This window comes from Streptomyces sp. A012304 (assembly GCF_026008495.1).
Lineage (GTDB): Bacteria > Actinomycetota > Actinomycetes > Streptomycetales > Streptomycetaceae > Streptomyces.
On the sequence record NZ_BQUN01000013.1, the window covers coordinates 53,555 to 97,520 of the forward strand.

Below are 43,966 nucleotides of genomic sequence, written 5' to 3' on the forward strand. Positions count from 1 at the left end.
TGTCGGCGGACTCCTCCCTGCCGGTGACGGACCCGCACGTTCCGGGACCCGGCCCTGACCACGGCCACGATCATGTGCACGAGGTCAGCAAGGAGAACCTGTACTCGTGACGGTCGCGCTGATGTGGGAGGCCCGGGCGGCCGAGGGCCGGGGCGGGGAGCTGCTGGCGTGGGTGCGCGGGCAGCGCCTCGCCCGTGAGCCGCTGCGCCGGGAGGTCCTGCGCGCCCCGCAGGACCGCGTGCTCGTCATCACCTGGTGGGACGCCGAGTACGACGCGGAACTCCCCGAACTTCCCGAGCCGGAAGGCGCGTTGGTGACCCGGGCGGTGCATCGGTGGCGGTTCGAGTCGGTGGGGGACGAGGTCTGACCGACGGCGGATTCACCGAACCGCCTGGACAACTCCGTGATCGTCCCGTCACTCTGAGTGGGTGACGGTCGACATCGAGACGGGCGGCGAGCCCGAGTCCTCGGACAGCATGAGGACCTTCGGCGGCTTTGTGCAGGGGCTGCGGGAGCATGCCGGGCTGAGCCGGGAGGAGTTCGGCTCGCTGGTTCATCTCTCCAAGCACTCCGTGGCCTCGATCGAGCTGGGCCGACGTCTCGCCGATGAGCGGTTCGTGGAACTCGCCGAGAGCGCCCTGGGCAACACCGGCGCCTTGCGGAAGGCGTTCACGAACGTGGCGCGGCAGCAGGGATTCGCGGCATGGTTCCGGATGTGGGCGCGGCTGGAGCGGGAGGCGGTCGTGCTGGACACGTACGAGTGCCGGTTGGTGCCTGGGTTGTTGCAGACGCCCGGATACGTAAGGGCCTTGTACGACAACGAGGTTCCGCCGTTGTCCGACGAGAAGATGGACGGGCATCTCGCGGCGCGACTCGAACGGCAGCGCCTGCTGCGCGAGCGTCCCACCACGCAGTTCAGCTTCATCGTGGAGGAGGTGGTGTTGCGGCGGCGGATCGGCGGTGAGGAGGTGGTGAGGGAGCAGTACGACCACATCCTGGAAGCGACGGCTCCCCGCAACATCACCTTCCAGATCATGCCGTTGGAGGCCGCGCGGCACGCCTGCCTCGCGGGGCCGTTGCAGTTGTTGGTGACTCCGGGAGGCAACCGCTACGCGTACTGCGAGGGTCAGGAGAACGGGAGGATGATCAACGACCAGAAGGAGGTGATCCGCTTCCAGCAGCGCTATGCCACACTGCGCTCGCAGGCCCTCACTCCCGAGGACTCCGTGAGCCTGTTGAAGCGATTGCGAGGAGCCCTATGAACGCCACCGCCCAACTCGCCTGGTTCAAGAGCAGTTACAGCAGCGCTCAGGGTGACAGTTGCGTCGAAATAGCCGTCACCTGGCGTAAGTCCTCCTACAGCAGCGATCAAGGCGACGACTGCGTCGAAGTCGCCCGAACCCCCGCCACCATCCACATCCGCGACTCCAAGGACCCCGCCCGTCCTCATCTCACCCTCGCCCCCGCCGCCTGGGCGGCCTTCCTCACTGGGGAGAGGACAGCGTCCACGCCGACGTGATCAGCGTCGCCCCGCTCAGCGCGAAGGCCACCGCTCCGATCAGGGTCGCGCCGAAGGCGAGGCCCGTCGCCAGGCCGAGGACGGCGCCGGTCGTGGCGAAGAAGGCGCCCCGGTGCCACCAGAGGCCGGCGGGGCGGACGACCGTGCCGGCCGGGAGGACGAAGGCGTCCCGCAGGTCGTCGCGGACGGCCTCGTGGTCGTCGAACCGCACGTTCACCGGGGGCCCCTCGCGCAGGCGGCCGAGGGGGACGAGACGGGTCCCGTCCGGCAGGGTCACGACGGCGGGACCGCGGCCGGGGCCCGCGTGGTGCGCGGTGACCGGGACGGGGCCGGTGACGTCGTCCAGCGCCGGGTGCCACATGACGCGCTGCCAGCGCGTACCGGCCCGGGCGCCGGCCTCGGTCGCGGACGGTTCCAGCCTCAGCCACGTCGTCATCGGCTCCCGCCATCGCGCCGGACGCCGGCCCAGGTGCACGGAGGCCGTCATGGGCCGGCCCGGTCTCCGCGCCGTACGCACAAAGCGCAGGCCGCGCAGGGCCCAGACGCCGGTCAGGAGCAGGGCCACGGCGGCGCCCAGGGCGATGGGGACGAGGAAATCGTCCTCGGCGGCGGTCTCGTCCGAGTCGGCCGGGAAGCCCCGCGGGTCGGCGGAGCCGGGGTCGTAGGCGACGGGGAAAGGGCGGTCCTCGGCGTAGCGGTCGACGTCGTAGACGCCGAAGCGCTGCACGTGTTCGCGGCCCGCGCCGTCCCTCCAGCGCACGCGGATGTCCCCCTCGTCGCCGATGCGGTCCTCGACGACCACGCCGACGGCCGTCGCCGTGGCCCGGTCGCGGGCGTCGAGGTAACGCTCGGCGTGGAAGCCGAGCCAGGCGGCGAAGAGGGCGTAGCCGATCAGGGCGACGGCCACGCCGAGGAGTCCGACGCGCAGGGCCGGTCCCGGGCGTCTCATACGGCCTGCTCCTTCGGTGCGGCGGATGCCCACAGGGCGCGGAGCGGGCCGGGGTCCCCGCTGTCCACGGCGTCACTCACCAGTTCGGTCAGGTCGACGACCGTGCCGTCGTCGTCCGGCGAGGTGAGAACGGTGTTCAGCCAGCGGCTGGAGTACGTCCAGCCGGCCGCGCGCAGCACCTCGGCGAAGGGGCTGCCGACCGCGCCGGCCAGGACGGTGCGGGTGAGCGCCGGGCGGACGGTGGCCGGGGCCCGGCGCAGCCCTGGTTCGAGGCGGCGGGCCAGCTGCTCCAGGGTGCCGTCGGTGAACGCGTCCAGGGTCGCCGCGACCGCCTCCGCCGGGGTGTCCGTGCGGGTCGCCTCCAGGAGGTGGCGGCTGATGCCGTCGCCGAGTTCGTGGAGGCGCTCGGCAGGCAGGTCGAGGAGGCGGACCGGGCGCAGATCGCCGACCCGCTCGTCCGGCTCGCCCTCGGGGCGTTCCCAGTCCGTTCCGCACAGCTGCCGTACGCACCACCGCTCGACGGCCGCGGCGGTGCGCAGCGGCACCGGGGCGGCGCCGTACGGGGCCCCGGTGTGGGAGGGCAGCGCGGCCGTCCGCCGGTCGAACGGCGGGTGGTCGGCGGCGGCGTACGGGTCGAGGGCGTCCTCGTCGGCTGCGGCGCGCACGGCACGGCGGAGGACGTGGGGGTCGCCGAGGGCGGTGTCGAGGGCGTCGTAGAAGTCCTCGGGGTACTGGTCCTTCTCGGCCAGCTCCGACAGCCAGGCGTCGCCGAGGCCGTCGAACGCCGAGTCGAGCAGGCTCGTCGCGTGGAGCGCCTGGTCGGTGGCCGCGGTGCCCGCGACGCGGGCCGCGTCGGCGTCGGCGGCCGTCTCCGCCTGCCAGAGCAGCGGTTGGGAGGCGCGCAGCAGCCGGGCGGCGAGGGGCGCGAGCGGGCGGAGGCCGCCGTCCAGGCGCTCCGCGAGCATGGCGTGGGCGGACCGCAGGGCGGTCGCGCGGCGATCGCGGATGTGCTGCTCGTGCGCGAGTTCGTGCGCGATCACGGACGCGAGCTGCGCCTCGGTCAGCGCGCGCAGCAAGGGCAGGCCCAGCAGCAGGGTGCGGGTCCGTACGCCGGTGACCCGGGTGCGGCCCAGGGCCGCCTGGACGCCGGGCACGATCCGGACGAGGAGCGGCTCGCGGAAACCGAGCCGCTCGGCGACGTCCGCCACCAGCGCGGCCAACTCCGGTTCGTCGGCGGGGCGTACGGCGCGGCCGGGCAGCGGCCCACGGCCCCCGACGGACCTCGCGACGTCACCGGCGATCAGGACCAGCGGGCCCGCCATCAACCACGGCGGGCCCCAGAGCAGGAGCGCCAGGAGCAGGGCCGACAGGACGACGGCCCGCGTCAGCCAGGCCAGCGCCAGCATGGCCGCGACGAGCGACCACTCGCGTAGGGCCGACGGCCGTCGTCTGTCCATGGAGGTGAGGATTCCTGTCACTGGCGCGAGGGTGTCCGAGGGATCTTCGAAGGGTGTTCGAAGGATCTCCGGCGGATTGTGGCACAGGGCGCGGACAGGACGTGGACCGACTTCGCCGAAGGGCCGGGCCCCGGCCGGCCCCACCTCGCCGGCCCCGGCCGGCCCGAGGCCGGCGACGTCGCACACCCCCCGCCCGAGTGCTCTCCGGCTACACCCCGGTCAGCCCGTCACCTCCGTCTCGTCCGTCTCGCACCGCAGTCGCCGGTCCGGCCCCACCTCGCGCACCGGTCCGGTCAGCCGTACCCGCGCGGTGCCCCGTACGTCCGCACTCGACGTCCCCAACCGCAGCTCCAGCAGCCCCGGTTCCACCACCCGCCGCCCGTCCCGGTCGGTGAACGCCGACAGGTCGGTGTGGAAGCGGAAGGTGACGCGGCGGGCCTCTCCCGGTGCCAGCTCCAGGCGCCGGTAGCCGATCAGGCGGACGTCGGGGCGGGTCACCGAGGCGACCGGGTCGTGCAGATACAGCTGGACGACCTCGGCGCCGGCGCGGTCGCCGGTGTTGCGGACGGTCAGGGCGAGGTCGTACGCGCCGTCCGTGCCGATCTCCGCGTCCGGGCCGTCCACGTCCTCCCAGGCGAAGGCCGTGTACGAGCGACCGTGTCCGAAGGGGTACAGCGGCGTCGGGTCCAGGTTGCTGACCTCGCCCGCCAGGCCCAGCGGCGGCTGGAGGTACGTCCACGGCTGGCCGCCCGCCTCGCGCGGCACGCTCACCGGCAGGCGTCCCGAGGGGTTGACGCGGCCTGACAGCACCCCCGCGACCGCCGGACCGCCCTCCTCACCGGGGAAGAAGGCCTGCACCACGGCGCCCAGACGGCCGTGCCAGCGGCCGAGGGCGTAGGGGCGGCCGGTGAGCAGGACCAGGACGACCGGGACGCCCGTCGCCACCAGGGCGTCCAGCAGCTCGGCCTGGACGCCGGGCAGCCGCAGGTCGGCCACGTCGCAGCCCTCCCCGGAGGTGCCCCGGCCGAACAGGCCCGCCCGGTCGCCGAGGACCGCCACGCAGACGTCGGCCGCCGCCGCCGTGGCCACCGCCTCCTCGAAGCCCGCCGGGTCCGGGTCGGAGACCCCGCAGCCCTCCGCGAACGTCACCTTCGCGTCGGGCAGTTCGGCGCGCAGCGACTCCAGCACCGTCGGGATCTCGATGCCCAGCTCCACCTCGGGGTGGTGGGTGAGCACATGGGACGGGAAGGAGTAGCAGCCGAGCATCGCCAGCGCGTCCGCCGCCCTCGGACCCACCACCGCCACCCGGGTGTCGGGCGGCAGCGGAAGCAGGCCGTCCGGGTTGTCCAGCAGGACCACCGACTCCTCCGCGAGCCTGCGGGCCAGCGCCCGGTTCGCCGCCGAGTCGAGGTCGACGCGCTCTGCATCCGCAGACTCCGCGGGCTCCGGCCGCCAGTCCTCGTCCAGCAGGCCCAGCTCGCACTTCTGGAGCAGCACCCGGCGGGCCGCCCGGTCGACCAGGTCCTCGGGGACCTGACCCGCCCGGACGGCCGCGATCAGCTCCTCGCCGTAGTACTTCACGGTCGGCAGCTCCACGTCGATGCCCGCCGTCAGCGCCAGCCGGGCCGTCTCCGCGGGGGTGCCCGCCACCCGGTGCAGGGTCTGGAGGAAGCCGATGCCGAAGTAGTCGGCGACGACCGTGCCGGTGAAGCCCCACTCCTCGCGCAGCAGCTCCGTCAGCAGCTCCGGGTCCGCCGACGCCGGGACACCGTCCCGTTCGGTGTACGCGGCCATCACCGAGCGCGCCCCGCCCTCGCGCAGCGCCATCTCGAACGGCGGCAGTGTCACGTCCGCGAACTCGCGGGTGCCCGCCCGGACGGGGGCGAGATTGCGGGCGCCCGCGGAGGAGGCGTATCCGGCGAAGTGCTTGAGCGTGGCGACGACACCGGCCGACTCCAGCCCGCGCACGTAGGCCGCGCCGACCGTGCCCACCAGGTACGGGTCCTCGCCGATCGTCTCCTCGACCCGCCCCCACCGCGGGTCGCGGACGACGTCCAGGACGGGGGCCAGTCCCTGGTGGACACCCACCGAGCGCAGGTCGCGGCCGATGCGTCGGCCCATCTCCTCCACCAGCGGCGGGTCGAAGGTGGCGCCCCAGGCCAGCGGCACCGGGTAGGCGGTGGCGCGCCAGGCGGTGAAGCCGGCCAGGCACTCCTCGTGCGCGACCGCCGGGATGCCGAAGCGGCTCGCCTCCGCGATCCTGCGCTGGGCCCGGGCCAGGGCGCGCTTGCCGAGTGCCGGGTCCACGGGGGCCGTGCCGAAGGAACGGGTCAGCTGGCCGAGCCCCCGGGTGATCAGCTCGTCCCAGTCGTAGTCGGTGGTCATGTCGTGCTGGTGCGGGGCGACTCCGTCGCCGTCCGTGTCGGCACCCACCCACACGCCGTACAGCTGGGCGGTCTTCTCCTCCAGGGTCATCCGGGCAAGGAGGTCGTCGACGCGGGCGGCGGCGGGCAGGGCGGGGTCACGCCAGGGGGCGGTGGTCATGAAACTCCTGTCAGAGGGTCGGTGAGCCACCAGTCGGGAATCCAAACGTACGAATGTTTCGGGCTATACTTCGAATGTTCCGGGAACCTATGACCCGGCGAGGGGTTCGTCAAGAGGTCGTGCGGGGATACGATCGCCGCCATGACACCCTCGGAGCCCGTTGAAACCCGGACGGAAGACCGGCCGACACAGCGATCGACGGCCCAGACGGCCACACTCGCGGAGATCGCCCGCGAGGCCGGCGTCTCGGCGCCGACTGTTTCGAAGGTCCTCAACGGTCGTGCCGACGTCGCCCCCGCGACCCGCACCCGCGTGGAGGAGCTGCTGCGCGCCCACGGCTACCGGCGCCGACGGGCCGAGGCGACCCGTTCGCCCCTGATCGACCTGGTCTTCCACGAGCTGGAGAGCGCGTGGGCGATGGAGGTCATCCGGGGGGTGGAGAACGTGGCGCGGGACGCCGGGCTGAGCGTCGTGCTCAGCGAGAGCGCCGGGCGACTCACCCCCGGGCGGACCTGGGCGGACCAGGTCGCCGCCCGCCGGCCGCACGGCGTGGTCCTGGTGCTGTCCGGGCTCGACGAGTCCCAGCGGGCGCTGTTGACCAGCAGGTCCATCCCGTTCGTGGTGATGGACCCGGCGGGCGACCCGGGCGCGGACGTGCCGTCCATCGGCGCCACCAACTGGCAGGGCGGCCTCGCCGCCACCCGGCACCTGCTGGAGCTGGGGCACCGGCGCATCGGGGCGATCAGCGGACCCCCGCAGATGATGTGCAGCCGGGCCCGCATCGACGGTTACCGCGCGGCCCTGGAGACCGCCGGGCTGCCGGTCGACCCGGGGCTGGTCAAGACCGGCGACTTCCACCACGAGACCGGCTACCGGCTCGGCCGCGAACTGCTCGACCGCCCCGACCGGCCCACCGCCGTCTTCGCCGGCAACGACCTCCAGGCCCTCGGCTTCTACGAGGCCGCCCGGGAACTGGGCCTGCGCATCCCCGAGGACGTCAGCGTGGTCGGCTTCGACGATCTGCCGGTGGCCCGCTGGGTGGGCCCGCCGCTGACGACCGTACGGCAGCCGCTGACCGAGATGGCCGAGGCCGCCGCCCGGCTGGTGCTGGAGCTGGGGCGGTCGGAGGAGGCGCCGGCGGCGACCCGGGTGGAGCTGGCGACCAGCCTGGTGGTGCGCACGAGCACGGGGGCACCGCCGGTGGCCGGAAGCTGACGTATTGACGGGTGTGGCGGGCCCCTCCACACTCCTCCGAAGTCAATCGGTTGTACGACCGAAACTTTCGGAGGCACCCGCAATGAGAACCTCCAGAACACCTCTGGGCCGTCGGATCGCCGCCCTGTGCGCAGGCGCCGCCGCCGTCGGTGCCCTGCTCACCGCCGGCGCCCCGGCCGCCCAGGCCGCCGACGCCCCGCTGCGCGACCTCGCCGCCGCCAAGGGCAAGGTCATGGGCACGGCGGTCACCGGCTCCAAGCTCACCGGAACCTACGGCGAGATCGCGGGCCGGGAGTTCAACTGGCTCACCCCCGGCAACGCCATGAAGTGGGGCTCGGTCGAGCCGACCCGGGGGAACTACGACTGGGCCGAGGCCGACCAGATCGTGAACTTCGCCGAGGCCCACGGCCAGGAGGTGCGCGGCCACACCCTGGTCTGGCACAGCCAGAACCCGAACTGGCTGGACAACGGCAGCTGGACGCCCGCCCAGCTCACCACCCTGTTGCAGAACCACATCAGCACCGAGGTCGGCCGCTACAAGGGCCGAGTCGCCGCCTGGGACGTCGTCAACGAGCCCTTCAACGAGGACGGCACCTACCGCTCCACCCTCTGGTACGACGGCCTCGGCGCCGACTACATCGCCAACGCCCTGACCTGGGCGCGGGCCGCCGACCCGGCCGCCGAGCTCTACATCAACGACTACAACGTCGAGGGCGTCAACGCGAAGTCCACCGCGCTGTACAACCTGGTCAAGTCGCTCAAGGAGCGCGGGGTCCCGATCGACGGGGTCGGCCTCCAGGCCCATCTGATCCTGGGCCAGGTGCCGTCCAGCTTCCAGCAGAACATCCAGCGCTTCGCCGACCTCGGCGTGGACGTGGCGATCACCGAGCTGGACATCCGGATGCAGCTGCCGTCGGACAGCGCGAAGCTCACCCGGCAGGCCGCCGACTACAAGGCGGTCATGAACGCCTGTCTGGCCGTCAGCCGCTGCACTGGTGTCACCGTCTGGGGCTTCACCGACTCCGACTCCTGGATCCCGAGCACCTTCCCGGGGCAGGGCGCGGCGACGCCGTACGACGAGAACTACGCGCCGAAACCGGCGTACCACGCCATCGCGGAGTCGCTCGGGGGCACCGGTACGCCTCCGACGGGGGCCTGTACGGCGGTGTACAGCGTGAGCAGTCAGTGGAACACCGGCTTCACCGGGCAGGTGAGGATCGCCTGCTCGGGTGCGGCGCTGTCGTCCTGGAAGGTGAGCTGGGACTTCGGGGCGGGGCAGCGGATCACGCAGGCCTGGAACGCGAACTGCACCCAGTCGGGGACGGCGGTCACCTGTTCCAACGCCTCGTACAACGGGACGGTTCCCGACGGGGGTTCGGTGACCTTCGGGTTCAACGGGTCGTGGAGCGGGAGCAATCCGGTGCCGACCGTCACCTTGGGCTGACGCCGGCCCGCTGGCACACGCCCGCTGGCACAGGCCCGCTGGCACAGGCCCGGGAAAGTGAGATTTTCCGAAGAAATTCTTCCGGTGGTTGCTTTCCTAACAGTCCCTTCATCATTCGGACTTATGTTCTTACTGTGACGGGACACGACGCGAACGGGCACGGAGACAGACAGCGGGGCCGGCGGTCGAGAGCGCTCAAGGCCGTCGGCCTCACCCTGGCGGGCACGCTGGTGCTGGGCGTGGCGGCGGCGGGCTGGGCCTACCGCCACCTCAGCGGCAACATCAGCAGCGTCGACATCGACAACGCGCTCGGTGACAACCGCCCGCCGCGCGCGGTGACCACCCCGAGCCCGACCGGCACGGCCTCCGCGACCCCGCTGCCCACGGGGGCCGTCAACATCCTGGTGCTGGGCTCGGACTCGCGCAGCGGCGCGGAGAACCAGGAACTCGGTGGCGGGGACAGTACCGGCGCCCGCTCCGACACGGCGATGGTCGTGCACATCGAGGCCGGGCGCACCGGCGCCACCGTCGTCAGCATCCCGCGCGACACCCTCGTCACCCGCCCGTCCTGCCCGCTGCCGTCCGGCGGCTTCACGCGGGAGGCGTACGGCGTGATGTTCAACACCGCCTACTCGGTGGGCGGCCCGGTCTGCGCGGTCAAGACCGTCGAGGCGATGACGAACGTCCGCATGGACCACTACGTCGAGGTCGACTTCGCGGGCTTCGCCGACCTGGTCGACGCGCTCGGCGGGGTCACCGTCACCACCACGCAGGACATCGACGACGAGGACAGCCGTCTGCGGCTCGCGGCCGGCACCCATCACCTCGACGGCACCCAGGCCCTCGCCCTGGCCCGCACCCGCCACGGCGTGGGCGACGGCAGCGACCTCGGCCGCATAGGCCTTCAGCAGGCCCTGGTGAAGGCGCTCCTCGAACAGATCGCCCGGACCGACCTGCTCGGCAGCCCCACCCGGCTCTACCAGGTCGCCGACGCCCTCACCGGCAGCCTCACCACCGACACCGGCCTGGACTCCCTCGGCGAGCTGATGGACCTCGGCCAGAGCCTGAAGGGCCTGACGTCCGAGCGCCTCACGACGGTGACGATGCCCGTGGTGACGGCCCCCTCCGACCCCAACCGGGTGGTGGCCGAGGAACCGGCCGCGCGCGAGCTGTGGGAGTCACTCAACCGGGTGTGACCCGGTGGCCCCAGCAGCCCGTCCACCACCGCCTCCACCACCCGCCGAGACCCCGCGCGCCGCTCCGGCGCACGCCTCGACCTCGCCGGCGCCCTGCCGGAGCACACGGCCGCGACCTGCGCGGACGCCCTCGGACGCGAGCGCCGGGAAAAAATCTCCGAAAAATCTGGGTGAGGGTGTCGATCCGGCCCCCTCCCGATCGACGCAGGAGTGAGAGGCCGGGAAGAGCCCGGCCACCGCGTCCGAGGAGTCACCATGCCCCGTTTCCTGTCGCTGATCCGGCTGGACGAGAACGACGTCCCCGCCGGCGGTCCCAGCCCCGAGCTGATGCAGCGGATGGGTGAGCTGATCGAGGAGATCACCAAGGCCGGCGTCATGCTCGACACCGCCGGACTGCTCCCGACCGCCCAGAGCACCCGGCTGCACCTGAAGGGCGGCGAGATCTCCGCCACGGACGGGCCCTTCACCGAGACCAAGGAGGTCATCGGCGGATACGCGCTCCTGCAGTGCAAGGACAAGGCCGAGGCCATCGAGTGGGGCAAGCGCTTCCTCAAGGTCCACGGCGACGAGTGGACCCTCACGCTCGAGGTGCGGGAGATCGAGGAGGGCTGAGGTTCCTTGGCCCGGGGCCGTCAGGGGTGTTCGATGGTGAGCTGTGGAACGACAGCTCACCATCGACCCCGGCGACGACCCTGACGGCGACCGGCACGACGCCGGGCGGGGTGGTGAGTCGCGTGGTGAATCGCGTGACGACCCCCGCGCCGCCATCGAGACCGTGTTCCGGCTCGAGTCCCCCCGGGTCATCGCCGCCGTGGCCCGTGTCGTACGGGACGTCGGCATCGCCGAGGAGCTGGCGCAGGACGCCCTCGTTGCCGCGCTGGAGCGGTGGCCGCGCGACGGCGTGCCGGACAACCCCGGCGCCTGGCTCACCGCCACCGCCCGCCACCGCGCCGTCGACCTGGTCCGCCGCCGGGAGACCTACGCCCGCAAGCTCGCGGAGATCGGCCGCGACCTGGAGACCTCGGTCCCCTTCGAGGAACCGGCCGACCCCGACGCCATCGACGACGACCTGCTGCGCCTGGTCTTCACCGCCTGCCACCCGGTGCTCTCCGCCGAGGCCCGCACCGCCCTCACCCTGCGCCTGCTCGGCGGTCTGACCACAGCAGAGATCGCCCGCGCCTTCCTGGTGCCCGAACCGACGGTCGCCCAGCGCATCGTCCGCGCCAAGCGGACCCTCGCACAGCGGAACGTCGCCTTCGAGGTCCCGCACGGCCCCGACCGCGAGGCCCGCCTCGGCTCGGTGCTCGACGTCATCTACCTGATCTTCAACGAGGGATACGCGGCCACCGCCGGCGACGACTGGCTGCGCCCGGCACTGTGCGAGGACGCGCTGCGGCTGGCCCGGCAGCTGTCCGCCCTGATGCCGAAGGAACCGGAGGTGCACGGCCTGACCGCGCTGCTGGAGTTCCAGGCGTCCCGCACCGCCGCCCGCACCGCCCCCGACGGCACACCCGTCCTCCTCGAACACCAGAACCGCCGCCGCTGGAACCGCATGCTCATCGCCCGCGGCGTCACCGCCCTCGCCCGCGCCGAGGCCACCACCACCGGCGCGCCCGGCCCGTACGTCCTCCAGGCCACCATCGCGGCCTGCCACGCGCACGCGTACACGTACGAGGAGACCGACTGGCGGACCATCGCCACCCTCTACGACCTGCTCGCCGCCCGCACCCCGTCCCCGGTCGTCGAACTCAACCGCGCGGTCGCGGTGTCGATGACGCGCGGCCCGGCCGCCGCACTCGAACTGGTCGACGCCCTGGCCGCCGACCCCGCCCTGCGCGGCTACCACCTCCTCCCCAGCGTCCGCGGCGACCTGCTGCTGCGCCTCGGCCGCACGGCTCAGGCGCGGGCGGAGTTCGAACGGGCGGCGGCGCTGACCGGCAACGAGCGGGAACGGCAGCTGCTGCTGCGGCGGGCGGCGCGGGCGGGAAGCCGGCCGGCGGACCTCAGGCCGGACGGCCGATCAGCATTGTCGGCGCGCCCGCGACCCGGGTGAGGAACACCGTCGCGGAGTGCGGCCCCTGCGGCTTGACCTTGCGCCGCAGTTCCTCCGGTTCCACCGCCGACCCCCGCTTCTTCACGGTCAGGATGCCCACCTCCCGCTCCCGCAGCAGCGCCTTCAACTTCTTGACGTTGAAGGGGAGCCGGTCGGTGATCTCGTAGGCGGTAGCGTACGGCGTCGGCCGCAGCGCGTCCGCGGTGACGTAGGCGATGGTCGCGTCGAGCAGACCGCCGTCGACGTCCCGGGCGACGTCCGCGACCAGGTGGGCGCGGATGACGGCGCCGTCGGGCTCGTACAGATAGCGCCCGACGGGACGGACCCCGGGGTCGGGCAGGCCGGCGCCGAGCAGGGTGCGCGGCCCGGGCAGCAGGGTCGCCCGCACGGCACCCGGCGCCGTCCCGAACCACAGCACCGCCTCCTTCACATCACCGCCGTCCGAGATCCACTCGGCCTCCGCCTCGGCCGGGACGGCCTCGTGCGGGATGCCGGGGGCGACCTTCAGCGCGGCGCGCGGCGCCCGCAGCGCCGCCCCCACCGCCCAGGACAGCGGCGGCGAGTAGGCCTCCGGATCGAAGATCCGCCCACGCCCGGCGGACCGTCGGGCCGGATCGACGAACACGGCGTCGTACCCGGCCGTGTCCACCTCCGTCACATCGGCCTCCCGCACCTCGATCAGCCCGCCGAGTCCCAGTGCCTCGGCGTTGGCCCGTGCCACGGCCGCCGTCACCGGGTCCCGGTCCACCGCGAGCACCCGGATCCCCGCCCGCGCCAGGGCGATCGCGTCGCCGCCGATCCCGCAGCACAGGTCCGCGACCGAGGTCACCCCCACCTCCCTGAACCGCGCGGCGCGGTAGGCGGCCACCGAGGCACGCGTCGACTGCTCGACCCCGTGGGGCGTGAAGAACATCCGCTCGGCGTCCTCGGCCCCGAACTTCGCCGCCGCCCGCTGCCGCAGCCGGGCCTGCCCGAGGGCCGCCGACACCAGGTCGGCGGGATGCTCGCGGCGCAGTCGGGTGGCGACGGCGAGTTCGTCGGCGGGGGCGGTGCCCCGCACGGCGTCGAGGAGGGCACGGCCCTCGGGGGTGAGGAGGGGAGCGAGGTCGTTCACCGGCTCATTGTGGGCCAGTCGGTGGATGGTACGCCTCCGGTCGCGGTGTCGGACCGGGGTGCGCGGACACCGACTGCGAGGATCCGGCGCCATGGGACCAGTCGGATCAGTAGGACAAACTGATAAAACGATGATGCGTCGCATCGGGGTATGTGGTGCCGGCGATGCCCGCAGTGCCGGCGGTGCAGACAGTGCCCGCGGTGCCCGCGGTTCCCGCGGGATCCGCCGCGCCCGTGGAGTTCGCGGTGTCCGCAGTGCCCGCGGTGTCCGCAGTGCCCGCCGTGTTCTCATCGTGCTCGCCCTCGCCGCCATCGCCTCCGGCTGCGCTCCGGGCGGCTCCGGCCCCGCGGGCAACCGCCCCGCCGCCGGCCAGGAGCCGCCGCGCACCCAGCCCGGCCGCGCCCTGCACTCGTACGCGGCCCGGCTGCGCGCCGAGACCACGGCCCGGGCCGCCGCCGCAAGGCGCTGGGGCCTGCGGAAGGTCCCGCTGACACCCCCCGCCCCGCCCGCCCACAAGCCGCGCATCACCACCCGCGAGGGCTTCGAGGTCGACGACCACGAGGAACTGGCCCTCCCCCCGGTCTTCACCACCGTCCCCACCAAGGACAAGGTCGTCTTCCTCACCATCGACGACGGCGCCGAGAAGGACCCCGCGTTCCTGCGCATGATGAGCGAGCTGAGGATCCCGTACACCGCCTTCCTCAGCGACTACCTCGTCAAGGAGGACTACGGCTACTTCAAGAAGATGCAGGACCGGGGCGTGGCCCTGAACAACCACACCCTCCACCACCCCTACCTGCCGAACCTGTCCTACGGGCGTCAGAAGCGCGAGATCTGCGGCATGCAGGACGTGATCGAGAAGCGCTACGGCAAACGCCCCGAACTCTTCCGGCCGCCCTTCGGCAACTACGACCGCGCCACCCTCCACGCCGCGAAGTCCTGCGGTGTGAAGTACGTGCCGCTGTGGAACGAGGAGGTCTTCGTCGACCGCTGGGAGTACCGCGAGTGGGACCGCGACCTGCACCCGGGCGACATCGTGCTGAGTCACTTCCGCGGACCAGGCGACTGGAAGGGCACAATGCCCGACATGATCCGCCGTTTCCTGAACCTGGTCACGGAGAAGGGGTACGCGGTGGCCCGCCTGGAGGACTACCTGTGAGGTGGCGGGCGCCGCTGGCCGCGACCCTGGCTGCGCTGGCCCTGCTGACGGGCTGCGCCCGCTCCGTGGACACCGTCGACCACCTGGGCGGAGAGGCCAGGGAACCCGCCCACCACGTCCCCCCGCCGCCCCACCGCCGCTGGGGCCTCGCCGCCCCTCTGGCCCCGGCCCCCGCCCCCGCCCCCGTCCCGCACCGCCCCCGCACCGGCCTCCCGCCGGTCGTCGACCACATCCCGACCCGCGACAAGGTCGTCTTCCTCACCTACGACGACGGCGCCGAACGCGACCCCCGCTTCATCGCCATGGTCCGCGAACTGCGCCTCCCGGTGACGATGTTCCTCACCGACAGCGTCGTGGGCCCCGGCTACGCCCACTTCGCCCGCCTGCGCGCGGTCGGCGCGAGCCTGCAGAACCACACCCTCGACCACCCGGCCCTGCGCGGCCTGCCCTACGCCGGCCAGCGCGCCGAGATCTGCGGCCAGCAGGACAAACTCAAGTCCCGCTTCGGCCTGCGCCCCCGCCTCTTCCGCCCGCCCTACGGCACGTACGACACCACCACCCTGCGCGCCGCCGCCGACTGCGGCATCTCCACGGTCGTCCTGTGGCGCGGCTCCATGGGCCCCACCGGCCTGACCTACACCCACGGGCCCCACCACCTGCGCCCCGGCGACATCATCGCCCTCGACCCCGACACCCCGACCGGCCCACCCCTCACGGAACGAACCACCCACGTACTGCGCCAGGCACAGCAACGGGGGCTGACGGTCGGACGCTTGGAGGACTACGTCTGAGCGGCGTCCCACAGCCGTCCGGTAAGCCGAAGCGGCGGTCCGAGGGCCGGCGGCCTCCAGGGGGCGGCTCAGGCCGCCAAAAGGGCCACACGCACCCGAATTCCCGCCGACGCGCCGCAGGCGTTGGCACTCCGCTTGACCGAGTGCTAACCCCGGTCATAGTCTCAGCTCTGGCACTCCCCCCTGGAGAGTGCCAACAAAGCGACGGGCAGGTCCGGCACCCGCGACGACGGATCGACCTGGTCGCCACCTCAGACAGTTAACCCCGTGAGATCTCCGAAGGGGGAGGTCGGATCGTGACGACCGCCAGCTCCAAGGTTGCCATCAAGCCGCTCGAGGACCGCATCGTGGTCCAGCCGCTCGACGCCGAGCAGACCACGGCCTCTGGCCTGGTCATCCCGGACACCGCGAAGGAGAAGCCCCAGGAGGGCGCCGTCCTCGCCGTGGGCCCGGGCCGCTTCGAGAACGGCGAGCGCCTGCCGCTCGACGTCAAGGTCGGCGACGTCGTCCTGTACAGCAAGTACGGCGGCACCGAGGTGAAGTACAACGGCGAGGAGTACCTCGTCCTCTCGGCTCGCGACGTCCTCGCGATCATCGAGAAGTAATTCACCCGAGCACTCAGCTCACGACTGCGCCCCTGGCCCCCGCGACCACATAAGAAGCCGGGCGCCCGGGGCGCAGTTTCTTTCCAGAGTTTTCCGCCCACAGATTTTCCGAGAGGGCTCCCGCTGTCATGGCGAAGATCCTGAAGTTCGACGAGGACGCCCGTCGCGCCCTCGAGCGCGGCGTCAACAAGCTGGCCGACACGGTCAAGGTGACGATCGGCCCCAAGGGCCGCAACGTCGTCATCGACAAGAAGTTCGGTGCCCCCACCATCACCAACGACGGTGTCACGATCGCCCGCGAGGTCGAGATCGAGGACCCGTACGAGAACCTCGGCGCGCAGCTGGTGAAGGAGGTGGCGACCAAGACCAACGACATCGCGGGTGACGGTACGACCACCGCCACCGTGCTCGCCCAGGCGCTGGTGCGCGAGGGCCTGAAGAACGTCGCCGCCGGTGCCTCCCCGGCCGCCCTGAAGAAGGGCATCGACGCCGCCGTCAAGGCCGTCTCCGACGACCTGCTCGCCTCGGCCCGCCCGATCGACGAGAAGTCCGACATCGCCGCCGTCGCCGCGCTGTCCGCCCAGGACCAGCAGGTCGGCGAGCTCATCGCCGAGGCGATGGACAAGGTCGGCAAGGACGGTGTCATCACCGTCGAGGAGTCCAACACCTTCGGCCTGGAGCTGGACTTCACCGAGGGCATGGCCTTCGACAAGGGCTACCTGTCGCCGTACTTCGTGACGGACCAGGAGCGCATGGAGGCCGTCCTGGAGGACCCGTACATCCTCATCAACCAGGGCAAGATCTCCTCCATCGCCGACCTGCTGCCGCTGCTGGAGAAGGTCATCCAGACCAACTCCTCCAAGCCGCTGCTGATCATCGCCGAGGACGTCGAGGGCGAGGCCCTGTCCACGCTCGTCGTCAACAAGATCCGCGGCACCTTCAACGCCGTCGCCGTCAAGGCGCCCGGCTTCGGTGACCGCCGCAAGGCGATGCTCCAGGACATGGCGGTCCTCACCGGCGCCACCGTCATCTCCGAGGAGGTCGGCCTCAAGCTCGACCAGGTCGGCGTCGACGTGCTCGGCACCGCCCGCCGCATCACCGTCACCAAGGACGACACCACGATCGTCGACGGCGCCGGCAAGTCCGAGGACGTCCAGGGCCGCGTCGCGCAGATCAAGGCCGAGATCGAGAACACCGACTCCGACTGGGACCGCGAGAAGCTCCAGGAGCGCCTCGCGAAGCTGGCCGGCGGCGTGTGCGTGATCAAGGTCGGCGCCGCCACCGAGGTGGAGCTGAAGGAGAAGAAGCACCGTCTGGAGGACGCCATCTCCGCGACCCGCGCCGCGGTCGAGGAGGGCATCGTCTCCGGTGGTGGCTCCGCCCTGGTCCACGCCGTCAAGGTCCTCGAGGGCAACCTCGACAAGACCGGCGACGAGGCCACCGGTGTCTCCGTCGTCCGCCGCGCCGCCGTCGAGCCGCTGCGCTGGATCGCGGAGAACGCCGGCCTGGAGGGCTACGTCATCGTCTCCAAGGTCGCCGAGCTCGAGAAGGGCAACGGCTACAACGCCGCCACCGGCGAGTACACCGACCTGATCAAGGCCGGCGTCATCGACCCGGTGAAGGTCACCCGCTCCGCCCTGGAGAACGCCGCCTCCATCGCCTCCCTCCTCCTCACGACCGAGACCCTGGTCGTCGAGAAGAAGGAAGAAGAGGAGCCGGCCGCCGCGGGCCACGGCCACGGCCACGCCCACTGAGCCCACCGCTCGCAGAAGGCCCCCGTTCCCCTCAGGGAGCGGGGGCCTTCCCCTTCGCCGTCCTCGCGGGCTATGACCGGCTACTGGCCGAGTACCCCCAACTGCTCCATCAGCCCCGCCCGGTCGTACTGCCACCAGCCCTCGCAGATCTGCCCGCCCCGGAACCGGTGCCAGGTCATGCCGGTCATGCTGCACTCCTGCCCGGTGGCCGGGATCCCCAGGAAGTCGCCCTTGTGGCGGCCGGTCCACGTCCAGCGCGTGCACACCAGGTCGTCCTGGGCCAGCTGGCCGTCGATCCGGAACGAGAAGTCGAAGGCCCGCCGCCACCCCGCGATCTCGTCGCGCGCCGCCCGCACCCCCGTGTCCTGCGGGTTCGCCGGGTCATGGTCGACGTAGTCGTCCGCGATCCGCTCCAGCAGCCGGTCGAGGTCGGCGCGTCCGAGATCCTCGAAGAACTCCCGCGCCAGCGTGCGGTTGAGCTGCTCGTCCCGCACCACCTCCAGATCGGTGAAGGTCGGCATCTCGTCGCACAGGGCCACCATCTCCCGGAAGATCCGGTCGGTCTCCGGGAGGTTCGAGTTCCGCATCGCCTCCTCGTACGACGGGAACTCCACGATCTCTATGAGATGCGAGGCGTCCGATCGGTCCTTGCCGACGAGCGCGTGCGTCGCGGTCCGCTTCCCCTTGGTCTGTTCGACCCACGAGTCCAGCAGCCGGTTCATCTCGTCGAACCGGCTGGTCTTGCAGTCGATGAGCTGTACGAATGTCATGGCGCGCCTCCGGCCCCCCTGGGTCCGGTCATGTCACGCCCATTTTCCCACCGGAACGCCGACGCCACCTGCCCGCCGCCACGGCTCGCCCGGGGGGCCGGGCCCCGGCTACTGCGGCCCGTACTTGCGTCCCGCCTTCGAGGAGACCCCGCCGAGCAGGCCCCTCGGGACCACCTTCACCACACCCATCAGCGCCTTGTACCGCGGATCGGGGATCGACACGGTCTTCCCGCGCGCCAGGTCCTGCAACGCCTCCGCGACCAGCTTGTCCGCGTCCAGCCACATCCACCCCGGGATGTTGTCCGTGCCCATCCCGGCCCGCTCGTGGAACTCCGTGCGCACGAACCCCGGACACAGCGCCATCAGCCGCACCCCGCTGCCGGCCAGATCCTTGGCGGCCCCCTGCGTGAACTGCACGACCCACGCCTTGGACGCCCCGTACGTGCCGCGCGGCAGGAAGGCCGCCACCGACGCCACGTTGACGACCCCGCCGCGCCCGCGCTCCCGCATCGCCTCCGCCGCCGCCGACGTCAGCCGCAGCACCGCCTCGCAGTGCACCTTGAGCATCCTCAGCTCATCGGCCATCGACACGTCGAGATAGCGGCCCTTGTTGCCGAAGCCCGCGTTGTTGACCAGCAGGTCGACGGGGCTCCTGCGGTCCCGGAGCCGGTCGGCCACCGACTCGATGCCCTTGTCCTCGGAAAGGTCGGCGGTCAGCACCTCCGCCTCGATGCCGTGCCGGTCGTGCAACTCGGTCGCCTGCTCCCGCAGACGCTCGGTGTCCCGGGCGACGAGGACGAGATCGTGCCCGTCCGCCGCCAGCCGCCGCGCGAACGCGGCGCCGATGCCCGCGGTCGAACCCGTAATCAGAGCCGTTGTCATGGCAGAAGGGTAGTGACCCGGACCGACAGCGCCCGATCCCTGCACGCGGCCTCCCGAACGTGAAGACCTCGTGCGCACATCCGCCCTGACCGCGGCTCGGGCGCGCCCCTCCACCGCGGCTCGGGCGGGCGGCTCCGCCGCGTACCCGTACCGCGGCTCAGGCGCCCCGCTCCGCCACGTACTTGCGGGCCGCCGCCAGCGTCGCCGGGTGCAGCGCCTCACCCGCCGCGAGCAGCCGGGGCAGCAGGCTCCGGTCGGTGGTGTTGCCCTGGAAGTCCATCCGGGCCGTCACGTCGTGCTCCGGCACGTGGACGATCTTCACCGTGTCCCCCGCGCGTATCTCGCCCGGCACGATCACCCGCAGATACGCGCCCGTCGCGGCCTTCTCCGTGAACCGCTTGACCCAGCCTTTCTCACCCATATGACCCTGGAAGGTGGCGCAGGGGATCCGCCCGGAGGTCACCTCCAGCACCACCTCGGAGCCGATCCGCCAGCGCTCGCCGATCCGCGCCCCGGAGACGTCCAGACCGGTGGTGGTGAGGTTCTCGCCGAACGCGCCGTTGGGCAGCGCGCGCCCCAGCTCGCGCTCCCAGTCGTCGAGGTCCTCGCGCGCGACGGCGTACACCGCCTGGTCGTTCCCACCGTGGTGGCGCAAGTTGCACACCGCGTCCCCGGCGAGGCCGCTGCCCGCCGTGCCCTTCGGCCCCGGCGCCGCGACCCGCACCGGCCCGTCGACCGGCCGCTTGTCGATCCCGGTGATGCCCTCGGGGTGGTTCGAGTACGGCACGCTCTTCGGGCGGCCCACGTTCACAGACAGAAGCCTCATGGCCGCACCGTAAGCGAGCGTGCTCAAAGTGTCGACGTGGTTTTCTCCGTCGCACCCAAGATGCGCTTATGCTCAAGGGGTGATCGAGGCCCGTCATCTCCGTGTGCTGCGCGCCGTCGCCGCCACCGGGTCCTTCTCGGCGGCGGGACGCGAGCTGGGCTGCACCCAGCCGGCGGTCAGCCAGCAGATGAAGGCCCTGGAAGCCTCCGTGGGTACGCCCCTGCTCGTGCGCAGCGGCCGCGAGATGCGCCTGACCCAGGCGGGCGAGGCCCTCGTACGGCACGCCACGGGCATCCTCGCGGGACTCACCGCGGCCGAGGAGGAGGTCGCCGCCATCGCCGGGCTGCGCGCCGGCCGGGTCCGTCTGGTCTCCTTCCCCAGCGGCAGCTCCACCCTCGTCCCCACCGCGCTGGCCGCCCTGCGCGCCGCGCACCCCGGCACTCGGGTCTCCCTGGAGGAGGCCGAACCGCCCGAGTCCGTCGACCGGCTGCGCGCCGGCGACTGCGACGTGGCGCTCGCCTTCCGCTACGAGGGCGCGGCGGGCGCCGAGGAGTGGGCCGACCTGGTCGTGCGCCCGCTGCTGACGGACCGCCTGGTCGCCCTCCTGCCGGAACGGCACCGCCTCGCGCGCGCGGAGTCGCTCGCCGTCGGGGAACTCGCCCGGGAACCGTGGATCGCGGGCTGTCCGCGCTGCCGCGGCCATCTGGTGGAGGTGTGCCAGGAGGCGGGCTTCACCCCCCGCATCGACTTCGCGACCGACGACTACCCGGCGGTCGCCGGCCTGGTCGGGGCGGGCCTCGGCGTCGCCGTCCTGCCCCAGCTCGCGATCGAGTCCGTACGGCCGCGCGGTGCGCGCGCGGTGACGCTGGAGCCGGCCGTGCGGCGCGAGATCGTCGCGCTCACGCTGCCCGACCTGGCCCAGGTGCCGGCCGTGGCCGCGACGCTGGAGCAGCTGGAGCGGGCGGCGTCGCGCTAGCGCGAGAGCCGGGGCACACGCGTGTCCCGGCTCTTGAAGAAACGTTCCTTCACTTGTTCCCTCACTTGTTCCTTCAATCGTCCGAAGTGGTGTTCCCGCCAGTCGACGCGGACACCAGGCGGTGGCGCGCTCGCCCCATGAGTTCCTCGCGCTCGTCCTCGGTCAACCCGCCCCACACGCCGTACGGCTCTCTCACCGCCAGCGCGTGCGCCGCGCACTGCGCGCGGACCGGGCACCTCATGCAGACCTCCTTGGCCGAGTTCTCGCGAGCGCTCCGCGCCGCCCCGCGCTCGCCCTCCGGATGGAAGAAGAGCGAGCTGTCCACCCCGCGGCAGGCAGCCAGCAGCTGCCAGTCCCACAGGTCCGCGTTCGGTCCGGGAAGGCGGGAGAAATCTGCCATTGCGTGACCCCTTGTAGCCGTTTCGAGCGGATACGGTGCCCACGACCGTACAACTACGATCTAAGGAGATGAAAATATGACTCATTGCGAATCTAGCCTCAGACACTGAGAAATGGGAAGAAATGGGGCTGAACGGGGCACTGGTTGTGATGAAAGCTTGAGGGTCCGCGCGGCTGCCTCCACCGTGTCCGTCCCCTCACGTAGAGTGCCGAAGAATGCACGCGGCCCCGTAACTCTTTCGAGTGACCATCGTTGAGAGGGCGGAGGCGGTTGAAAACACAAACGCTCGGGCAGGCGTCCGAGACGGTCGACCGCACAGGTGACGATACGTACCAGCCTGGAGGCACAAGGTGACGCGCATCAGCTGCGGAGGGCGGCCATGACTTCCGTCCTCGTCTGCGACGACTCCCCGCTTGCCCGAGAGGCGCTCCGCCGCGCGGTCGCGACCGTGCCCGGCGTCGAGCGCGTGACGACGGCGGCCAACGGCGAGGAAGTCCTCCGCCGCTGGGGCGCCGACCGCTCGGACCTGATCCTGATGGACGTGCGCATGCCCGGACTGGGCGGCGTCGAGACCGTGCGGCGGCTGCTGTCCGCCGACCCCGGTGCGCGCATCATCATGCTCACCGTCGCGGAGGACCTCGACGGCGTCGCCCTCGCGGTCGCCGCCGGCGCCCGCGGCTACCTGCACAAGGACGCCTCCCGCGCGGAACTGCGCGCGACCGTCACCCAGGCCCTGGCCGACCCCACCTGGCGGCTCGCCCCGCGCCGGCTGCGCTCCGCCGAGATGGGCGCCGCGCCCACCCTCACCGCGCGGGAGATCCAGGTGCTGGAGGGCATGAGCCACGGCCGCTCCAACGCCGAGATCGGCCGCGAGCTGTTCCTCTCCGAGGACACCGTCAAGACCCACGCCCGCCGCCTGTTCAAGAAGCTCGGCGCCTCCGACCGCGCGCACGCGGTGGCGCTCGGCTTCCGGTGGGGGCTCGTCCGCTAGCAGGTGCCCCCTGCATCGGGCCGGCCGCCCCGGCACGGGACGCGGCCGCGCCGGTGAGCGGGCCGACGGATCGCTCGGACCGGCGCCGGCGAGGCGGAGCGGGACGGACGGGGGCGTCCCGTGCGAGCGCGCCCGCCCGTGGGGATCCGCGTACGGCCACTCCGGCGGAGGGCGCGCCGGATCCGCGTACCACTCCGGCGGAGGGCATGCCGGGCCCTCGGGGGACCGGCGGACCCACCCCGAAGGCCTCTTTCGGAGCAAGCCGACATCAGCGAAGGGGGACCGGGGCATGAGCGGACCTTCCTGCTCACGCGGGGTGGCGGGCCTGCGGAAACCCCCCGTCCGCCGGGCGGGGGACGGGGGCGGCATCCGGCCTCGTCGGACGCCCGCTGCTCGTTTCGCCGCGGATGCCGCATCCTTGAGGTGTGGAGTTCCTCGGGGACGAGTCGGTCGAGCGGAAGGGGAGGGCGCAGGGGATGAGTTCCGGCGCACCTGCTCATAACGCTTCGGTGCACAACGACGGGCGTGGTGCCGCGGACCGGACGGCCGCAGGGCACCATGGACCGATGCGTGATGACGAGGCGGCCCAGCCCCCAGGGGCGATCGGCCCACTCGTGCACCGCGCCGTCGACGGCGACGAACAGGCCACCCATGACCTGCTCGCCCACGTCCACCCCCTGGCGTTGCGCTACTGCCGCACCCGCCTGTCCCGCCTCCCGGGGGACGCGCGCCACTTCGTCGAGGACCTCGCCCAGGAGGTCTGCGTGGCCGTCCTGCTGGCCCTCCCGCGCTACAAGGACACCGGCCGCCCCTTCGAGGCCTTCGTCTTCGCCATCGCCGCCCACAAGGTCGCCGACCTCCAGCGCGCCGCGATGCGCCACCCGGGCTCGACGGCGGTCCCGTCCGACGAGATGCCCGAGCGGCCGGACGACTCCCTCGGCCCGGAGGAGCGGGCGCTGCTCAGCAGCGACGCCGAGTGGGCGAAGAAACTCCTGGCCAACCTGCCCGAGAACCAGCGGGAGCTGCTCCTGCTGCGCATCGCGGTGGGCCTGACGGCGGAGGAGACCGGCCAGATGTTGGGAATGTCACCCGGAGCGGTCCGAGTGGCCCAGCACCGGGCACTGAGCAGACTGCGAGCCCTTGCGGAGCAGTAGTCCCTTCGGTGAACAGGCCCGTCGCCGCTTCCGTACGAACATACGAAGCCCGGAGTCGGTCCGGGCCGTGGAATGAGGGAGGCGTGCTTCCCGTTAGCATGGACATCCGCACCGATCAAGGCCATTTGGGGAAGGTGTCATGACTGCCAACGTCGACGGAGTGCCCGACAAATTCGCGACCCTCGGGCTGACCTACGACGACGTGCTGCTGCTGCCGGGCCCGTCGGACATGGCTCCTGACGAGATCGACACCGCCTCGTACGTCTCCAAGAACGTGCGGGTGAACATCCCGCTGCTGTCCGCCGCCATGGACAAGGTCACCGAATCGCGCATGGCGATCGCGATGGCCCGCCAGGGCGGCGTAGGCGTACTGCACCGCAATCTCTCCATCGAGGACCAGGCCAACCAGGTCGACCTGGTCAAGCGCTCCGAGTCCGGCATGGTGGCCGACCCGATCACCATCCACCCGGACGCCACGCTCGCCGAGGCCGACGCACTGTGTGCCAAGTTCCGCATCAGCGGCGTCCCGGTCACCGACGGCTCCGGCAAGCTGCTGGGCATCGTCACCAACCGCGACATGGCCTTCGAGACCGACCGCACCCGCCGGGTGCGCGAGGTCATGACCCCGATGCCGCTGGTCACCGGCAAGGTCGGCATCTCCGGCGTCGAGGCCATGGACCTGCTGCGCCGCCACAAGATCGAGAAGCTGCCGCTGGTCGACGACGCGGGCGTCCTCAAGGGCCTGATCACCGTCAAGGACTTCGTCAAGGCCGAGAAGTACCCGCGCGCCGCGAAGGACTCCCAGGGCCGCCTCCTGGTCGGCGCCGCGGTCGGTGTGGCCGGTGACGCCTTCGAGCGCGCCCAGGCCCTGATCGAGGTGGGCGTCGACTTCATCGTCGTCGACACCGCGCACGGCCACTCCCGGCTGGTCGGCGACATGATCGCCAAGATCAAGTCGAACCACACGGGCGTGGACGTCATCGGCGGCAACGTCGCCACCCGCGACGGCGCCCAGTCCCTCGTCGACGCGGGCGCCGACGGCATCAAGGTCGGCGTCGGCCCGGGCTCCATCTGCACCACCCGCGTGGTCGCCGGCATCGGCGTCCCGCAGGTCACCGCCATCTACGAGGCCTCCCTCGCCGCGAAGGAAGCCGGCGTCCCGGTCATCGGCGACGGTGGTCTGCAGTACTCCGGCGACATCGCCAAGGCCCTCGTCGCGGGCGCCGACACGGTGATGCTGGGCTCGCTGCTCGCGGGCTGCGAGGAGTCCCCGGGCGAGCTGCTGTTCATCAACGGCAAGCAGTTCAAGTCGTACCGCGGGATGGGCTCCCTGGGTGCCATGCAGACCCGCGGCGACCGCAGGTCGTTCTCCAAGGACCGCTACTTCCAGGAGGGCGTCGCCTCCGACGAGCAGCTGATCCCCGAGGGCATCGAGGGGCAGGTGCCCTACCGCGGCCCGCTGTCCTCCGTCGTCCACCAGCTGGTCGGCGGCCTGCGCCAGTCGATGTTCTACGTCGGCGGCCGCACCGTGCCGGAGCTCCAGGCGGGCGGCAGGTTCGTCCGGATCACCTCGGCGGGCCTGAAGGAGAGCCACCCGCACGACATCCAGATGACGGTCGAGGCGCCGAACTACAGCACCAAGAAGTGACCCTCACGCGCGCGTGAGGACTCGGCGAGGGCGGTCCCGGAGCATCCGGGGCCGCCCTTGTCGTACCCGTCGGCGATACTGGAAGACGCTGGAACGCATCAGGGAAAGGCCACAGACGTGACTGAGATCGAGATCGGGCGCGGCAAGCGCGGCCGCCGGGCGTACGCCTTCGACGACATCGCCGTCGTCCCCAGCCGCCGTACGCGGGACCCGAAGGAGGTCTCGATCGCCTGGCAGATCGACGCCTACCGCTTCGAGCTGCCGTTCCTGGCCGCCCCCATGGACTCGGTCGTCTCCCCGGCCACCGCGATCCGCATCGGCGAGCTGGGCGGCCTCGGCGTGCTCAACCTCGAAGGCCTGTGGACGCGGTACGAGGACCCGCAGCCGCTGCTCGACGAGATCGCCAAGCTCCCCGCCGAGAAGGCCACCCGCCGCCTCCAGGAGATCTACGCGGCGCCCATCAAGGAGGAGCTGATCGGCCGGCGCATCAAGGAGGTGCGCGACTCCGGCGTGGTCACGGCGGCCGCGCTCTCCCCGCAGCGCACGGCCCAGTTCTCCAAGGCCGTCGTGGACGCGGGCGTGGACATCTTCGTCATCCGCGGCACCACGGTGTCGGCGGAGCACGTCTCGGGTTCCCACGAGCCGCTGAACCTGAAGCAGTTCATCTACGAGCTGGACGTCCCGGTGATCGTCGGCGGCTGCGCCACCTACACCGCGGCCCTGCACCTGATGCGCACCGGCGCGGCCGGCGTCCTGGTGGGCTTCGGCGGCGGTGCCGCGCACACCACGCGCGGCGTGCTCGGCATCCAGGTGCCGATGGCCACGGCCGTGGCCGACGTCGCGGCGGCCCGCCGCGACTACATGGACGAGTCCGGCGGCCGGTACGTGCACGTGATCGCGGACGGCGGCGTCGGCTGGTCCGGCGACCTGCCCAAGGCGATCGCCTGCGGTGCCGACGCCGTGATGATGGGCTCCCCCCTCGCCCGCGCGACCGACGCGCCGGGCCGTGGCCACCACTGGGGCATGGAGGCCGTCAACGAGGAGCTTCCGCGCGGCAAGAAGGTCGACCTCGGCACGGTCGGCACGCTGGAGGAGGTCCTCACCGGCCCGTCCCACAACCCGGACGGCTCGATGAACTTCTTCGGCGCCCTGCGCCGCGCCATGGCCACCACCGGCTACAGCGAGCTGAAGGAGTTCCAGCGCGTCGAGGTGACCGTGGCGGACTCGGCGCACCGGCGGTAGCCCGCAGGACCCCATGAGGGGCCGGTCAGCTCACTCCGGGTGAGGTGACCGGCCCCTTTTTGTCTCCGGACCGCGGGGGCGGCGCGCGGAGTGGCGCGGGGGCGCGCGGTTGCCTTGAAGGTGGGAACGGGCTGAAGGGGGGCGCGCCCACGCGCCCCCCTTCACAACCGGTGCGCCGCCCCCGTGGGCGTGGCCCCCCGGGTGTCCAGCAGCAGCTGCGCCTTCACGGACAGGCCCTGGAGGTCGTAGGTGCGGTGCGGCTGGAGGAGGATCGTCAGGTCGGCGTTGGCGGCGGCCTCGTAGAGGGAGTCGGCGCGGGGGACCGGGTGGTCCAGGACGCTCCAGGACGGTACGTGCGGGTCGTGGTAGCTGACGGCGGCGCCGAGCTCCATCAGACGGATCGCGATCTCGCGCGCGGGGGTGTTCTGCTGGTCGGCGAGATCGGGCTTGTAGGTGACGCCGAGGAGCAGGACGCGGGCGCCGCGGGCGGACTTGCCGTGCTCGTTGAGGAGGGCGGCGGCGCGCCGGACGACGTACCGGGGCATGCGGTTGTTGACCTGCTGGGCGAGCTCCACCATGCGCAGGGGACTGCCGGGCTGACCGGTGCGGTCCAGGGGGACGGAGTGGCCTCCGACGCCGGGGCCGGGGCGGAACGCCTGGAAGCCGAACGGTTTGGTCTCGGCGCAGCGGATGACGTCCCACAGGTCGACGCCCAAGTCGTGGCAGAGGACGGCCATCTCGTTGACGAGGGCGATGTTGACGTGCCGGAAATTGGTCTCCAGAAGCTGCACGGTCTCCGCTTCCCTCAATCCACGCGCGCGTACCACCTTGTCGCTGAGCCGGCCGTAGAAGGCGGCGGCGGACTCGGTGCAGGCGGGGGTGAGGCCGCCGATGACCTTGGGGGTGGTGGCCGGGGTGAAGTCGCGCCGGCCGGGGTCCACGCGGCTGGGCGAGTAGGCGAGGTGGAAGTCGCGGCCCGCGCGCAGTCCGGAGACCTCCTCCAGCAGGGGGCGCAGGAATTCCTCGGTCGTCCCGGGGTACACGGGCGACTCCAGGACCACGGTGGTGTGCGGGCGCAGGTGTCCGGCGAGAGTGCGGGCGGCCGTCTCCACCTGGCTCAGGTCGAGCCCGCCGTCCGTGTCGCGCGGGGTGGGGGCGCAGATGACGGCGGTGCGCACCCGGCCCAGTTCGGCGGGGTTGGTGGCGGGCCGGAAACCGCCCGAGAGCATCCGGCGCCGCTCGGCGGGGCTGAGGGAACCCGCCTCGGGGCCGGTGCGGTAGCCGAGTGTGGGGATGCCGGCGGCCACGGCGGCTTGGGCCAGGGGCAGTCCGAGGGGGCCGAGTCCGATGACGGCGAGATCTGCGGGCATGGCGTGGGCCGTCCTTCCCAATAACCGAAGCGGGGCAGGTGCGCAAGCCCGGTGGACAGGATGGGCGAGCGCAATGTCAGACTAGGAGTAAATATGACCGATTTGCGGGATTGATCGGCTGTGTTGGGCCGCTGTGTTGGGCGCTGTGTGGGGCCGCTGTGTCGGGCCGCTGTGCTGATCGGCCGTGCTGGGCGGCCGGCGGCGGTGCGCCGGCGTCGCCCGGGCTTTGCCGCCCGGCCAGATCCGGTTCCGTGAGAGTTGTCCACAGGCTGGGGGCGAGTGGTGGCTGAAGTCGGGCGACGCGGTCAGAATTTGGGCATGAGGGAGAGGGACCGGGCCACGCCCTGAGCGGCGCGGCCGACGTGACCGACAGCGGGAGGCAGCGGTGAGGACAGCGACACTGGGGCCGGCGCAGCGAGCCGAGTCACTGGCGGCCATGGCCGAGCGCGAGCTGGACGTGCTCGTCGTGGGAGGCGGTGTGGTCGGCGCGGGCACGGCCCTGGACGCCGTCACGCGCGGCCTGTCCACGGGCCTGGTCGAGGCCCGCGACTGGGCGTCGGGCACATCGAGCAGGTCCAGCAAACTGATCCACGGCGGCCTGCGCTACCTGGAGATGCTCGACTTCGCCCTCGTCCGCGAGGCACTGAAGGAGCGCGGCCTGCTGCTGGAGCGACTGGCTCCCCATCTGGTGAAGCCCGTACCGTTCCTGTACCCGCTCCAGGGCAAGGGCTGGGAGCGGCTGTACGCCGGGTCGGGCGTCGCGCTGTACGACGCGATGTCCATGGCCCGCGGGCACGGCCGGGGCCTGCCCGTCCACCGCCATCTGAGCCGCCGTCACGCCCTGCGGATAGCCCCCGCCTTGAAGAAGGACGCGCTGGTCGGCGCGTTGCAGTACTACGACGCGCAGATGGACGACGCCCGTTTCGTCGCCACGCTGGTGCGCACGGCCGCGGCCTACGGCGCGCAGGTGGCCAACCGCGCCCGGGTGACGGGCTTTGTGCGCGAGGGCGAACGGGTCGTGGGCGCGCGCGTGCAGGACGTGGAGGCGGGCGGGGAGTACGAGATCCGCGCCCGGCAGATCGTCAACGCCACGGGCGTGTGGACGGACGACACCCAGGCGATGGTGGGGGAGCGGGGCCAGTTCCATGTGCGGGCCTCCAAAGGCATCCACCTCGTCGTGCCGAAGGACCGGATCCACTCCTCGACCGGGCTGATCCTGCGCACCGAGAAGTCCGTGCTCTTCGTCATCCCCTGGGGGCGGCACTGGATCGTCGGCACCACGGACACCGACTGGGACCTCGACAAAGCGCACCCGGCCGCCTCCAGCGCGGACATCGACTACCTGCTGGAGCACGTGAACTCCGTCCTCGCGGTGCCGCTCACCCGCGACGACGTCCAGGGCGTCTACGCCGGTCTGCGGCCCCTCCTCGCGGGCGAGTCGGACGCCACCAGCAAGCTGTCGCGCGAGCACACCGTCGCGCACCCGGTGCCGGGGCTCGTCGTGGTGGCGGGCGGCAAGTACACGACGTACCGGGTCATGGCCAAGGACGCGGTCGACGAAGCCGTGCACGGGCTCGACCTGCGGGTCGCCGAGTGCGTCACGGAGGACGTGCCGCTGCTGGGCGCGGAGGGCTACCGGGCGCTGTGGAACGCGCGAGCGCGCATAGCCGCCCGCACTGGCCTGCACGTCGTGCGGGTCGAGCACCTGCTGAACCGGTACGGCGCGCTGGCGGAGGAGGTTCTCGACCTCATCGCCGACGACCCCTCACTGGGCGAGCCGCTCCACGCGGCCGACGACTACCTGCGCGCCGAGATCGTCTACGCCGCCTCGCACGAGGGCGCTCGCCACCTCGACGACACGCTGACCCGGCGCACCCGCATCTCCATCGAGACCTTCGACCGGGGCACGCGCAGCGCCCGGGAGGCGGCGGAGCTGATGGCGCCGGTCCTCGGCTGGGACGCGGACCAGGTCGAACGCGAGGTCCAGCACTACGAGAAGCGCGTGGAGGCCGAGCGCGAGTCGCAGCGCCAGCCGGACGACCTGACGGCGGACGCGGCGCGACTGGGGGCGCCGGACATAGTGCCGCTGTGAGGGCGGGCGACGCTGTTCGGGGAGGCGGCGCCTCCTGGTGAGTGGGGCGGCGTGCTCGGATGGGTGGCGCCTGCCGGGGGCGGGCTCGAAGGCCGGGTCACTCGAACGAGTGTCGCGAAGCAGGATCTTCGTTCGGAAGCCGGTCGTTCCACTGAGTGCGAGGGCAGAACTCGGCCGCGAGCAGGGCCGGTTCGAGGCGGGGATCTGCGATCGCGGTGGTGTTCACGCGGAAGGTGAGGACCCGCCGGCCGTCGACGGTGGCTGCGGTGCGCACATAGCTGCCCGAGATCCGGCCGTTGTGCCCCCACACGGTCACTCCGCAGGACAGCGTCACCGGAAACAGCCCCATGCCGTACGCGCCGTGTGCGGTACGGGTGTCACGCATCTCGCGCAGCCAGCGCGGGGGCAGCAGCGCGCCGCCCAGCAGGGCCGCGTAGAAGCGGTCCAGGTCGGCGAGCGTGGTCACCAGCTCGCCCGCGGCCCCGGCCACCCGCGGGTCGAGCGCGGTGACGTCGGTCCCGTCCGTGCCGTAGGCGCGGCCGTGCGGGGAGGGCAGAGAAGTACGGGATCCCGGGAAGGAGGTGCCGGTCAGACCCAGCGGAGCGATGACGCGCCGCTCGGCCTCGGCGGCGTAGGAGCGGCCGGTGACCTGTTCGACGACCAGGCCGAGCAGGACGTAGTTGGTGTTGGAGTAGGCGAAGCGGCCGAGGTCGGCCGGGGAGTGGGTGAGTGCGATACGGACCGCCTGGAGCGGGCTGACGGGGACGGTCGCCCTGGTGTCCCGGGTGTAGTCGTACAGGCCGCTGGTGTGGGTGAGCAGGGAACGCAGAGTCAGCGCGCGCCCGTCGTTCCCGGCTCCGCGCACCAGGCCGGGCAGGTGCCGCTCCACCGTGTCGGACAGGGACAGCCGCTGTTCGGCCGCCAGTTGAAGGACGACCGTGGCGAGGAAGGTCTTGGTCATGCTGCCGGCCCGGAAGTGGTCGGACCGGGAAACGCCCCGGCCGGCCTGGGCGTAGCGGGTGCCACCGGTCGCGTCGTGGGCGAGCAGCGCCGCGGCCGGGGCCTTGCCCGGGGTCAGGAGCAGCGGGAGGAAACTCTCGGCGGAAGGGGCCCCGGTCGCCCGGGAGCCGGTCGCGGTCAGGCCGAGCACCACCAGGGCCAGCAGTACGGTCAACAGGCTCCGCAGCGGTGGCATGGCCGGCAGCGTTGGCATGGCCGGCAGCGGTGGCATGGCTGGTCCTCTCTCCCTGTCGGCGCCCATCATGCAGGGTGCCGGGGCGTGCGGCTCACCGGGCTCCGGGACATCGTCACAACCGTTCACGCCGAGACCGGTCTCGCCCGGAGGCGGGTGGCTCGGAGACGGTTTCCGGTCGGCGCGCCGCGCTCAGCGGGGGCGGGGCGCGCCGCGGGCGGGCGCGACGGACCCGGGGCGGACCAGAGGTTCACAGCGCTCTCGGACGGTGACCGCGAGAGCCGACCCGGGAGAGGGGCTCGGGGTCTCGCCGCCGTCGGTCAGCCGGTGAAGGACTCGGGGCCGAAGCGGCCCCAGGCGATGAAGGCCGCGAGGGCGAGATAGACCAGGTTCACCGCCATGAACGCGGATTCGCCGCGGCGGCCGTGGGTGATCATCGCGCCGACCATCAGCAGGACCCAGCAGACGGCGGTCACCGGCACCAGAGCCGGTGCGATGTCGAGCACCGCGGGCAGAATCAGGCCCGCCGCGGCGAGGAGTTCGAGGACGCCGAGTGTCTTGAGGAAGGCGACGCCGTTGTCCGCGACCCATCCCCCACCGCGGGCCGCGGCCAGTTTCTCCCGGGGCACGACCATCTTGGTGAGGCCACCGGACAGGGCTATGGCGGCCAGCAGTCCGGCGGCGATCCACAGCGCGAGGTTCATCATCCACTCCTTGATCGACGAGCACCTGCACCCCGTACGACGAGACAGCGACCTCACTTGTGACGGACGCCGGCGCGAGTCCTCGGCGGGATGGCGGCGCGCGTTCCTCGGCGGGACGCCGGCGTACCGTCCTCGCGGGACGTGGCACGACTCTTGACGGGAGGTCGGCTCACGGTCCTCGCGTGCTTTCGGCATGGTTCTTGACGGGATGTCGGCACCCGGTCCTCGGTGGGCCGTCCGGGCGGCTCCTGACAGAACGTCGGCGTGATTCTCGCTGGGCGTCGGCGGGGCGCTCGCGCTGCCCTCGGAGCGGGTGGTGAGGTCGGTTTGGTGTGCCTCGGCCTGATTCTCGGTCGGGGACTCGGCGGGCCTCGTGGGACCGTCGGTGGGCTGCTGGCCGGAGTGCGCTGCACCTTCTGGCCGAAATGCGCCGGTCCCGAGGTGCGGTGAGGGGCACCCTGGGCGTCGGGCACTTGTCGGGTGAGGGACAATGGAGGCTCTGTCAGGGCGGGTTGCATGAGGGGACGCATGTCGGAGGCGGAGCGGGCGGGGGCATCCCGTCATGACAAGAGCGCACGTCTCCTCGCCGGGCGGTACCGGCTGGGAGACGTACTCGGCCGCGGCGGCATGGGGACGGTGTGGCGCGCGGAGGACGAGACCCTCGGGCGGACGGTCGCCGTCAAGGAGCTGCGGTTCCCGTCGAACATCGACGAGGAGGAGAAGCGCCGGCTGATCACGCGGACGCTGCGCGAGGCCAAGGCCATCGCCCGGATCCGCAACAACAGCGCGGTGACGGTCTTCGACGTGGTCGACGAGGACGACCGGCCGTGGATCGTGATGGAGCTCGTCGAGGGCAAGTCGCTCGCCGAGGTCATCCGTGAGGACGGCGTGCTCGAACCGAAGCGGGCGGCGGAGGTGGGGCTGGCCATCCTCGACGTGCTTCGGTCGGCCCACCGTGAGGGGATCCTGCACCGTGACGTGAAACCGTCCAACGTGCTGATCGCCGAGGACGGCCGGGTGGTGCTCACCGACTTCGGCATCGCCCAGGTCGAGGGCGACCCGTCCATCACCTCCACCGGCATGCTCGTCGGCGCGCCCTCCTACATCTCCCCGGAGCGGGCCCGCGGACACAAGCCGGGACCGGCGGCCGACCTGTGGTCGCTCGGCGGCCTGCTGTACGCGGCGGTCGAGGGCACGCCCCCGTACGACAAGGGCTCCGCGATCGCGACGCTCACCGCCGTGATGACCGAACCGTTGGAGGAGCCGAAGAACGCGGGTCCGCTGAGGGACGTCATCTACGGCCTGCTCACCAAGGACCCCGCGCGGCGCCTCGACGACGCCGGTGCGCGGGCCAAGCTCAACGCGGTGATCCACGCGCCCGACCCGAAGGACGAGCCGGCCGACGCCACGAAGCTCGTGCCGCTGCCGGTGCAGCCGGACGGCGCCGACGGCAAGGGCGGTTCGGGGGGCGGCGAGGCGGCCGAGAAGCTGCGCGGTGCGCTGCGGTCGGTGCGCAAGGCCGCCGTCGCGGCGGGAGCGGCCACCTCGGCGGCCGCGTCCCGCGCCAAGTCGGCCAACAGCACGGCCGCTTCGGGGTCCGTGGGAACCCAGGAGGCGACGACGAGCGGTGGAGTCGGCTCCGGCGCCGGCGCGACCACGGCCGCGCACCCGGCACCGCCCGCCGCCCCCGCCAAGGCCAAGCCCTCGGCCCCGGCAGCGGCTGCGACGAAGCCCTCCGCCCCGGCGGCCTCCTCGTCCGTCGCGGCGTCCGGCGCCACGGCCGCCGCGCACAGCGGGCGTGCCCAGGGACTCCACGGCGCCCCGGGCGCGGGCGCGCAGGCGACCCAGGGAGTGAACGGCGGGACGAGTGGCCGCAGTTCCGGGTGGCCCGTGATGACGCCGCCGGACCTGCCGCCGCGGCCCGTGCCCCGGGCGCCGCTCACCGACGTGGTGCCCAAGCGGACGCTGGTGATCATCGCCGTGGTGGTGGTGCTCGCGGTGCTCGGCACCGTGCTGGCCATCGCGCTCAGCGGCGACGACAGCAAGACGAGCGGCGCGCCGGGCAGCGGCGCCAAGACGGTGGCGAGCGCCGACGCGAGCGCGGACACCAAGGATGACCAGTCCGGAGGGACCCGCACCGACGGGGCGGCGTCCCCGTCCGGCGCGGCGGACCCGGCGGCCGGCGGCACGCCCGGCGGCACCGCCACGACCGGCGGCGCCGGCTCCGAGGTCTCCGCCGCCCCCGGCAGCCGGGCCGCGACGACGCACTCGGGCAAGCAGGGCTACTCGATCGGGCTGCCCACCGGCTGGAAGTACCGCTCCTCGGACAGCGCCGGGGACCGGTTCACCGGCCCCGACGGGCAGAAGCTGCTGGTCGCCTGGACGACCACGCCCAAGGACGACCCCGTCGCGGACTGGGAGAACCAGGAGCGCGGCATGAAGCGCTCGCAGTACCAGAGGATCCGCATAGCGGCGGTGGAGTACCGCGGCTGGAACACCGCCGACTGGGAGTTCACGTACGTGGAGGGCGGCACCGCGTACCGCACGATCGACCGGGGATTCGTCGTCAGCGACAGCCAGGGGTACGCGCTGATGTACACCGCGAAGTCCGCCGCGTGGGACGGCGACCTGCGCAAGAACACCTGGCAGACGCTGACGGAGACGTTCACGCCGAAGAAGTAGCGCGCGGGCCCCGCCGAGTTCGCCGCGTGAGATCTGGCATCACACCTTTTCCGGTTGCCGACGGCACGTATCGTGAGTGCCTGCGGACCGTACGCAGCCAGCTGTCCGGGCTGGAACCGACCGGACGCGGCCGGAACCGGCCGCAGTGTGAATGGAATTGATCGACCGGGCGGCCGGGGGAGGCAACGTGGACGACTATGCGGGACGGGTACTCGCCGACCGCTACCGCTTGCCGCTGCCGCCCTCCGACGAGTACGAACTCACCGAGACCCGGGCCTTCGACACCTACAGCGGGCAGGAAGTCCTGGTCCGGCAGGTGCCGTTGCCGGAGGTCGTCGAAGCCGAGGTGCTCGACGCGGAGGGGCTGCCCGACGGGTTCACCGCGCGCGAGCGCACCGCACGGGGACCCGTGGGACACGCCGGCGCGAGCACCCGGCGGCCCAGCGATCCGTTCGTCCGGCGGGCGGTGGAAGCGGCGCAGGCCACGGCGGGCATTCCCGATCATCCACGGCTCGACCAGGTCTTCGACGTGTTCGCCGAGGGCGGCTCCCTGTGGATAGTGAGCGAGTGGGTGGCCGCACGGCCACTGGCGGCGCTGCTCGCCGAGAAGCCGCTGACGCCGTACCGGGCTGCGGAGGTCGCCTCCGACGTGCTCATGGCGCTCCGGGTGCTGCACGCGCACGGCTGGGTGCACCGGAACATCACCGCGCGCACGGTCCTGGTCTGCGACGACGGCCGGGTCATGCTGACCGGCCTCGCGGTCGGGGCGGCGGAGGAGGCGCTGTGCGGGTACGACCCGGTGCCCGTGGAGGAAGGCGAGGACCGCGGCGGCGGGCCCGCCCTGTCCACGGGACCCGGCACCGGGGCGACGGCAGTGACCGGCGGGGTGGATCCCGAGGCCGCGCGGCGGGCGGCGATCGAGGCGCGCGCCGCCGGAGGGCTGCCCGCGCCGGGCACCGAGCCGGCGCCCACCGGCGGCACGCCTTCGGGCGGCACGCCTTCGGGCGGCACGCCGTCGAACGCGGTGGCGCGCAGGACCGTGGAGACCGGCGGGGACATCCGCGCCGCCCGGGCCGGGGCGATCGCCGCATACCGGGCGGGAGCGCGGGCGGCGGCCCGGATCCAGGAGACGCAGCAGAACGGGCGGGCGGCACTGCCGGGGGCCCGTCCCCCGGCCGAGGACGACACGGGCACGAGCGGCGCGCCGCTGTCGCCGTACGCGCTCGGGAGCGGGACCTCGGCGGGGCGGATCGCCGACCCCTACGGCGTGCGGCCCGTGGAGCAGGTGCCGGTGCCGATGCCCGCGCAGGGCGGCGCGGCGGCCGGCGGCTGGGACGAGCCGGCGGCCGGGGCCGGGGCGCGGCGCGGGCCGGCGACCGCGCTGGCCGCCGAGCGGGCGCGGCAGGCGCGCATGGCCGTCGTCGGGCCGGTCACCGAGCGGTGGGCGCCGGAGCAGGCCGGACCCGTGCACGAGAACTGGCGGCTCGCCCCGCCCATCGGGCCCGCGACCGACCTGTGGGCGCTGGGCGCGCTGCTCTTCCGCGCCGTCCAGGGGCACGCGCCGTACCCGGAGGAGTCGACGGCGGAACTGGTGCAGATGGTGTGCGCCGAACCGCCGGCCTTCGCCGAGGAGTGCGGACCGCTGCGGCCGGTCGTGGAGTCGCTGCTGCGCCAGGACCCCACCGAGCGTCTCGACTTCGAGGAACTGCGCGGCTGGCTGCGCTCCCTGGTGCGCTCGGCTCCCGAACCGGAGGCGGGCACATACGTCGTCGCCGCGCCGCCCGTCGACCCGCGCCGGCTGCCCATCGTGCGCCGCAAGGGCGAGTTGGTGCGCAGACGGCGCGCCGGGCTGCCGGCGACCAGCGGGCGGCACAAGCGGGCCCGGCAGGAACCCACCCGTTCGCCGCGCAGCCTGGGCCGCACCCTGCTCGTGCTCGTCCTGCTGGCGATGGCCGCGGCGATCGCCTACGCCGTGCTGTTCATGCCCAAGGCGGAGGAGGAGGGCGCGGGCGGCGCGAGCGGCACCGAGCGGACCGGGGCCGCCGGCCAGGTCGAGCAGACGCCGCAGGCGAGCAGCGAGCCCCGGCCCGACGACCAGGGCACGCCGGTCCCGGACGGCACCGGCAACAGCGCTTCCACCTCGGCCGGGTCCGGGGCGACACAGCCGCAGTCCGGCTCCGGGGGCGACGTCGCCGACGGCTTCACCGTGCGCGAGGACGCGGAGGGCTTCCGGGTCGCCGTCGCCAACGGCTGGGACCGCACCCCGAAGAACGGGCGCGGCCAGGTCGTCTACGCGCACGGCGGCTTCGAGCTGATCATCGTGCCCGGCCGCGACACCGCGGCCCGCGACGGCAGCGACCCGATGGTCTACCAGCGGGAGAAGGAGAGCGAACTCCAGCCCTACCGCGACTCCAGCTGGGCCACCGCCTCCGGGCTGCGGACCATCCAGGTGGGCGGGCGGACCATGGCCGAGGGCCAGTTCACCTGGACGACGGACGACGGCCGCGAGCTGTTCGTCCGCAACCTCGCGCTCCTCCTCGACGGGCGCTACCACGTCGTCCAGGTACGCGGGCCGGAGGCCGAGCGGGACGAGGTGACACGGCTGTTCGAGCAGGCCTCGTCCAGTTACACGTACACCGGCTGACGGCGGCTGCGCGTACACCGGCTGACGGCGGCGCAGCCGGGCGCTCGGGGCGGGGCGGGCCTCGCAGAGGGCCCCCCGGCCGTTCGGTTCCCCAACCGCCCCAGAAGCGACAACCGTCACAGTGCGGTTTCCTTGCCACCCCGCTGGTTCCCCGGACGCGGACCGGTCCTTACTCTGACCCTGTCAAGACCATTGCGGGGCAACGTGAATCAGATGCAGGGCCAGCTCATATCGGGCCGCTACCGGCTCGCCGACGCCATCGGCAGCGGCGGCATGGGCCGGGTGTGGCGCGCGCACGACGAGCTGCTGCACCGGGCCGTCGCCATCAAGGAGCTGACGGCCGCGCTCTACGTCTCCGAGAGCGACCAGGCCATCCTGCTGGCGCGCACCCGGGCGGAGGCCCGCGCCGCCGCGCGGATCAACCACTCCGCCGTGGTCACCGTGCACGACGTGTTCGAACACGACGGGCGCCCCTGGATCGTCATGGAGCTCGTCGAGGGCCGTTCACTGGCCGACGCGGTCAAGGAGGAGGGCCGCGTCGAGCCCACCGAGGCCGCCCGGATCGGCCTGTGGGTGCTGCGCGCCCTGCGCGCCGCGCACTCCGCGGGCGTCCTGCACCGCGACGTCAAACCCGGCAACGTCCTGCTCGGCCATGACGGCCGGGTCCTGCTCACCGACTTCGGCATCGCCCAGATCGAGGGCGACACCACCATCACCCGCACCGGAGAGGTCGTCGGCTCGGTCGACTACCTCGCCCCCGAACGGGTCCGGGGCCAGGACCCGGGCCCCTCCTGCGACCTGTGGGCGCTCGGCGCGACGCTGTACACGGCCGTGGAGGGCCGCTCGCCGTTCCGCCGCACCTCGCCGCTGTCCACGATGCAGGCGGTCGTCGAGGAGGAGGCCGCCCCACCGCGGTTCGCCGGCCCGCTCGAACCCGTCATCACCGCGCTGCTGCGCAAGGACCCGGCCGCCCGGCCCGCCACCGCGGAGGTCGAGCACATGCTCGCCGAGGCGGCGGAGGGCCGTAGACCGGACGCGGCGCAGGCGTACGTGCCGACGCGGTACGGAGGCTCCGGCCGGAGCGTCCCGCACGGCGCGACCGGCACGGACACCATGAGCGGCACGCGCGGCAGCGGAACCCACGTCGTGTCCCCGACACGACACGTCGCCGACCCCGACACGGACGTCACGACACCCGTGCCCGGGTCCGTGGCCGCCGAGACCTCCGCCGGCCGGTCCCGGCCCGGCACGCCCGCCGCCACCGGCCCGGCCCGGTTCCGCCCCCGTCGGCTGCGCACTCTCGCCCTCGCGCTCGCCGTCGCCGCGCTGATCGGCGGCGGTACGGCGGTGGTGTTGCAGGAGTGGGACCAGGGCACCTCCGCCACACCGAGCCCCGAGCCCACCCCCACCGTCCAGCAGACCGAGGGGGGCGTCGTCCCCGAGTCCTGGTCCCCGGTCACCGACCCGCTGGGCTTCACGCTCTCCCTGCCCGAGGGCTGGACGCGGCAGGTGTACCAGGACGACGGCGACCTCAAGCAGATCGACTACACCCCCGACGGCGGCGAGCACTTCGTGCGCATCGCCGTCGACGTCTCCCCGGACTTCGACGATCCCTACGAACACCAGCGCGACCTGGAAAAGGAGCTCAAGCGACTGGTCGACTACGAGCGGGTCACCCTGGAGCGGAACATCTACCGGGACCGGGCCGGCGCCGAGTGGGAGTACACCTGGACCGCGCTCGCCAAGGACACGAAGTTCCCCGGTCCGCGCCGCGCGATCGAGGAGACGTACATCGCCCGGGACGGCACCGAGTACGCGATCTACATGTCCTCGCCCGTCGAGGACTGGGAGACGACCGCCCGGCAGTTCAAGGCCGTACTGCAGAGCTGGCGGGAACCGGGGAGCGGCTCCTGAACCGTTGCCGCGCCGCCGGGTGACTTGGCCGGACGCCGCCCCGGAGGCGACGGGTCCGGTGGGGCATCATGGGCCCATGGGGACCGAGGGGGACGACGTCCGGGTCATCGCGGGCCGCTACCGGCTGGAGGCCAGGCTCGGGCGTGGCGGCATGGGCGTCGTGTGGCGGGCCACCGACCAGCTGCTCGCACGGCGTGTCGCCGTGAAGGAGCTGGCCCACGACGGCTCGCTCTCCGCCGAGGAGGCCCGCGGCCGCCGTGACCGGACCCTGCGCGAGGCCCGCGCGGTCGCCCAGCTCAGCCATCCGCACATCATCGTCGTGCACGACGTCGTCGAGGACGGCGAACGGCCCTGCATCGTCATGGAGCTGATCGACGGCGGCTCGCTCGCCGACCGGATCGCCGAGCACGGCCCGCTCGACGCGCGGGAGGCGGCCCGGATCGGCGCCGACCTGCTCAGCGCGCTGCGCGCCGCGCACACCGCCGGTGTCCTGCACCGGGACATCAAGCCCGCGAACGTCCTCATCGAGTCCGCCACCGGCCGGGTCGTCCTCACCGACTTCGGCATCGCGCAGGTCGCGGGCGCCACCACGCTCACCGAGACCGGCTCGTTCGTCGGCTCGCCCGAGTACACCGCGCCGGAGCGGATGTCGGGGGAGCGGACCGGGCCCGCCTCCGACCTGTGGTCGCTGGGCGCGCTGCTGTGCACCGCGCTGAGCGGCGAATCGCCGTTCCGGCGGGACTCGCTGGGCGGCATCCTGCACGCCGTCGTCTTCGCCGAGATCCGTATGCCCGCGCAGGCCGCGCCGCTCCTGCCCGTCGTACGGGGGCTGTTGGAGCGCGATCCGGACCGGCGGCTGGACGCGGCGGAGGCGGAGCGGATGCTGCGGGCCTTCCTGGACACCGGGCGAACGCCGGCCGCGGCGTCCGCGGAGGCGGGGACGGCGGGCACACGGCACAGATGGCCGGGCCGGAGCGGGTACACACCGACGCACGCGGACCTGCCCCGTCAGCTCCTGGCGTCAGCGCCGTCGTCGTCGCCGGCGTCGGACCAGCCGGGCCGGGAGCGTTCCGCGCGCGGTGTGCTGGTGGCGGCGGTGCTGGTCGCCGCGATGGCGGGCGCGGGGGTGTCGGCGGCGGCGCTGCTGGCGGACCGGGGCGGCGACGGGGGCGGCACGCCGTCGAGTTCGGCCCCGGGAGGGACCCGACCCGCCGCCCCGACCACGGCACCTTCTTCGCCCGCCGCGACCGCCACCTCCCAGGAGCGCCCCACCGCTCCCTCCGGATACCGGGTCGTCGACGACCCCGCCGGATTCTCGCTCGCCGTGCCGGCCGGGTTCACCCGAGCCTCGCAGGGCGACCGCGTCTTCTACCTGTCCCCGGGGGAGACCTACCGGCTCGGCATCAAGATCTCGGCGCCGCGGCCGGGTGGGCCGCTCGCCGTGATGTTGCGCGCGGCCGCCGCCGGGCCCGGCACCAATCCCGGTTACCGCGACGGCCGCGTCACCGAGACCACCCGCGACGGACGCCCCGCCGCCCTCTGGGAGTTCACCTGGAACGGCTTCAGCGCGGCGGAGGGCCCGCGCCACACCTACGACCTGTGCTGGGAGGAGGACGGCCGGATGTACGACGTGTGGGTGTCGGCGCCGGTCGGGAAGGCGCGGACGGCACGGGAGTACTTCGACATCGCGGTCGACACGCTCGTACCGCACCCACGCACCAGGTAGCTCGCATAAAAGGTAAATAAGGAGCGGGTCGCGTCACGGGTCTGTGACCGGTATGCCCGGCCGGTGGATGTCGGCCCGCGTGGCGCGATATGGATGGATGCATGAGCAACAACGGGGGAGCCCCGCATGAGGCGGACGAGACGACGAGTTTCGTCCTGAGACCGCCGAACGAGGCCGCGGCCGCACCGCAGCACGCCGCGGCGCCGCCGCACCACGCGTCGGCCGCACAGCAGTTCGCGTCGGCCGCGCCGCAGTCCGTGGCGGACACACAGCAGTCCCTGGCCGCCGCGCCGCAGTCCGTGGCGGACGCGCAACAGCCCATGGCGGACGCGCAACAGCCCATGGCGGCCGTACCGCACCCCCACAACCCGTACGTGACGCCCGCCCAGGCCGCCTCCCCTCAGCGGTTCGCCGCGCCGCAGGCATCCGCCCCGGTGTCCGCTCCCATGCAGGCCGATCCCGGTGCCGGGCGGCTCATCGCCGGCCGCTACCGGCTGCTCGCCAAGCTCGGGCACGGCGGCATGGGCACGGTGTGGCGCGCCAAGGACGAGACGGTCGACCGCGAGGTCGCCGTCAAGGAACCCCGTGTGCCCGACCACCTCCCCGACCGCGAACGGGCCAACGCCTTCGAGCGCATGCGGCGCGAGGCGCGGGCGGCGGCCCGGCTGGACCACCCGGCCGTGGTGAACGTCCATGACGTCGCGGTCGTCGACGACCGGCCGTGGATCGTGATGGAGCTGGTCCACGGACGTTCGCTCGGCAGCGCCCTCGAGGAGGGCACGCTGAGCGCGCGCGAGGCCGCCCGGATCGGCCTGGAGGTGCTCGGCGCGCTGGAGGCCGCGCACGCGGCGGGCATCCTGCACCGCGACGTGAAGCCCGACAACGTGCTGCTCGGCCGGCACGACCGGGTCGTCCTCACCGACTTCGGCATCGCCCAGATCGAGGGCGAGACCAACCTCACCGACACCGGCGGCTTCGTCGGCTCGCCCGAGTACATCGCGCCCGAGCGGGTGCTGGGGCAGCGGCCGGGACCGGCGTCCGACCTGTGGTCGCTGGGCGTCGTGCTGTACGCGGCGACGGAGGGTGTGTCGCCGTTCCGCCGCAGCAACACGCCGGCCACCCTCCAGTCCGTCCTCAACGCCGTGCCCGCCCCGCCGGCCGCCGCGCGCGGGCCGCTCGCCGAGGCCATCAACGGACTGCTGGAGAAGGACCCGGCGCGCCGGCCGCCGGCCGCCCGGGTCCGCGCGCTGCTGGAGCAGGCCGCGAACCCGCCGGAGCCGCAGCCCACCCAGCTGGTCACGGCACCCGCGCCCGGCCCGGTGCCCGCCGCGGACACCGCGGTCGGCGGCTGGGGCGTCAAGGTCATGGCGGGACGCGGCGGCTGGGGCGTCAAAGTCGGCGGCAAGGCGTTCTGGACCGGGCTCGGCGCGGCGGTCGTCGCCGCCGCGGTGGCGTCCTGGCTGGTGGTCACCGACCCGTTCGCCGGCGCGCTGCCCGGCGGCTGGGCGACCCACCACGTGAAGGACCTCACGGCGACGCTGGCGGTGCCCCAGGGCTACCGGCCCGGCGGACCCGACCGGAAGTCGGACGACGGCCACTGGGTCAGCTACACCGACCCGAGCGGCGCCGTCTCCGTCGTGCTGAAGGTGGACCGCAAGGCCGAGGACACCGGCAACGAGATCAAGGGCTCGGCGGCCGCCGAGATGTACGCCGACAACGACGAGTTCAAGGAGCGCGGCAGCTACGGCCTCGACATGCCGGAGGGGCCGAGGACCGCACCCGACGACAACGTGACCTTCCAGGGCCGCAAGGCCGCCGAGAACACCGTCACGTACACCACGGACGACACCCAGGACCCCCGTCCCCGCGAGCTGAAGATCTTCTACTACAAGTCCACCACCGGTGACATGTACAAGCTCACCATCGGGTATCCGGGCAAGGGCGACTTCACCGAACGCGGCCGCGAGGTGGCGCGCACGGCGATCGCCCATCTGGAACTCGACAAGGTGTAGGGGGCGCGGGCGTCCGGCCGCGTCGACAAGCGGACGTTGCGCAGGGTAGTGATGGGGCATGAGCTACGGCGGTGACGCGGGAGGCGACAAGGGCCGGACAGTCGGCGGGCGTTACCGGCTGCTCGAACGCATCGGCTCCGGCGGCATGGGCACCGTGTGGCGGGCCCACGACGAGCTGGTGGACCGTGAAGTCGCCGTCAAGGAACCGCGGTTGCCCGGCAAGCCGGAGGACGAGGAACACCGGCGGGCCGCCCACCGCCTCTACCGGGAGGCCCGGGCCGCCGCCCGGGTCGAACACCCTTCCGCGGTCTCCATCCATGACGTCGTCGTGGAGGAGGAGACCGCCGGCCCGGACGGACTGCCCTGGATCGTCATGGAACTGGTCCGCGGCGAGTCCCTGCACGAGGTGCTCCGACGCGGCCCCCTCGACCCCGCCGAGGCCGCTCGCGTCGGACACGCCGTCCTGGGTGCTCTGCGCGCCGCGCACGCCGTCGGCATCGTCCACCGCGATGTGAAGCCCGCCAACGTGCTGCTCGGCCCGCACGGCCGGGTCGTCCTCACCGACTTCGGCATCGCGCACGTCCAGGGCGAGGAGTCCCTCACCGCCGCGGGAGAGTTCGTCGGGTCCCTGGAGTTCGTCGCCCCGGAGCGGATGTCCGGACGGGGCGCCGGCCCCGCCTCCGACCTGTGGTCCCTCGGCGTCCTGCTGTACGCCGCCGTGGAGGGCTGGTCCCCGTTCCGCCGTACGACACCGGAGTCGACGCTCGCCGCGATCCTCGCCGCCGACCCGCCCGAGCCGAAACAGGCCGGCCGCCTCGGCCCGCTCCTCGTACGGCTCCTGGCACGGGACCCCGACCGGCGGCCGGGCGCGGCGGAGGTGGCCGCGGCGCTGGAGGCGGTGGCGGAGGGCCGGCCGGCACCGACCGCCGCCGTCGCGGGGG

At 72.8% G+C, this 43,966-nt stretch carries 36 protein-coding genes (1 of these 36 only partly in view); 25 read left to right on the forward strand and 11 right to left on the reverse strand.

Features of this window, described 5'->3' with window-relative positions; genetic code table 11:
• The 4 genes from tsaD to ALMP_RS04405 all read left to right on the forward strand — a co-directional run.
• A protein-coding gene (gene tsaD, locus ALMP_RS04390; protein WP_264924849.1) for a tRNA (adenosine(37)-N6)-threonylcarbamoyltransferase complex transferase subunit TsaD crosses the window boundary here: on the forward strand, positions 1 to 110 show its final stretch. Its footprint begins 994 nt before the window's first position; 110 of the gene's 1,104 nt are visible here — the last part of the coding sequence; its start codon lies off the left edge, out of view; the stop codon is at positions 108 to 110.
• Positions 107 to 367 carry a hypothetical protein gene (locus ALMP_RS04395; RefSeq protein ID WP_264924850.1) on the forward strand — a complete coding sequence of 87 codons (261 nt, stop codon included), beginning with the start codon at positions 107 to 109 and terminating at the stop codon, positions 365 to 367. Before tsaD ends, ALMP_RS04395 begins: the two co-directional genes overlap by 4 nt.
• 109 nt (positions 368 to 476) lie before the next feature.
• Entirely contained in the window at positions 477 to 1,262 is a 786-nt protein-coding gene (locus tag ALMP_RS04400) for a helix-turn-helix transcriptional regulator (protein ID WP_264924917.1), read from the forward strand.
• On the forward strand, positions 1,259 to 1,519 hold the full coding sequence (locus ALMP_RS04405) for a DUF397 domain-containing protein (RefSeq protein ID WP_264924851.1): 261 nt from the start codon (positions 1,259 to 1,261) through the stop codon (positions 1,517 to 1,519). Before ALMP_RS04400 ends, ALMP_RS04405 begins: the two co-directional genes overlap by 4 nt.
• Here ALMP_RS04405 and ALMP_RS04410 read toward each other — a convergent pair.
• The 3 genes from ALMP_RS04410 to ALMP_RS04420 all read right to left on the reverse strand — a co-directional run bounded on the left by ALMP_RS04410 (position 1,485) and on the right by ALMP_RS04420 (position 6,469).
• Positions 1,485 to 2,468: a hypothetical protein gene (locus ALMP_RS04410; protein WP_264924852.1), complete on the reverse strand. Its 984-nt coding sequence runs from the start codon at positions 2,466 to 2,468 to the stop codon at positions 1,485 to 1,487. The genes ALMP_RS04405 and ALMP_RS04410 overlap by 35 nt on opposite strands.
• Positions 2,465 to 3,925 carry a M48 family metalloprotease gene (locus tag ALMP_RS04415; RefSeq protein WP_264924853.1) on the reverse strand — a complete coding sequence of 487 codons (1,461 nt, stop codon included), beginning with the start codon at positions 3,923 to 3,925 and terminating at the stop codon, positions 2,465 to 2,467. The genes ALMP_RS04410 and ALMP_RS04415 overlap by 4 nt, the downstream gene beginning before the upstream one ends.
• Positions 3,926 to 4,144: 219 nt before the next feature.
• On the reverse strand, positions 4,145 to 6,469 hold the full coding sequence (locus tag ALMP_RS04420; protein WP_264924854.1) for a glycoside hydrolase family 3 N-terminal domain-containing protein: 2,325 nt from the start codon (positions 6,467 to 6,469) through the stop codon (positions 4,145 to 4,147).
• A gap of 141 nt (positions 6,470 to 6,610) precedes the next feature.
• Here ALMP_RS04420 and ALMP_RS04425 point away from each other — a divergent pair, with 141 nt between their 5' ends.
• The 5 genes from ALMP_RS04425 to ALMP_RS04445 all read left to right on the forward strand — a co-directional run bounded on the left by ALMP_RS04425 (position 6,611) and on the right by ALMP_RS04445 (position 12,377).
• Positions 6,611 to 7,684, forward strand: coding sequence for a LacI family DNA-binding transcriptional regulator (locus ALMP_RS04425; protein WP_264924855.1), 1,074 nt, complete (start codon positions 6,611 to 6,613; stop codon positions 7,682 to 7,684).
• Positions 7,685 to 7,766: 82 nt separating this feature from the next.
• Positions 7,767 to 9,128 (forward strand): endo-1,4-beta-xylanase, encoded by a 1,362-nt coding sequence (locus ALMP_RS04430; RefSeq protein WP_264924856.1) that lies wholly within the window; start codon positions 7,767 to 7,769, stop codon positions 9,126 to 9,128.
• 134 nt (positions 9,129 to 9,262) lie between these two features.
• The gene (locus ALMP_RS04435) at positions 9,263 to 10,324 is read left to right on the forward strand and encodes an LCP family protein (protein ID WP_264924857.1); all 1,062 of its coding nucleotides are present in this window, start codon (positions 9,263 to 9,265) and stop codon (positions 10,322 to 10,324) included.
• A 255-nt stretch (positions 10,325 to 10,579) separates the two neighbouring features.
• Positions 10,580 to 10,936: a YciI family protein gene (locus ALMP_RS04440; RefSeq protein ID WP_264924858.1), complete on the forward strand. Its 357-nt coding sequence runs from the start codon at positions 10,580 to 10,582 to the stop codon at positions 10,934 to 10,936.
• Positions 10,937 to 11,090: 154 nt separating this feature from the next.
• Positions 11,091 to 12,377, forward strand: coding sequence for an RNA polymerase sigma factor (locus ALMP_RS04445; RefSeq protein WP_264924918.1), 1,287 nt, complete (start codon positions 11,091 to 11,093; stop codon positions 12,375 to 12,377).
• Here ALMP_RS04445 and ALMP_RS04450 read toward each other — a convergent pair.
• Positions 12,328 to 13,491 carry a class I SAM-dependent methyltransferase gene (locus ALMP_RS04450; RefSeq protein ID WP_264924859.1) on the reverse strand — a complete coding sequence of 388 codons (1,164 nt, stop codon included), beginning with the start codon at positions 13,489 to 13,491 and terminating at the stop codon, positions 12,328 to 12,330. The two genes, ALMP_RS04445 and ALMP_RS04450, sit on opposite strands and share 50 nt — an antisense overlap.
• 292 nt (positions 13,492 to 13,783) lie before the next feature.
• Here ALMP_RS04450 and ALMP_RS04455 point away from each other — a divergent pair, with 292 nt between their 5' ends.
• The 4 genes from ALMP_RS04455 (at position 13,784) to groL (ending at position 17,800) form a co-directional block, all read left to right on the forward strand.
• On the forward strand, positions 13,784 to 14,650 hold the full coding sequence (locus ALMP_RS04455) for a polysaccharide deacetylase family protein (RefSeq protein WP_309299430.1): 867 nt from the start codon (positions 13,784 to 13,786) through the stop codon (positions 14,648 to 14,650).
• Positions 14,647 to 15,441 carry a polysaccharide deacetylase family protein gene (locus ALMP_RS04460; RefSeq protein ID WP_264924860.1) on the forward strand — a complete coding sequence of 265 codons (795 nt, stop codon included), beginning with the start codon at positions 14,647 to 14,649 and terminating at the stop codon, positions 15,439 to 15,441. The genes ALMP_RS04455 and ALMP_RS04460 overlap by 4 nt, the downstream gene beginning before the upstream one ends.
• A 296-nt stretch (positions 15,442 to 15,737) precedes the next feature.
• Positions 15,738 to 16,046 carry a co-chaperone GroES gene (gene groES / locus ALMP_RS04465; RefSeq protein WP_039652762.1) on the forward strand — a complete coding sequence of 103 codons (309 nt, stop codon included), beginning with the start codon at positions 15,738 to 15,740 and terminating at the stop codon, positions 16,044 to 16,046.
• A 128-nt stretch (positions 16,047 to 16,174) separates the two neighbouring features.
• A complete protein-coding gene (gene groL / locus ALMP_RS04470) occupies positions 16,175 to 17,800 on the forward strand; it encodes a chaperonin GroEL (protein ID WP_264924861.1) in 1,626 nt (541 codons plus the stop codon).
• Between the two features lie 80 nt (positions 17,801 to 17,880).
• Here groL and ALMP_RS04475 read toward each other — a convergent pair whose 3' ends face one another.
• The 3 genes from ALMP_RS04475 to ALMP_RS04485 all read right to left on the reverse strand — a co-directional run bounded on the left by ALMP_RS04475 (position 17,881) and on the right by ALMP_RS04485 (position 20,278).
• Positions 17,881 to 18,570 (reverse strand): ester cyclase, encoded by a 690-nt coding sequence (locus ALMP_RS04475; RefSeq protein ID WP_264924862.1) that lies wholly within the window; start codon positions 18,568 to 18,570, stop codon positions 17,881 to 17,883.
• Between the two features lie 108 nt (positions 18,571 to 18,678).
• On the reverse strand, positions 18,679 to 19,452 hold the full coding sequence (locus ALMP_RS04480) for an SDR family oxidoreductase (RefSeq protein WP_264924863.1): 774 nt from the start codon (positions 19,450 to 19,452) through the stop codon (positions 18,679 to 18,681).
• 157 nt (positions 19,453 to 19,609) lie between these two features.
• Positions 19,610 to 20,278 (reverse strand): MOSC domain-containing protein, encoded by a 669-nt coding sequence (locus ALMP_RS04485; protein WP_264924864.1) that lies wholly within the window; start codon positions 20,276 to 20,278, stop codon positions 19,610 to 19,612.
• Between the two features lie 79 nt (positions 20,279 to 20,357).
• Between ALMP_RS04485 and ALMP_RS04490 the strand changes: the two genes are divergently transcribed.
• Complete coding sequence (locus tag ALMP_RS04490) at positions 20,358 to 21,254, forward strand: LysR family transcriptional regulator (RefSeq protein ID WP_264924865.1); 897 nt, start codon at positions 20,358 to 20,360, stop codon at positions 21,252 to 21,254.
• A 73-nt stretch (positions 21,255 to 21,327) separates the two neighbouring features.
• Here ALMP_RS04490 and ALMP_RS04495 read toward each other — a convergent pair whose 3' ends face one another.
• Positions 21,328 to 21,654, reverse strand: coding sequence for a WhiB family transcriptional regulator (locus ALMP_RS04495; RefSeq protein WP_264924866.1), 327 nt, complete (start codon positions 21,652 to 21,654; stop codon positions 21,328 to 21,330).
• Between the two features lie 379 nt (positions 21,655 to 22,033).
• On the opposite strand from ALMP_RS04495, the gene ALMP_RS04500 reads away from it, so the two are divergent.
• The 4 genes from ALMP_RS04500 to ALMP_RS04515 all read left to right on the forward strand — a co-directional run bounded on the left by ALMP_RS04500 (position 22,034) and on the right by ALMP_RS04515 (position 26,689).
• Positions 22,034 to 22,645 carry a response regulator transcription factor gene (locus ALMP_RS04500; protein WP_003948568.1) on the forward strand — a complete coding sequence of 204 codons (612 nt, stop codon included), beginning with the start codon at positions 22,034 to 22,036 and terminating at the stop codon, positions 22,643 to 22,645.
• 566 nt (positions 22,646 to 23,211) lie between these two features.
• Complete coding sequence (locus ALMP_RS04505; RefSeq protein WP_264924867.1) at positions 23,212 to 23,799, forward strand: sigma-70 family RNA polymerase sigma factor; 588 nt, start codon at positions 23,212 to 23,214, stop codon at positions 23,797 to 23,799.
• Between the two features lie 139 nt (positions 23,800 to 23,938).
• Positions 23,939 to 25,447, forward strand: a complete 1,509-nt coding sequence (gene guaB / locus ALMP_RS04510; protein WP_264924868.1) for an IMP dehydrogenase — start codon at positions 23,939 to 23,941, stop codon at positions 25,445 to 25,447.
• Positions 25,448 to 25,564: 117 nt separating this feature from the next.
• Positions 25,565 to 26,689, forward strand: a complete 1,125-nt coding sequence (locus ALMP_RS04515) for a GuaB3 family IMP dehydrogenase-related protein (RefSeq protein ID WP_264924869.1) — start codon at positions 25,565 to 25,567, stop codon at positions 26,687 to 26,689.
• Between the two features lie 161 nt (positions 26,690 to 26,850).
• Here ALMP_RS04515 and ALMP_RS04520 read toward each other — a convergent pair whose 3' ends face one another.
• Positions 26,851 to 28,059 carry a nucleotide sugar dehydrogenase gene (locus ALMP_RS04520; RefSeq protein ID WP_264924870.1) on the reverse strand — a complete coding sequence of 403 codons (1,209 nt, stop codon included), beginning with the start codon at positions 28,057 to 28,059 and terminating at the stop codon, positions 26,851 to 26,853.
• Between the two features lie 385 nt (positions 28,060 to 28,444).
• Here ALMP_RS04520 and ALMP_RS04525 point away from each other — a divergent pair, with 385 nt between their 5' ends.
• Positions 28,445 to 30,151, forward strand: a complete 1,707-nt coding sequence (locus tag ALMP_RS04525) for a glycerol-3-phosphate dehydrogenase/oxidase (RefSeq protein ID WP_264924871.1) — start codon at positions 28,445 to 28,447, stop codon at positions 30,149 to 30,151.
• A 97-nt stretch (positions 30,152 to 30,248) separates the two neighbouring features.
• Here the strand turns inward: ALMP_RS04525 and ALMP_RS04530 are convergent, their stop codons facing one another.
• Both ALMP_RS04530 and ALMP_RS04535 read right to left on the reverse strand, forming a co-directional pair.
• On the reverse strand, positions 30,249 to 31,346 hold the full coding sequence (locus tag ALMP_RS04530; RefSeq protein ID WP_264924872.1) for a serine hydrolase: 1,098 nt from the start codon (positions 31,344 to 31,346) through the stop codon (positions 30,249 to 30,251).
• A 317-nt stretch (positions 31,347 to 31,663) separates the two neighbouring features.
• Positions 31,664 to 32,047: a DoxX family protein gene (locus ALMP_RS04535; RefSeq protein WP_264924920.1), complete on the reverse strand. Its 384-nt coding sequence runs from the start codon at positions 32,045 to 32,047 to the stop codon at positions 31,664 to 31,666.
• Positions 32,048 to 32,575: 528 nt separating this feature from the next.
• Here ALMP_RS04535 and ALMP_RS04540 point away from each other — a divergent pair.
• The 6 genes from ALMP_RS04540 to ALMP_RS04565 all read left to right on the forward strand — a co-directional run.
• On the forward strand, positions 32,576 to 34,729 hold the full coding sequence (locus ALMP_RS04540; RefSeq protein WP_264924873.1) for a serine/threonine-protein kinase: 2,154 nt from the start codon (positions 32,576 to 32,578) through the stop codon (positions 34,727 to 34,729).
• Between the two features lie 151 nt (positions 34,730 to 34,880).
• Positions 34,881 to 37,373 carry a protein kinase gene (locus ALMP_RS04545; protein WP_375803427.1) on the forward strand — a complete coding sequence of 831 codons (2,493 nt, stop codon included), beginning with the start codon at positions 34,881 to 34,883 and terminating at the stop codon, positions 37,371 to 37,373.
• 213 nt (positions 37,374 to 37,586) lie between these two features.
• Positions 37,587 to 39,287, forward strand: coding sequence for a serine/threonine-protein kinase (locus tag ALMP_RS04550; RefSeq protein ID WP_264924875.1), 1,701 nt, complete (start codon positions 37,587 to 37,589; stop codon positions 39,285 to 39,287).
• Positions 39,288 to 39,363: 76 nt separating this feature from the next.
• On the forward strand, positions 39,364 to 41,013 hold the full coding sequence (locus ALMP_RS04555) for a serine/threonine-protein kinase (RefSeq protein WP_264924876.1): 1,650 nt from the start codon (positions 39,364 to 39,366) through the stop codon (positions 41,011 to 41,013).
• Positions 41,014 to 41,333: 320 nt separating this feature from the next.
• Positions 41,334 to 43,025 carry a serine/threonine-protein kinase gene (locus tag ALMP_RS04560; RefSeq protein ID WP_375803431.1) on the forward strand — a complete coding sequence of 564 codons (1,692 nt, stop codon included), beginning with the start codon at positions 41,334 to 41,336 and terminating at the stop codon, positions 43,023 to 43,025.
• 58 nt (positions 43,026 to 43,083) lie between these two features.
• Positions 43,084 to 43,966: serine/threonine-protein kinase (locus ALMP_RS04565; RefSeq protein ID WP_264924878.1), on the forward strand; the 883-nt coding region annotated here is incomplete at its 3' end.

What these genes read in the sequence shown, in the direction of transcription:
- ALMP_RS04400 (WP_264924917.1), top strand. Translation starts at nt 477, where the DNA reads ATGAGGACCTTCGGCGGCTTTGTGCAGGGGCTGCGGGAGCATGCCGGG.
- ALMP_RS04405 (WP_264924851.1), top strand. Translation starts at nt 1,259, where the DNA reads ATGAACGCCACCGCCCAACTCGCCTGGTTCAAGAGCAGTTACAGCAGC.
- ALMP_RS04410 (WP_264924852.1), bottom strand. Translation starts at nt 2,468, where the DNA reads ATGAGACGCCCGGGACCGGCCCTGCGCGTCGGACTCCTCGGCGTGGCC.
- ALMP_RS04415 (WP_264924853.1), bottom strand. Translation starts at nt 3,925, where the DNA reads ATGGACAGACGACGGCCGTCGGCCCTACGCGAGTGGTCGCTCGTCGCG.
- ALMP_RS04420 (WP_264924854.1), bottom strand. Translation starts at nt 6,469, where the DNA reads ATGACCACCGCCCCCTGGCGTGACCCCGCCCTGCCCGCCGCCGCCCGC.
- ALMP_RS04425 (WP_264924855.1), top strand. Translation starts at nt 6,611, where the DNA reads ATGACACCCTCGGAGCCCGTTGAAACCCGGACGGAAGACCGGCCGACA.
- ALMP_RS04430 (WP_264924856.1), top strand. Translation starts at nt 7,767, where the DNA reads ATGAGAACCTCCAGAACACCTCTGGGCCGTCGGATCGCCGCCCTGTGC.
- ALMP_RS04440 (WP_264924858.1), top strand. Translation starts at nt 10,580, where the DNA reads ATGCCCCGTTTCCTGTCGCTGATCCGGCTGGACGAGAACGACGTCCCC.
- groL (WP_264924861.1), top strand. Translation starts at nt 16,175, where the DNA reads ATGGCGAAGATCCTGAAGTTCGACGAGGACGCCCGTCGCGCCCTCGAG.
- ALMP_RS04475 (WP_264924862.1), bottom strand. Translation starts at nt 18,570, where the DNA reads ATGACATTCGTACAGCTCATCGACTGCAAGACCAGCCGGTTCGACGAG.
- ALMP_RS04480 (WP_264924863.1), bottom strand. Translation starts at nt 19,452, where the DNA reads ATGACAACGGCTCTGATTACGGGTTCGACCGCGGGCATCGGCGCCGCG.
- ALMP_RS04485 (WP_264924864.1), bottom strand. Translation starts at nt 20,278, where the DNA reads ATGAGGCTTCTGTCTGTGAACGTGGGCCGCCCGAAGAGCGTGCCGTAC.
- ALMP_RS04495 (WP_264924866.1), bottom strand. Translation starts at nt 21,654, where the DNA reads ATGGCAGATTTCTCCCGCCTTCCCGGACCGAACGCGGACCTGTGGGAC.
- ALMP_RS04500 (WP_003948568.1), top strand. Translation starts at nt 22,034, where the DNA reads ATGACTTCCGTCCTCGTCTGCGACGACTCCCCGCTTGCCCGAGAGGCG.
- ALMP_RS04505 (WP_264924867.1), top strand. Translation starts at nt 23,212, where the DNA reads ATGCGTGATGACGAGGCGGCCCAGCCCCCAGGGGCGATCGGCCCACTC.
- guaB (WP_264924868.1), top strand. Translation starts at nt 23,939, where the DNA reads ATGACTGCCAACGTCGACGGAGTGCCCGACAAATTCGCGACCCTCGGG.
- ALMP_RS04520 (WP_264924870.1), bottom strand. Translation starts at nt 28,059, where the DNA reads ATGCCCGCAGATCTCGCCGTCATCGGACTCGGCCCCCTCGGACTGCCC.
- ALMP_RS04530 (WP_264924872.1), bottom strand. Translation starts at nt 31,346, where the DNA reads ATGCCACCGCTGCGGAGCCTGTTGACCGTACTGCTGGCCCTGGTGGTG.
- ALMP_RS04535 (WP_264924920.1), bottom strand. Translation starts at nt 32,047, where the DNA reads ATGAACCTCGCGCTGTGGATCGCCGCCGGACTGCTGGCCGCCATAGCC.
- ALMP_RS04540 (WP_264924873.1), top strand. Translation starts at nt 32,576, where the DNA reads ATGTCGGAGGCGGAGCGGGCGGGGGCATCCCGTCATGACAAGAGCGCA.
- ALMP_RS04545 (WP_375803427.1), top strand. Translation starts at nt 34,881, where the DNA reads ATGGAATTGATCGACCGGGCGGCCGGGGGAGGCAACGTGGACGACTAT.
- ALMP_RS04550 (WP_264924875.1), top strand. Translation starts at nt 37,587, where the DNA reads ATGCAGGGCCAGCTCATATCGGGCCGCTACCGGCTCGCCGACGCCATC.
- ALMP_RS04555 (WP_264924876.1), top strand. Translation starts at nt 39,364, where the DNA reads ATGGGGACCGAGGGGGACGACGTCCGGGTCATCGCGGGCCGCTACCGG.
- ALMP_RS04560 (WP_375803431.1), top strand. Translation starts at nt 41,334, where the DNA reads ATGGCGGACGCGCAACAGCCCATGGCGGCCGTACCGCACCCCCACAAC.